We start from the raw sequence: 55,435 nt of genomic DNA, 5'->3' as shown, positions 1-55,435 counted from the left end.
GCTCGGTGGCCCGGCAGAAGCAGCTCAACACCCAGCTCGCCACCATCAACACCGAGCTGGGCACCCGTGACGCCAAGGTCGGCGAGATCGCCGCGGTGGCGTACCGGAGCGGGCGGCTCGGCACCGCCTCGGCGCTGCTCGGCGCCGGCAGCCCGGAGGGCTTCCTGGACCGGGCCGCCGCGCTGGAGCAGGTCGCCGCCCACGAGGACCGGGCACTGCGCGACCTGATCGACACCCGGGACCGGGCCACCCGCACCCAGGCCGCGCTGAACGGCGAGATCCAGGAGCAGCGCAAGCAGGTCGCGGTGATGGCCAAGCGCAAGCAGCAGGCCGAGCACGCGCTGGAGGTGGCCAACAGGCGGGCGGCGACCGCGGACGGCAGCGGCACCCGCGGCACGTCGACCGCGAACGCGACCCCCGCGCCGCGCAACGCCGACGGCTCGTGGCCGCCGGAGTCGTGCAGCGTCAACGACCCGACGCCCGCCGACGGCTGCATCACCCCGCGTACGCTGCACGCGCTCCAGCAGGCCAAGGCCGCCGGGTTCACCCGGTACGTCTCCTGCTACCGGCCCAGCGGCTCGGGTGAGCACCCGAAGGGCCGGGCGTGCGATTTCGCCGCGCAGCAGGACGGCTTCGGCGGGGTGGCCACCGGCGGCGACAAGACGTACGGCAACAACCTGGCGGCCTACTTCATCCGCAACTCCGACGCGCTCGCCGTGCTCTACGTGATCTGGTACAAGCAGATCTGGCTGCCGAGCAGCGGGTGGAAGGCGTACAGCGGCGGCAACGGCGACCCGTCCAGCGACCACACCAACCACGTGCACCTGTCGGTCTACTGACCCGGGGTGGCCCGCCCCTGGCGGGCCACCCTACGTCCGGTGACGTACGCCGGATGTCGACACCGGCCCCACGACGCGACGAATCCGGCCAAGCAGGATCGGCAGCATGAGCCGACTCTCCCCCGCTGGGCGCAAGGCCCTGCTCACCCTGCACCTGGTCACCTCGCTGGGCTGGCTCGGCGCGGACCTGGTACTGCTCACCCTGGGCATCGCCGGGCTGCGCGGGGCCGACCCCGAGGTGGTCTACCCGACCGCCGGGCTGCTGGTCACCTGGCTGTTCGCGCCGCTCAGCGTGGCCGTCTGGCTGGTCGGGGTGGCGAGCGCGCTGCTCACCCCCTGGGGCCTGCTGCGCTGGCGCTGGGTGCTGGTCAAGTTCGGCCTGACCACCGTCATGCTCGGGCTGGTGCTCCTGCTGCTGACCCCCCGGGTCCGGCACCTCGGCGACCTCGGCGCCGCGGCCGACGCCCACCTGCGGGTCGACCTGGTCGTCGCGCCGGGCGTCTCCACCACCCTGCTGCTTATCGCCACCGTGCTCTCCACGTACAAGCCGTGGGGGCGGCTGCGCCGGGCGACCGTGCCGGCGGCCCGGCGCGCGGTGCCGGCCGGCCGGGGCGCGTGAGTCAGGCCCGGCGCCCCTGCTCCAGGGTGGCGCCGAGCCGGCTGGCCAGGCCGAGGTGGGCCGCGCGGGCCTGCCGGAAGGCGTACCCGAACAGGGGCGCCGGGGCGGAGAGGGTGATCTCCACGTCGATCCGCACCACGCCGTCGGGCTCGTCCCGCAGCCGGGTGTGGTTGCGCACCGTGGTGGCCGGCTGCTGCCGGGCCACGGTCACCACCTCGTCCTCGTTCGCGATCAGCACGTCCGCCTGGTAGGTGACGGGGAAGTGCAGCGGGCCCAGCTCCAGCCGGTCGGTGATCGCGTAACTGGCCAGGGCGCCGGGCCGGGGCGGCAACTCCCGCACGCGGACGATCAGCGGATGCAGCTCACCCTGCCGAGTCAGGTCGCCGAGCAGGGCGGAAGCCTCCGCCCGGGTGCAGCGGGCCTGCACGGTGTAGCTGAAGCTGTCGCTGCTGAGCAACCCTTCCCCCTCGCCGTCGACGGTCCGCACGATCGTCCCGTACCGGGGCCGGCCTGGCAACGGTCGAAGGTCCCGCACCACGCCGGCATGACGCGGGGCGGGTGGGGAATCCGGCCCGCCGACCGGCCGGCCCGGGCACCGGCCGACCGGGAGGTCTGCGAGGTGGGGCATGCCGGAGCGGGAGGCGGCCGAGCGATGACGCCGCGGATCCTGGTGACCAACGACGACGGCATCGCCGCGGCCGGCATCGGCGCGCTGGCCAGGGCTGCCGTGGACCGGGGGCTGGAGGTGGTGGTGGCCGCGCCGCTGGAGGAGGCGAGCGGCACCAGCGCCGCGCTGACCGCGGTGGAGCGGGAGGGGCACGTCGTGGTACGCGACCACCCGTTGCCCGGACTGCCCGGGGTGCCCGCGTACGGGGTGGGCGGGTCGCCCGGCTTCATCGCGCTGATCGCGGTGCACGGCGCGTTCGGGCCGCCGCCGTCGGTGGTGCTCTCCGGCATCAACCGGGGCGCCAACGCCGGCCGGGCCGTGCTGCACTCGGGCACCGTGGGGGCCGCGTTCACCGCCGCCGCGAACGGCTGCCGGGCGATGGCGGTGTCGCTGGACGTGCTCTCCGCCGGGGAGGCCACCGCGGCCAGCGGCGGGGCCGCGGTGGCCGCCGCCGCCCGGGTCCGGGACCCGAAACGGCACTGGTCCACCGCCGCCCGGGTCGCCCTGGACCTGCTGCCCCGGCTGCTGGCCGGGCCGGCGGAGAGCGTCCTCAACGTCAACGCCCCGGACCTGCCGTACGGGCGGCTGCTCGGGGTGCGCCGGGGCTCGCTGGCCGGCTTCGGTCAGGTGCAGATGACCGTCGCCGAGACGGGCCACGGGTTCGTCCGCACCTCGCTGGAGGAGCCCGGGCAGTCCGTCCCGCCGGGCACGGACCTGGCCCTGCTCGCCGCCGGGTACGCCACGGTCACCGCCGTCCGGGCGGTCACCGAGGCCGCGGACGTGGACCTGTCCGGCCTCGATGGCTGAGCGGGGCGCGCCCCCGCCCGACGGGTGCGGGATCAGGCGCCGGGAAGCACCTCGGAGCCGCTGTCGGCGAAGTAGGGCTCGGGGGCGCCGAAGAGGCCGAGCAGGCCGGTGACCCAGAGCTGCCGGTGCACGAAGCGGCTCGGCTCGGTGACCACCAGCTTGACGCCGCTGACCTCGGCGGTCTGGAAACCGGCCACCATGGCGCTGATGCCGACCGAGTCGATGAAGGTGACCAGCCGCATGTTCAGCTCGATCCGGGCGGGGCGGCCCTTCGCGAGCACCTCGGCGATCGCCTCCCGTACCTCGTACGCGGTATCGACGTCGATCTCGCCCCGCGGGGCGATCTGGATGACACCACCCGGCAGAACCGACTTCACGATCGACAGGCTCACGCGAGCACCTCCACTCGCCCGTACGGGCGCCTCATCAGTACGCGGGCCGCGACCGAGAGTATTCCTCCGATGGCCTCGGTCGCCACCCCTCGGGATGAGCAATTCGCGGACTGGGCACAGCTGGGCATTCCCAATCCGGACCTTCCAGTTCCTATTTTCCCTGCGACAAGTCTTCGGAATCTTCAACGATCGACCCTGCCCGGCCGATCCGCCGACCCAGGGTAGCGGTCCCTCGCCCGTCCGGCTGGTAGCCGACCCCGGCGCGTTCGGCGGCTTCCTCCCGAACTGCGCGATCCGGCGGCTCCCGGCCCTCCGGGGTGGTTTGCGCCCGATCCGGGCCGGGCACAGGGCCCGTGAGCATACCGTCACGCGCCGGATGAGCACCGGAGTCCGGCCCCGCCGGACCTCCGGCACCCCGAGGAGGTAGCACGATGTTCGGAAGCACCCTGCTGGACCGCCGGAGCAAGCCCGAGCGGATCGCCGACCAGGCGTGGCAGCACCTGATCTCCGCCCTCGACTCCGCCGGGGACACCGTCAAGGACGCCGCCCGCTCCGCCCGCCGCAACGGCTCCGGGCTGGCCGACGACGCCACCGATGTGGTCGGCTCGGCCGCCGAGGAGGCCCGCCGCCGGGCCAGCCTCGCCTTCGACGCGCTCGCCGGCCGCCGGCCGGCGCTGCCCTGGACGCTGCTGATCGCCGCGGCCCTGGCCGGCGCGGCGCTCGGCTGGGCCGCCGGCACCGCCGCCCGGGCCGCCGGCAGCCGGGCCCGTGAGCTGGACGACATCGAGTTCGTGGACGTCGACCGCCCGGACTCCCCCGTCGGCCTGGACGGCTGACCGGCCCCGACGACGCGGCGGCGTCCCCCCGGGCCCGGGGGGACGCCGCCGCTCGTGCCTCAGAAGGCGGTGACGTTCGCCGGCGCCCGCTCGGCGCGGCTGAGCGCGCGGAGCACGGCGGGCTGACCGTGCCGGCGTACGGCGAGGCGGGCGAGCAGCGCCAGCACCGGGTCCAGCGTCTCGGCGGGCAGCTCCGGGGTCGGTACGCCGACGCTCACCGCCAGGTCGTCGGAGTGCACGGCCAGCTCCATCAACCGGGTGGTGAGGTAGTCGTCCAGGGTCAGTGACCACGGCCCCCGGGCCAGGTGCACGACCCGCCCCGCCGGTTCGGCCGGCAGCACGGCGGCCAGCTCGTCGACCGCGGCCCGGGCCGCCGCCAGCAACGCCTCCGGGCCGTCGGCGGCGACCCGCTCCCCCGAGGCGCGGATGCCCACGTTCACCTCGTCGTCGACCGGCGCGCCGATCCAGGTGCCCCGGGCGTAGTGGTCGAGCAGGCCGACCGGCTCGCCCGCCGGGACCGGCTCGGCGAGCACTGCGGGCACGGCGAGGATCTGGAAGGCGAGGTGGCCGGCGAGCCCGCCGACCCGGAACTCCGCGAGGGCGCTCGGCGCGTCCCACTGCCCGGTCACCGCCGGGTCGGCGAGCAGCGCCACCGCCGAGCGGGCGGCGGTCAGGTAGGCGCTCCTGATCGGATGCATCGGACGTACCCCTCTCGTCACGGGTCCGGGAGGCCGAGCCTACCCACCAAGATCGACCGCGGCGGGCCCGGACGCGGCGGCGGCCGCCCCGCGGACGGGACGGCCACCGCGCTTCGGGTGGTTCAACGGGCGGTGCAGGACACCGCGGGCACCCGGTTCGCGCCGGTCCAGCTGCCGGTGAAGCCGGCGGTCGTGCTCCCGCCGACGCCCAGGCTGCCGTTCCAGCCGGCGTCCCGGACGGTCACCGCCGCTCCGGACTGGGTGTACGACCCGTTCCAGAGCTGGGTGATCCGCTGCCCGTCCGCGAAGGTCCAGGACAGGGTCCACCCGGCGATCGGGGCGGTGCCGGAGTTGCGGACCGTGAGTTCGGCCTGGAAGCCGCCCGGCCAGGAGTTGGTCACCGCGTACGTCGCCGCGCAGCCGCTGCCGGTCGGCGACGGGCTGGGCGAGGTGGGCGACGGACTCGGGGACGTCGGTGACGGGCTGGGCGAGGTGGGCGACGGGCTCGGCGACGTCGGGGACGGGCTGGCCGAGGTGGGTGTCGGGCTGGGCGTGCCGCCGAGCCGGTCCGCCACCAGGATGCCCCGGCCGTTGGTGCCGAGGTAGACCCGGCCGTAGACGCGGGGGTCACCGGTCAGCGCCTCACCGGCGTTGCCGTACTGGTGCTGGTCGTCGTCGATCCGCACCCAGCTCGCGCCGGTGTCGTCGGAGCGGTAGACGCCGTGCCGGCCGTCCACGGTGCCGATCACGAACAGCGCCGGGTACGTCCTCCCGGGCGCGGCCTTGCCGAAGCCGACGTTCACCGACGCGGACACGCCGGTCACCTTGGTGAAGCTCGCGCCCGAGTTGGTGGAGTGCCACAGGCCGCCCTCGCCGGCCAGCCAGAGGTCGCCCTCGACGCCCGGTAGCGCCTTGAACTTGACCCCGGTGGTGGGCAGGCCGGTCGCCGCGGTGGCGGTGAAGGCCGCCCCGCCGTTGGTGCTGACGTAGAACCTGCCGTTGCTGACGCCGTAGAACTTGTTCGGGTTGACCCGGTCGGACTCGACCGTGGCGTTGGCCGGGATGCCGGTGGCGGCCGTCCACGAGTTGCCGAAGCCGACCGAGCGGACGACCTGCTGGCCGGCGTCGCCGGGGGCCCAGACGAACTGGCTGCCGTCGGCGGACGCGGCCACCGTGCCGCCGCTGTTGATGCCGGCGGGTTCGGTGCCCTGGAACCAGTTGGTGCCGCCGTCGGTGGAGAAGGCCACGTGGCTGTCGTTGGGCCGGTCGGCGTCGGTGAAGTTGCCGGCCCGGACCAGCACCGCCGGTTTGGTCTCGGCGTAGTCGAGGCTGGTGGTGCTCGTGAAGGTCGGCTGGGTGAACATCATCGGCGGCACGGCGGCCAGATCGGTGTGGCGGAAGCCGCCGATGTCGCCGAGCGCGCTGACCAGCGGGGCGCCCGACGGCGGGCTGACCAGGTCGAGCACGGCGGTCTCCTCCAGCCCCTTGACCATCGGCTTGATGGTGACCGTGTCGCCGGTGTCCCACTTCGTCAGATCGGTGGTGCCGTAGATGGTCGCGCCGGTGCCGTACATCATCCGGTTGCTGTCGAACGGGTCGATCTCCACCGACTCGTTCATCCAGCCCAGCTTCGGGGTCTCCTCGGGCGGGGACGGGTTGGTGCCGAAGGTCAGCCAAGGCACCGAGCTGATGTCCATCGTGTACTTCTTGCTGCGGTTCGGGTAGCTGGACCAGTCCCAGATCCGGGTCCAGGTCGCGCCGCCGTCGGTGCTGCGCCAGAAGATCGCGTCCGGCCACCAGGAGATCTGGGTGGCGACCATGATGGTGTTCGGGTGTTGCCGGTCGATGGTGAGCCCGGAGTAGCCGAAGTAGGCGTCGCTGCTGGCCGACGGGACCGGGCTGATCTGCGTCCAGGCCCCGGTGGCCCGGTTGAACTTCCACACGTCACCCTTGCCGCCGTCGTACGGGCCGCCGGTGTCGCTGGTGGCGATGTAGAGGTAGCCGCCGACCGGGTCGACCACGCCCTTGTGGGCCAGGTAGCCGGTGGGTTGGCCGGCGATCCGCTCCCAGGTGGCGCCGCCGTTCGTGGTCCGGTAGACCGGGTTCTGCTTGTCCGCCACGCCGACGTAGACGGTCTGCGTGGCGGTGCCGGCCGTGCCGGTGCTCTTGTCGAAGGCGACCCAGGTCAGGCCCTGGTTCTGGCTCTGGTAGCCGCTGCTGTCGTTCGGGTCGGCCCGGTAGTTGCCGACGTTCGGGAAGTTGGTGACCCTGGCCCAGGTCGCCCCGTAGTCGGTGCTGCGCCACAGGCCGTTGCCGCCCTCGGCGCCGTAGTAGAGGATGCTGTTCTTGTTCGGGTCGACCGCGAGCCGCTCGCCCATGCCGCGGCCGGGCATGTTCCCGCCGTTCTTGAACGGCAGCTCGGTGGCCTGCCAGGTGGCGCCCTTGTCGGTGGAGCGCAGGATCGCCCCGTTGTTCGGGTCCCAGTCGTTGGTGTACATGCCGACCGCCGCGTACACCCGGTTGGTCTGCACGGGGTCGGTGGCGAGGCTGACCACCCCGTTCCAGCCCCACCGGTCCGCGCCGACCCAGTCCAGCAGCGGCGTCCACGACTGGGTGGACTGTTCCCAGCGGTACGCCCCGCCGATGTCGGTGCGCGCGTAGATCAGGTTCTTCTCGGTCGGGTTGAAGACGATGCCGGGCACGAAGCCGCCGCCGTCGATCCGGACGTTCTTCCAGGTGTACGGCTCGGCCGAGGCGGCGGCGGCCGGCGTGGCGGGGGTGGCGGCGAACTGCACGACGACGGCCGCCGCGGCGGCGGCCAGCGCGGCGGCGGCCGCGCCGGCGAGACTTCTGCGCATGGGCGGGTTCCTCTCGGTTGCCCGGGTGGCGGGGACGGGAGCGACGGGGCCGGGTCGCGGCGGGCGTGACACGCGCCGAGGCCGGACGGCCGCAGGGGGTCGTGGGGAGCTGCCCGGGCTCCCCGTCGGCGTGCTCCGGCTCCCGCAGGCCGAGGGACATTCACCCTAACCGCTGCCGCCCCGAATTTGGAAGCGCTCCCAACTAACTCCGCTCACCCGGAGTGGGTGAAGGCAGGTCACCCGGGGTACGGACAGGATCGTGGTGCGGACCTCCGTGCCGGCACCGCCGCCCGAGGGCCCGCGCCGCGAACCGATCCGGGAGGGAGCCACCGCATGGCCACCGCGACGATCACCCGTACCGACCAGGACATCCAGTCCGACGTCCTCGACGAGCTGACCTGGGAACCCCGGGTACGCCCCAACGAGATCGGGGTGACCGTCACCGAAGGGGTGGTGACGCTGACCGGCTCGGTGGACAGCTACGCCAAGAAGTGGGCCGCCGAGCGGGCCGCGCACCGGGTGGCCCGGGTCCGGGCGGTCGCCAACGACCTCGCCGTCCGGATCGCCACCTCCGCGGAGAAGAGCGACCCGGAGATCGCCACCGCCGCCAGCCGGGCCCTGGAGTGGGACGCGTTCGTGCCGATCGAGGCGCTGGACGTGACCGTCGCCGACGGCTGGGTCACCCTGCACGGCGAGGTCGAGTGGGAGTACCAGCGGCGGGCCGCCGAGCGGGCGGTCGGCCGGCTCACCGGCGTACGCGGGGTGAGCAACGGGATCATCGTCCGGCCGGCCGTGCGGGCCGACGGGCACGACCTGGCCGAGCGGATCGTGGACGCGCTGGCCCGCAACCGCGCCACCGAGGCGGAGGGGATCAGCGTGCGCGTGCACGGCGACACGGCCGTGCTGGCGGGCCTGGTGCACTCGATCCCCGAACGCGAGGAGATCGAACGGGTGGTCTGGTCCGCCCCCGGCATCCGCGAGGTGCACAACCACGTCACGGTGGGGCGCTGAGGCGAACCACCCCGGGCGGGTGATCCCCGCTCACCCCGCCGCGGACGAGGCTGGGAACCATGACTGATCCGAAAGATCGGCGGGTGACGGCCGGATGACGACGCCACTGCAGGTCACCACCGCCAGGCTGCGGATCCCGGTGACCGAGACGGACCACGCCCGCGGGCCGGCCGACGCACCGGTCACCATCGTCGAGTACGGCGACTTCCAGTGCCGGTTCTGCGGGGCCGCGTACCGGAACCTGGCCGAGGTGCTGCGCCAGCGCGCCGACACCGTGCGGCTGGTCTACCGGCACTTCCCCATCGCCAACGTGCACCCGTACGCGGAGAACGCCGCCGAGGCGGCCGAGGCCGCCGGCCGGCGGGAACGGTTCTGGGAGATGCACGACTGGCTCTACGAGCACCAGGACCAGCTGGACCCGGTGCACCTGTCGCTCGGGGTCGAGCAGCTCGGGCTGCCGCCCGAGGAGGTCGGCGCGGAGGTGGGGCGGCAGGCCCACGCCGACCGGGTCCGCCGGGACTTCGTCGGCGGCATCCGCAGCGGGGTGAACGCCACCCCGACGCTCTTCGTCAACGAGGTCCGCCACGACGGCGGCTACGACCTGGCGGACCTGCTGGCCGCCGTGGACGCCGCCGCCACCGCCTGACTCGGCCGAGCCCTGACGGACGGCTACGCGTCAGATGAGCCTGGCGGACGGCTACGCCGTCAGATGAGCCGTAGTTCGCGCGCCCGCCGGACCGCTTCGCGCCGGCGGGTCGCGTCGAGCTTGCGGTAGATGTTGCGGACGTGGGTCTTCACCGTGTTGACCGACAGGGACAACTCGCTGGCGATCTCCACGTTGGACAGGATGCTCTGCAGGTAGCGGAGGATGGTCAGCTCCCGTTCGGTGAGCGGCTCGTCCAGCGTCCGCGCCGGCCCGCCCGACCGCTCGGCCGGCGCGTCGGCCCGCCGCTCGTCCGCCCCGCGGACCAGGTCGCTCACCGTCGCCCAGTGCGCCGTGCCGGAGTCCAGATGGACGGCGAGCAGGTCGCGTACCCCCGGCCCGGCGCGGGTGAAGACCCGCCGGTAGCCCTCCGGCCCGGCCAGGTCGAGCACCTGCTCCAGGACCCGCCCGGCCCGCCGGTCGTCGCCCCCGTCGTGGGCGACGACCGCGTCCAGGAGGCCGGCCGCCAGCCGCAGCGGCAGCGGCCAGGACCCGGCGGCGGGGCCGGCCCAGTCCGGCAGCGTCCGGCCCGCGGCCCGGGGATCGCCACCCCGCAGCTCCGCCTGGGCCAACGCCACCCCGAGCGCCGCCGCGCGCCGGTCGGCCGCGCCGCCGGCGGGGGTGCCCCCGCCGGTCACCTGACCGCCCTGGAGTGCGGTCGCCGCGGCGTCCCCACCCGTCGTCGGAGCGGAGCCGACGGCGCGCGGCGCGCCGTCGCCGCCGGTCGGGTCGCCCGGCGGGCCGTCGGCGACCGGTCCGGCCGGGCCGGCGTCGGTCAGCCGGCCGAGCGCGTCGGTGAGCAGGGCGCGAGCGCTGTCCACGTCGCCGACCAGGGCACGCAGCTGCGCCTCGCTCGCGGTGAGCCAGACCGCCAGCTCCGGGCCGGGCGCGGTCTCCCGGGCCGCGGCCAGGGCCCGCAGGGCGGCGGCCGGCTCGCCGTCCGCGGCCAGCAGCTCGGCCCGGCAGAGCACGGCCAGCGCCGCCGCGCCGGGCTCCGCCGTCGCCGGGCCGGCGAGGGTCAGGTTCGCCGCCGCCTCCGTCGGCTCGTCCCGGTGCCACGCCACCAGGGCCAGCGCCAGGTACGCGTACCCGCAGTCCAGCCGGGAGGACCAACCCTGGCAGACGGGCATCGCCAGGCTCTCCCGGGCGGTCCGCTCGGCCGCCCGCAGGTCGCCCCGGGCCGCGTCCAGCACCGCCGACCGGCTGGCGCAGACCAGTTCGGTACGCGGCCGGCCCGCCTGCCGGGCGGCGGCGAGCGCCTCGGCGAACCGCTCCCCGGCGGTGGACAGCTCCCCCTCGGCCAGCGCGACCAGGCCGAGGGCGGTGCCGGCGACCGCCCGGGCGTCGGCGTCCTCCCCCACCCCGGCCCGCGGATCGTCGCCTGGTCCGGCCGGGGCGGGGCCGGTGGCGAGCAGCCGTGCGGCGGCCCGGCGTACCTCCTCGTGGTCGCCGGTGAGCCGGGCCAGGGTGAGGTCCAGCGCGGCGGCCAGCCGGCGGAACCGGTCCCGGTGCGGGGCGGGCAGGTCGCGGGCGTACCCGGCGGCGCGGCGCAGGTGCCCGGCCGCGGACTCGACGTCACCGGCGTACGCCCGCTCGGCGGCACAGGCCAGCGCCAGTTCGGGGTCCCGGCGGACCGCCTCGGCGGGCGGCTCGGCCGGGGGCGGCCCGGCCGGCGCGTCCGGGTCGTACGGCACCAGCTCCGGCCACCGGGCGATCAGCAGCTCCGTGGCCCGGTTCCACTCGCCCCCGGCCAGCGCGTGCCGCAGCGCCTCCGCCGGCCGGCCGTTGCCCGCGTACCAGCCGGCGGCCCGCAGGTGCAGGTCGCGCAGCTCGTCGGCGGGCAGCCGGCCCAGCTCGTCCCGGAGCAGGTCGGCCAGCAGCGGGTGGCACCGGTACCAGGGCGGGCTCCCGCCGTCCTGCTCGAGGAAACCGCCCGCCCGGGCCAGGTCGGCGAGGAGTTGGCCGGCGTCGGACCGCCCGGTCACCGCGTCCGCCAGGTCGGCACAGACGGCCGCCGCCACGGCGCTGTGCCGCAGCACGTCCCGGGCGTCCGGGTCCAGCGGAGCGAGCACCTCGTCGCGCAGGTAGCCGGCGACGTCCGGCTGCTCGCCGCCGAACCGCTCCACCGCCCGCGCCGGGTCGGCCTGGGCGCGCAGGGCCAGCGCGGCGAAGCGCAGCCCGGCCGGCCAGCCGGCGGTGCGCTCCCGCAACCGGGGCACCGCCGCCGCGGGCAGCGGCACCGCGTGCGCCACCAGCAGGTCGGCCACCTCGTCGTCGGTGAACGCCAACTCGTCCGGGCCCAGCTCGGTCAGCTCCCCGGCCAACCGCCACCGGTGCAGGGCCAGCGCCGGTTCGGTCCGCGCCCCGACCACCAGCCGCAGCCGCCCCTCGGCGTGCCGGAGCAGGAACTCCAGCCCGGTCAGCGCGGCCGGGTCGGTGATCCGGTGCAGGTCGTCCAGGACCAGCAGCACCGGGCGCTCCCGTGCGGCGAGCGCCGCGGCGAGCAGTTCGAGCTGGTCCGGTCGGGGCGGGACGTCCGGCACCGGCGGCTGCTCGTCCGACTCGCCAGCGACGGCGGCCCGCAGCGCCGCTGCCAGGTACGACCAGAGCCGCTCCCCGGTGTCCCCGTCCTCCACCGACACCCAGGCCGGCGGTGGCTCGGCCCGGGAGGCCCGGGCCCAGGAGGCCAGCAGGGTGCTCTTCCCCCAGCCGGCCGGCCCGGAGACGAGCGTGACCGGCCCGGCCACCCCCTGATCCAACCGGTCCAGCAGCCGCGGCCGGACCAGCAGCGGCTCGGGCGGCGCGGGTGCGGCCAGCCGCGACGCCAGCAACGGTGGGTTCACGGGCGTGGTTCCCCCGGCGGATCCGACGGCGGCCCCGGCCGGACCGGTCGCGCCCCTCGCGGTCGCGTCCGTCGCGGTCGTGCCCGTCCCGGTCGTGCCCGTCAGCCCGCTGCCGACCGCCGGCCCCGTGACGCCGGCCGGTGCTTCGTCGCCCACCGGCGCCGTGAGGTCGGTCGACGTCTCGGCGACCTCGACGCGGTCCGCCTGTTCCGGCATGCGGGCCCTCCCCCGTCGCGTCCGCTCCCCAGGTGCGGGGAGCGGTTACCCGGCGCGGGCGAGTTCACCCCTTCGGGGCGAACCCGCTTCACCCTGCTTCGGCGGACGCTGAAGGCACGGGGCGGGACGCCGCTGGCCGTGATCGACTCGGTGTGCGGCAGAACGGCCGTCCGGTGCCGACGGGAGGGGCAGGTGGGACGGATGGGACGGTTGGCCGGCGCCGGGACGCGCCTCGCGGCGTCAGCCGCACGCCGCCTCGTACGCCGGCGGGAGCGCCGGCCCCGCGCGGCCGGGACCGACCCGCGGCCCGGGCGCTGGCAGGTGGTGACGGTGGCCGGCCGGCCCGAGGAGGTGCTCCCGCCCGGCCGGTGGCCGGAGCCGCTGCGCCGGCTGGACGGCGCGATCGAGCTGTACGCCCGCCCCGCGCCCGGCGGGCGCGGCACGGAGCTGGCCGCCCGGCCGCTCGGCGGGGACCGGGGGTTCCCCGGGATGGCCGCCCACCTGGTCGGGGACGATCCCGGCCGGCTCATCCGGCAGGCGCTGCGGGAGGCCAAGCAGCTCGCCGAGACCGGCGAGGTGCTCCGGGCGGACCGGTCCCGGTTCGACCGGCCCGAGGTGTCCGGATGAGGGCGCTCTGCTGGGAGGGCGCCGGCGAGCTGGCCGTCCGCCAGGTCCCCGACCCGGAGCTGCGCAACGCGCAGGACATGATCGTCCGGGTCCGGCGGAGCGTCACCTGCGGGGCGGACCTGCCGCTGCTGACCGGGCGGATTCCGTACCTGGCCGCTGGGGAGGTGCTCGGGCACGAATTCCTCGGCGAGGTGGTGGAGGTGGGGTCGGAGGTCCGCCGGCACCGGATCGCCGACCGGGTGGTGGTCTGCGCGACGGTGGCCTGCGGCGCCTGCTGGTTCTGCCGGCAGGGCCTCTTCGCCTGCTGCGACAACGCCACCGCGGGTGGGCCGGAGGCCGGGTCGGCCTGGGACCAGCCCACCGGCGGCTGCTACGGCCATCCCGCCCGGCTGGGCGGCTTCGCCGGCAGCCACGCCGAGTACGTCCGGGTGCCGTACGCCGACGTCGGCGCGTTCACCGTGCCGGAGGCGGTCAGCGACGACCGGGCGGTGTTCGCCTCGGACGCCGCGCCGACCGGGTGGCTCGGCGCCGAGCTGGGCGAGGTGACGCCGGGCGACGTGGTGGCGGTCTGGGGCGCCGGGGCGGTCGGCCAGCTCACCGCCGGGGCGGCCCTGGCCCGCGGGGCGCACCGGGTGGTGGTCGTCGACGACCACCACGAGCGGCTGCGGATGGTCGAGCGGCACGTCGGCGCGGAACCGCTGAACTACCGGTCCGTGGACGTTGCCGCCGAGCTGCGGGAACGCAGCGGCGGCCGGGGACCGGACGTGTGCGTGGAGGCGGTCGGCATGCCGGCCGACCCGCCGGGGCTGCTCGGCCGGCTGGGTGGCGGGGCGGAACGGCCGTTGGCGCTGCGCGAGGCGGTGCACGCCTGCCGCAAGGGCGGCACGGTGGTGGTGCTCGGCACCTGGACCGGCTTCGTCGACGCGTTCCCGCTCGGCGCGGTGATGAGCAAGGGGCTGACCGTCCGCAGCGCCAAGCAGCACGGGCAGCGCTGGATCCCGACCCTGCTGGACCGGATGGCCCGCGACGAGCTGCGCACCGAGCACCTGGCCACCCACCGGCTGCCGCTGGAGCGGGGCGCCGACGGGTACGCGTTGTTCCGCGAGCGGGCCGACGGGTGCGTCCGGGCGGTCTTCTCCCCGTGATTCGCGCGGGCGCGGGTGGCACACTCGGCGGATGCGCGACGACCGCCCGTACGATCTCGTCCTCTTCGGCGCCACCGGATTCACCGGCGGCCTCACCGCCGAGTACCTGGCCCGGCACGCCCCGGACGGGCTGCGCTGGGCGCTCGCCGGACGCAACCCGGGCAAGCTGGCCGGGGTGCGCGACCGGCTCGCCGCGATCGACGCCGGCCTGGCCGAGCTGCCGCTGCTGACCGCCGACGTGACCGACCCGGCGTCGCTGCGGGCCGTCGCGGAGAGCGCCCGGGTGGTCGCCAGCACCGTCGGCCCGTACATCCACCACGGGGAGCCGCTGGTCGCGGCCTGCGCCGCCGCCGGCACCGACTACCTCGACATCACCGGCGAGCCGGAGTTCGTCGACCTGATGTACGTGCGGCACCACGCCGAGGCGGTGCGCACCGGGGCCCGGCTGGTGCACGCCTGCGGCTTCGACTCGATCCCGCACGACCTGGGCGCCTGGTTCACCGTGAAGCAGCTCCCCACCGACGGGCCGGTCACCGTGGACGGCTACGTCCGGGCCGGCGGGCGGTTCTCCGCCGGCACGTACCACTCGGCGCTCACCGCGTTCTCCCGTACCGGGGAGATGCGCCGGGCGGCGAAGGCGCGCAAGGCGGTCGAGCCGCGGCCGGAGGGCCGGCGGATCCGCGCCGTGCCGGGAAAGGTGGGGCGGGTGCGGGAGTTCGGCCTGTGGGCGGTGCCGCTGCCCACCATCGACCCGCAGGTGGTCCGCCGCTCGGCGGCCGCCCGCCCGGAGTACGGTCCGGACTTCCGCTACCGCCACTTCGCCGCGGTGAAGCGGCTGCCCACCATCGTGGCCGCCGGGGTGGGCATGGGCGCGCTGGTCGGGCTGGTGAAGCTGCCGCCCACCCGGCGCTGGCTGCTCGGCCGGCTCTCCTCGGGGCAGGGGCCGAGCGCCGAGCAGCGGGCGAAGTCCTGGTTCCGGGTCCGGTTCCTCGGCACCGGCGGCGGCCGGACGGTACGCACGGAGGTGGCCGGCGGCGACCCCGGGTACGACGAGACCGCCAAGATGCTCGCCGAGTCGGCCCTCTGCCTGGCCTTCGACGACCTGCCGAAGACCGCCGGGCAGGTGACCACGGTGACCGCGATGGGAGACGCCCTGCTGGACCGGCTGGTGCGGGCCGGCATCACCTTCCGGGTGCTCGACGGGGGTGCGGTCGCTTGACCCTCGACCCGGTTGAGGGCCCAGCATCCGGTGCCGTGGAGAGCGAACTGCGCAGCATCGGCGAGCTGGCCCGGGCCAGCGGGCTGACGGTCAGCGCGCTGCGGTTCTACGACCGGTCCGGCGTGCTGGTCCCGGCCCTCGTCGACCCGGTCACCGGCTACCGCTGGTACACCGACGACCAGGTCGCCCCGGCCCGGCTCGTCGCCGGGTTGCGCCGGGTCGGGATGCCGCTGGCCGGGATCGCCGAGGCGCTGCGGCACCGGCACGAGCCGGCGGTGGTCCACCGGCTGCTCGACGCGCACCTGCGCCGGCTGGAGGACGGCCTGGCCGACGCGCGCCGTGAACTCTCCCGGATCCGCACCCTGCTCGACCCGGAGGAGATCCCTGTGACCACCCGACTCGTGCTGTCCCGCGCCGACCTGGCCGCCGCCGTGGACGCCGTCCGGTTCGCCGTCGGCACCGACCCCGACCTGCCGGTGCTGGCCGGCGTGCTGCTGGAGGTGGAGCCGGACGGCGTACGGCTGGTCGCCACCGACCGACACCGGCTGGCGGTGGCCCGGGCCGGCGGGAAGGTGGACGGCCCGGCGGTACGGGCGCTGCTGCCGGTGGACGCGGTCGACGAGCTGCGCGCCCTGCTCGACACGGGCGGGGGCATCACCCCGGAGGCCCACCTCAGCGTCGCCGCCGACCGGGTAGAGGTCTCCGTCGCCGGCCGGCCGGTGGCCGCCGCCGCGCTGCCGTACGACTTCCCGGACTACCGCCGACTGCTGCACGGGCAGGTCAGCGACGCGCCCACGTACCGGATCCCGGTCGACGTGGTCGCGTTGCGCAGCGCGCTCACCGCCGACGGCGCTCCGATGCTGACGCGGGAACACCAGGGGGTCAGCCACGAGGTGACCGTGCTGGGCCTGGACGACCGGGGCGGGCTGCGCCTGGTCGGCCCGGACGAGGCGGCGGACCCGGAGGCGGTGCGGGTGGGAGTGAACCGGGAGTACCTGCTCGACGCCCTGGACGCCGGGGATCGAGGGCAGCTCGTGCTGGAGCTGGACGGGCCGATCGGCCCGCTGGCGCTGCGCCGCCCGGACGACGCGGACGCGTTCTCCATCCTCATGCCGGTCCGTCTCTGACCCGCGGGACGTCCCCTACCCGGACGGTCCACCGTCACCCTGAGTCATCCCTCCCCCCTCCCCACCCCCCACCCCGACCCGCCTTTGCTCTGCAGCCATCCACGCAGCGGGCACGCACCGTAGACCGATGCGTCCGTGGCTGCAGAGCAAAGGCGCGGACGGGTCATGCCGGCGCCGGCGGAGCGCGTGGAGGAATCGGCAGCTCAACGGGCTTCGGCCGAAGGAGAGACAGGGAGGGCCGACCTCGGTCGACCAGCGCCCGTCACGCGCAGTGACATCGGATGACCAGGAGGCAGATTGTCACGGACGGTTACCGAGGGTGGCGCGCCAGCACCCGATCCGACGACCGCCGTCGCGGCCCGGGGCGGGCGGAACGGGCCGCGACGGTAGCATCTGGGGGTCCCACCTGACTGCCTGGACGGAGGCGTACGGAGCAGCATGCTCGACATGGAGTTGATCCGGAAGGATCGCGAGGCGGTGGCGACCGCGCTGGCGAAGCGTCTGGATCCCGCCGAGGTCAACCGGGCGCTGGACGAGATCCAGCGGCTCGACCAGGAACGTCGCGCCCTGATCACGGAGATCGACGCCGAGCGGCAGCGCCGCAAGGCGGAGGCGCGGGCGTACGCGGAGGCGAAGCGGTCCGGCGTCACGCCCGAGCCGGTCGCGCCGGAGGCCGAGCGCAAGCAGCTCGCCGAGCTGGAGTCCCAGCTGGACGAGGTGCAGTCCCGGCTGCGCAGCACCATGAGCGAGCTGCCCAACCTGCCCGCCGACGACGTGGTCGCCGGTGGCAAGGAGGCGAACCGGGTCGTCCGGACCTTCGGTGAGCCGCCGGCCATCGAGAAGATCCGCGACCACGTGGAGCTGAGCCGCGCGCTCGGCCTGGTCGACCACGAGCGCGGGGTCAAGCTGGGCGGCTCCGGCTTCTGGATGTACACCGGCATGGGCGCCCGGCTGGAGTGGGCGCTGGTCAACTGGCTGATCGAGCAGAACATCACGGCCGGGTACGAGTTCCTGCTCCCGCCGCACCTGCTGCTGGACAGCGCCGGCTTCGCCGCCGGGCAGTTCCCGAAGTTCTACGACGACGTCTACCACCTGGACAAGCAGTCCGCCCCGCGCGGCCAGTTCCTGCTGCCCACGGCGGAGACGGCGATCCTCGGGGCGTTCCAGGACGAGATCCTGGAGACCGCGAAGCTGCCGCTGAAGGCGTTCGCCTACACCCCGTGCTACCGGCGGGAGGCGGCCGGCTCGCACTCGGACGAGCGCGGCACGGTGCGCGGCCACCAGTTCAACAAGGTGGAGATCTTCCAGTTCACCCTGCCCGAGCAGGCGGACGCCGCGCTGGAGGCGATGGTCGGCCACGTGGAGAGCCTGGTCGGGAAGCTGGGGCTGCACTACCAGACCAGCCTGCTCGCCGCCGGCGACGCCAGCGCCGCCATGCGGAAGACCTTCGACGTCGAGGTCTGGATGCCGAGCACCGGCAAGTACAAGGAGGTGTCGTCGGTCTCCTGGGGCGGCGACTACCAGGCCCGCCGGGCGGCCATCCGCTACCGAGAGCCGGGTGGCAAGCAGACCCGGTTCGTGCACACCCTGAACGGCTCGGCGCTGGCCACCAGCCGGCTCTTCCCGGCCATCCTTGAGCAGTTCCAGCAGCCCGACGGGTCGGTGCTGGTGCCGGAGGTGCTCCGCGACAAGCTGGGCGCCGACCGGCTCACCCCGGTCCGCTGACCGGCTGACGGGCAATCACGGCGGGGGTCGGCTGAGCCGGCCCCCGCCGTCGTCCGTGCCGGTCATCCCCGAGCCAGCGCTTCCACCTGCCGGGTCAGCGACTCCCCGTCGAGGAAGCCCTGGTGCACCACCCGGCCGTCCCGGTCGATGATCAGGAAGGTGCTCTGCTCGACCACCTCGAACCGCCGCCACAGGGTGCCGGCCCGATCGTCGAGTTGCGGGGTGCCGGCCAGGCCGAACTCGGTGACGAACTCCTTCATCGCCCGCTGCTCGCCGAGTCCGGCGACCCCGACGATGGGCACCGTCTCCCGGTACTTCGGGGCGATCTCGGCGACCGTCCACGCCTGGCTGGCGCAGGTGGCGCACCAGGGCGCCCAGAACCAGAGCACCACCGGCCGACCGGCCAGGGCGGCGGCGGAGAACGGCGTACCGTCGAGGGTCTTCGCGGTGAACGACAGCGTCTCCGGCACCTTCGCCGGGACCGGCGGCGCCGACGGCGGTCCGGCGCTCGGCGATCCGGTGGCCGGGCCGGCCGAGGCGGCGGCGACGGCGCCGACCGGGGTGGCCCGGTCCGGGCCGACCGCGCAGGAGGCCGCGGCCGGCAGCGCGGCGGCCAGTACGGCGGCGGTGACGAGGCGCCGCGCGGCGCGGCCCGGGGCGGGGGAAGGACGTGCCATCCGCGTCTCCTTACGGTCGGCTACTCGGCCTTGACCAGCCGGAGCGCGAGTTCGGGACAGACCTTGACCGCCTTGAGCGCGCCCTGGCGCAACCAGGTGGGCACCGGGGTGGGCGGGAAGGCGGGGTAACCGTTGCCGTCGAGCCGGATGAAGTCCGGCACCACGTGGGCGCAGAGCCCGTGCCCGTCGCAGCGGGACCAGTCCAGGGTGAGCTTCTGCGGGTTGGCGTCGGGCGCGCCGGGCAGGCCCATCACGCCCTTCACCCGCTTGCCGCAGCCCTCGCCGGTGGCGTGCAGCCGCAGGTCCTCGGCGAAGACCTCCATGGCGGAAAGGGCGAAGCGGGCGGTGCCGTCCGGGTGGCTGCACGCGCCGCGCCCCTTCACGTCGCCGGCCGCGGCCCGGACCACCTCGATCGGGGCGCTGCCGGCGACCGCCAGGTCGACGGCGCGGGCCAGGTCGGGCAGGCCCATCTTGCACGGCCCGCACTGGCCGGCGGACTCGCCGGCCAGGTAGCGGACCACCTGGGCGGCCTCGCCGAGCGGGCAGGTGTCCCGGCCCAGCGGGACGATGATGCCGGCGCCGAGGGTGCCCCCGACGGCGGCGAGCCCCTTGCGGGAGACCTCGGCCCGGGCCGCCGCCTCCGGGGTGATCCACTTGCCGTGGTAGCCGCCCATCAGGATGCCCGGCCCGTCCGGCACCTCGCACAGCTCGAAGATCTCCCGCAGCGGGGTGCCGGCGGCGCACTCCACCACCGCCGGCCGCTGCGCCGCCCCGGTGACCGTGAGCAGCACCGTGCCCGGCTCGTCGTCGGTGCCGAGCGCGGCGTACTCGTACGGGCCGATCCGGGCGGCGACGGCGAGCTGGGCGTACGTCTCGGCGTTGGAGAGCAGGGTGGGCAGCCCGCCCACGCCCGAGTCGCTGGAGCGCTTCTTGGTGCCGGGCGGGATGTGCGGCAGCCCGTTGATCCCGTTGACCAGCGCCCCGCCCTCGCCGGAGATGAACCGGTGCGGCACCGTGACGATGCTGGTCGGCACCGGCATCCGCCGTTCCTGCAACGCCTCGGTGAGCGACGGCCGGCCGACATCGTCGTCGGCCACCCCGATCACGATCTCCTCGGCGTCCAGCGCGTACGCGGCCAGCGCCGCGCCGTCGAGGATGAGGTGCGGGGCCCGGGTGAGCAGGACCTTGTCCTTCCAGCTCGCCGGCTCTCCCTCGGTGGCGTTGACCACCACCACGGCGGTGAGGTCCTGCCGCTCGCAGGACTCCAGTACGGCGCGCAGCTTGCGGGCGAACGGGAAGCCGGCCCCGCCCTTGCCCTTGAGGTCGATCGCCTCGGCGAGCCGGAGCAGCGCGGCGGGCTCCATCGGCCCGATCGGGCCGTGCGCGTCCTCGTGGGCCAGCAGGTCGAGCCGGCCGAACTCGGCGAAGCCGGCGGTGAGCCGGGGCTCGCCCACACAGGCGACCGGGGGCACGGTCGTCCGCATCACCTGGCCTCACCCCGCAGCCCGGCCCAGTACGCCCCGTCCACCGCGTCCGCGTTGGCCCGCCGTCGCCGGCTCGACCGGCTCTCCCCGGAGGCCCGCCGCGCCCGGCGGGAGGCCAGGTCGACCAGGGTCGGGGTGTCGTCCACGAAGACCTCCTCGGGGACGTACCGGGCCGGCGGGCGCCAGTAGTCCGGCTCCTCCGGCACGTCCTCCTCGACGCTGTGCCGGCCGCCGCTGCGCGGCGCCGCCGAGATCGGGCTGCCGGACACCGGGCCGGCCGAGACGGGGCCGGCCGAGACCGGCTCCCCGGAGACCGGCCGGGTCGCCCACCGGCGCGGGCTGTCCCACGGCTCCTCCGGCTCGTCGGTGCGGCGCGGCGGGGCCGGGTACCGGGCGGCGTCCGGCGGGGTGGAGTACCGCGTACCGGTGTCGGGCGGGGCCGAGTGGCGGCCGCCGGAGTCCGGCACGGCCGAGTAGCGGGCAGCGGTGTCCTCGTCGGACCGGGACCGCCGACCGACCCGCTCCTCCTCGTCCCGGTAGCGGCGGGCGGGACGCTCGTCGTCGCGGCGGCGGCTCGCCGGCTCGCGCTCCGCGCGCCGCCGGGCCGGTTCCTCCTCGCGGCGGCGGCCGGCGGAGACCGGCTCGGCCGCACGCCGGCGGCGGTCGGCCGCCGCCCGGACCGGCTCGCGCAGCGACCCGGGCTCCGGCACCACCGGTACGGCGAACCGCTCCGGGTCACGGCGACGGGCGGTGCCGGCCGGCGCGGTCCAGGTGGCGGTGGTCTCCGCCCAGCTCGACTCGCGGCCCCGGCCCGGACGGCTCTCCTTCTCCTCGGTGCCGGCGGCGCGCCGGCGGGTCAGCCCGGCGAGCAGGCCCCGGTCCTGCTCCGCCCGGCCGGTCATCGCCTTGTTCAGCGAGGCGGCCTGCTGCTGCTCCCGGCTGCGCCGGCCGAGGTGGACGGAGAAGCGGACGAGCAGCGCCGTCACCACCAGCAGTACGCAGGCGAGGTAGCTGAGCACCACCCAGGTCTTCGCCGGGCGGCCGGTGTTGAGCCCGTGAACCAGCGCGAACGGCCAGGAGACGTACGCCATGGAGTGCAGCGCGCGCCAGAACCACCTGGGACCGACGCCGGCGAAGCGGACCCGGATCAGCCCGGTCCAGAGCACGCTCACCATGAGGAAGGCGGCGACGGTGCCCAGCCCGACGTAGAGGCCCCGGCCGCCGACGAAGGGCACGACGGCGTCGGTCGGGGCGGCCCGGCCGGTGGCGATCTTCGTGATGACATGGAAGACCAGCCCGGCCACGCCGAGGACGCCGGTGGCCCGGTGCGCCGACTGGAGCAGCACCCGGTGTCGGATGAGCAGCACCAGCCGGTCGGTGGCGAGCAGCCCCAGCATCACGGTGAGGCTGAGCGAGACCAGGGCGACCACCCCGGCGAAGAACTCGGTGAAGAAGAAGCCGTACGCGTACATGACGCTGCCCACGCCGGCGAGCTCCAGGCCGGCCCACCCGGCGGCGAGCGCGGACGCGCCGAGCGCGACCATCGCGGGCTTCGACATGGTCCGGGCACCGCGGCTGGTGCTGGTGGTCCGGACGGTCGTGGCCTTCTCGTTCTGCTGTGCCCGGGCCATCTGCTCCTCGATCTCTCGCGGCGCCTGCTCCCCCTCCAGTACGGACGGACATCGCGATCGGATCAGTCCGGTGGCGAATTTCTCGGCCGGTCCGTCGAACCGTCCCGCCCCGGCGCGCGTGTAGCGGCATCTGGCGCGGAGTGCAATGACGTATTTCTATCCGTTGACAGACTTTGCAACACGCTTGTAACCTTGCCGAAAATTTCAGGCCGGCCCTGCAAGAAACCAGCACCGAACCCCGTCCCCCCGCACCCCGCAGGAGTCCCGATGCATCGACGTCGACGCCGCTCGGCGGCCCTCGCCCTCGGCCTGGCCGCCAGCCTGCTCGTCCCGACCACCGTGGCGACGCCCCCGGCCTCCGCCGCGACGCCCGGCAGCAAGAAGGTCATCGTCCAGCTCTTCGAGTGGAACTGGACCTCGGTGGCCAGCGAGTGCACCTCCACGCTCGGCCCCAAGGGCTACGGCTTCGTGCAGGTCTCGCCGCCGCAGGAGCACGTCACGGGCAACCCCTGGTGGGTCGCCTACCAGCCGGTCAGCTACCGGATCGAGTCCCGCAAGGGCACCCGCGCCCAGTTCCAGGCGATGGTGAACACCTGCCACAACGCCGGCGTGAAGGTCCTCGTCGACACCGTCGTCAACCACATGTCCGGCCAGGACAACGGCGGCACCGGCTGGGCCGGCACCACGTACGGCCACTACAGCTACCCGGGCAACTACGGCTACCAGGACTTCCACCACTGCGGCCGCAACGGCAACGACGACATCGCCAACTACGGCGACCGGTACGAGGTGCAGAACTGCGAGCTGGTCAACCTCGCCGACCTGGCCACCGAGACCGACTACGTGCGCACCCGCCTGGCCGCGTACATGAACGACCTGCTGTCGCTGGGCGTGGACGGGTTCCGGCTGGACGCCAGCAAGCACATGCCGGCCGCCGACATCGCCGCCATCAAGGGCAAGCTCTCCCGGTCGGCATACCTGGTGCAGGAGGTCATCTACGGCGCCGGTGAGCCGATCCAGCCGACCGAGTACACCGGCAACGGCGACGTGCACGAGTTCCGGTACGGCAAGGACCTGGCCCGGATGTTCAACAGCGAGCGGCTGGCGTACCTGCGGAACTTCGGCGAGTCCTGGGGCTACCTGCCGGGCAACCAGGCGGTGGTCTTCACCGACAACCACGACACCCAGCGCGACGGCGGCGTGCTGACCTACCGGGACCGCGGCGAGTACGCCCTGGCGAACGCCTTCATGCTGGCCTGGCCGTACGGCACCCCGGCGGTGATGTCGAGCTTCACGTTCAGCAACAAGGACCAGGGCCCGCCCTCGGACGCCAACAACAAGACGCTGAACACCACCTGCTACTCCGGCTGGGAGTGCGAGCACCGCTGGCGGGTCATCGCCAACATGGTCGCCTTCAACAACGCGACGCAGGGCGCCGGCGTCGCCAACTGGTACGACAACGGCTGGCAGCACATCGCCTTCAGCCGGGCCGGCAAGGGCTACCTGACCCTCAACGACGAGGACTTCGCGATCACCGGCCGCTCCTACTACACCGGGCTGCCCGCCGGCCGGTACTGCGACGTCATCCACGGCGACTACAGCAACGGCTCGTGCAGCGGGCCGGTGATCACGGTGGACGGCAACGGCTGGTTCGCCGCGAACATCAACGCGCACGACGCGGTCGCCATCCACATCGGCGCGAAGCTGCCCTGACCAGGGCCGAACCCCGACGGCCCGCGTGGACCGGCACGATCCGGCCGATCCGCGCAGCCGGAAGCCCCTCCCCCGCGGGTATGGCGGAACGAGGGGCTTCCGGTCGTTTACAGTCTTTTTGTGCTGTTTGACCGATTGACCTCGCGGTGGACCCTGGGCTGGCTGCTCGCCGCGGTCGGCGTACCGCTGCTGCTCGCGGCCGCGCTGCTGGTCGGGCGGACGCTCACCGGCGGCCCGGCACCCGTGCCGGTCGGCGCCGCGCCCACGACCCCGGCCACCACACCGGACACGGCCGAGCCGAGCCCGACGCCGGAGGAGTCCGTGCCGCCGGCCGCTCCCGCGCCGGACGACCTGCCGGTGGTCACGTACGACCCGGCGCCCGGCGGCTTCCCCGCCGACCCGGGCGTGGGCGACACCCGGCCGCTCACCGAGGGACTCTCGCCGACCCGGACCGTCGCCGCGTACGACGCCCCGGGCGGCCGGCCGCTGGCCTTCCTCGCCCCCACCATCAGCGGCGTCCCGCTGACCATGCCGGTCGTCGACCGGCGGGTCGGCTGGACCGCCGTGCTGCTCCCGTCGGCGAACCGCCGGATCGCCTGGCTGCCGGCCGGCGGCTGGCACACCGTCGCGCTGCACCACCAGCTCGTGGTGGAACGCCGGACGCACCGGCTCACCTGGTACCGGGACGGCCGGGCGGTCCGGTCCTGGGAGGTCAGCCTCGGCATGGCCGGCCAGTCCACCCCGCTCGGCCGTACCTTCATCCTCGGCCGGACGCCCCCGCCGCAGGCGGTCTACGGCGGCGTCGACATCTTCGCCCTGGGCGCGATCCCCGACGACCCGGACGCGGTGCCGACCGGGCTGCGCGGCGCGCACATCGGACTGCACAGTTGGCACAACGACGACACGCTCGGCCGGAACGTCACCAACGGCTGCATCCGGCTGACCCGCAGCGGACAGCGCCAGCTCCTCGCCGAGGTCCCCGCCGGGACCGCCGTCGTGGTGGTCGAGCAGCTCGCCGCCCCGCCGGCAACCGCCTGACCGGGCTCACCCGAGCAGCCAGCCGTTCTCCTCGGCCACCCGGACCGCGTCGGCCCGGTTGCGGGCGCCCGTCTTGCCGATGGCCGAGGAGAGGTGGTTGCGTACCGTCCCCTCGGACAGGTGCAGCGTGGCCGCCAGCTCGGCCACGGTCCCGCCGCCCCGGGCGGTCCGCAGCACCTCGGTCTCCCGCTCGGTCAGCGGGCTGGCCCCGGTGGCCAGAGTCTCCGCCGCCAGGGTCGGGTCGACCACCCGCAGCCCGGCGTGCACCCGGCGGACCGCGTCGGCGAGCTGCCGGGCCGGGGTGTCCTTGACCACGAAGCCGTTCGCGCCGGCCTCCATCGCCCGGCGCAGGAAGCCCGGCCGGCCGAAGGTGGTCACCACCAGCACCCGGCAGTCGGGCACCGCGGCCCGCAGCGCGCCGGTGGCGGCGATCCCGTCCAGGCCCGGCATCTCCACGTCGAGCAGGGCCACGTCCGGCCGGGTGCGGCGGGCCTCGGGCACCACCTCGTCACCCCGGCCCACCTCGGCGACCACGGTCAGGTCCGGCTCCAGCGACAGCAGCGCGGCGAGGGCCCCCCGGACCAGCGCCTGGTCGTCGGCGAGCAGCAGCCTGATCGGTGCGGTCATCGGCTCATCCTCCGTCCCGGTCGCCGGCCGCGGCGGGCAGGGCCACCCGGAGCAGGAAACCCCGGCCACCCGGACGGCGACCGACGGTGACGATGCCGTCCAGCCGCCGGGCCCGCTCACGCAGCCCGACCAGGCCGTGCCCGGCCGCGTCCGGCTCGCCGGCCGGTCCCCGGCCGTCGTCGCGGACCTCCACCGCCGCCGGGTCGACCCGGATCTCGCAGTGCCGCGCGCCGCTGTGTCGGACCACGTTGGTCACGCCCTCGCGGACCGTCCAGCCGAACAGCTCGTCCCGCTCCGGCGGCAGCGACGGCACCGTCTCCGGCAGCTCCGCGGCGATGCCCGCGGCGGCCAGCGCCGAGCGGGCGCCGGCCAGCTCCGTCGCCAGACTCGCCCCCCGGTACGCCCCGACGGTGCCCCGCACGTCGGCGAGGGCCTGTCGGGCCAGCCGCTCCACGTCGGCGATCTCGGTGGCCGCCCGGGCCGGGTCCAGCTCCAGCAGCCGCCCGGCCAGCTCGGCCTTGACCGCCACCACGGTCAGCGAGTGCCCGAGGATGTCGTGCAGGTCCCGGGCGGTACGGGCCCGCTCCTCGGCCACCGCCAGCCGGCGGATCTCCTGCTGGGCGGCCTGGAGTTCGGCGTTGCGCTGGGTCAGCCGGGTCACCCCGTACATGGCGAACGAGGCGAGCAGCACCGCGAACGTCACGGTCCCCTCCGCCTCCCAGGCGGGCACCAGCGCGGCCGTCACCGGCGGGGTCAGCGCGGCCAGCGCCACCACGACCAGCGCCTGCCGGTTGGGCAGCAGGAACACCGCCGCCGCCGCGACGAAGACCAGGGTGGTCAGCCAGTCACCACCGGTGCCCGGGATGCCGGCGAGCCCGAGCCCGACCAGCAGCGCCAGCGCCGCCCAGGCCGGCACGAGCGGGATGGCCCGGTGGTGCAGCCGGTGGGCCCGGGCCCACTGGAAGACCCACACGTAGCAGACGCCGAACGCGACCAGGGTGGTCGCCCCCACCACCCGCCGCCAGACCTCCGCCTGGTGCAGGGCCGCGAGCAGCGGGATGTTGAGGAAGAAGAGCCAGACCGCGGCCAGCAGCCAGCCGGTGAACCGCCAGTGGCGGCTCACCGGACGGTTGCCGTCGGGCGGAAGCTGCATCCTGAACACGCTAGTCCCGCCCGCCCGGGTCAGACCCGCGTGGTGTCCCGGCGGAACAGCCGGGCCGCGCCGAGGCCGAAGAAGGCGGTCCAGGCGGCGACGTTGCCGACCGCCACCCAGTCCAGCCCCTCCCCGGTCAGCGGCGAGCGGGCCAACTGGCCGACGCCGTACACCGGGGTGAACTTGGCGATCTGCTGCATCACGTGCGGCAGCATGTCGAGCGGGAAGAACAGGCCACCCAGCATGGCCAGGATCGCCAGCACCGGGCCCATGAACTGCATGACGTTCTCGGCTGGGGCGAGGTAGCCGACGAAGAGGCCGAAGGCGGCGAACACCAGCGAGCCGAGCCACGCGGTCAGCCCGGACTCCACCCAGACGTGGGCCGGCAGCTTCACCCCGGAGGCGGCGCCCACGGCGAACTCGACCAGCACACCCAGCAGGCCGAGCACCATCGCGGTGGCCACCTTCGTCGCCACGTACGCGGGCGGGCGCAGCGGGGTGAGCCGCAGCTGCCGGCTCCAGCCCAGCGCCCGCTCGGTGGCGACCGCCGCCCCGGCGCTGGTGGTGGCGACCATCGCCGCGTAGACGGCCAGGCTGATCATGATCCAACCGGTGACCGGGAGGCCGTTGTCCAGGTTCTGACCACGCTGCGGCAGTCCGAAGAGGAGGAAGAAGACCGCCGGCATGACCAGGATGAAGACCAGCGTCCGGCGGTTGCGCAACACCCGGCGGATCTCGATGCCGAGGACGGACGGAGAGAACCCGCCCAGGGCGGGGGGCCGGCGGTCGGCGGACCGGGTGGTGGAGGCGGTGGTGGGCGAGGCGGTGACAGTCATGTCAGGACTCCGGTGTCAGGGCGCGGCGGTCAGGCGGCGGTGGTCAGGGCGAGGAACGCGTCCTCGAGGTTGCGCGAGGTGATCTCCAGGTCCCGCGCGGCGGTCCGGGTCAGCAGGTGCCGGGCGACGACGTCCGAGTCGTCGGTGTGCACCAGCACCGCGTCGCCGCGTACCTCGACCGCCTGGACGCCGGGGAGCGCGGCCAGCGCGGCCTGGTCGGCGCCGGGCAGGGTGGCCCGGACGAGCCGGCCGGAGGCCAGGTTCTTGATCTCGGCGGTGGTGCCATCGGCGACCACCCGGCCCTCGCGGACCAGCACGATCCGGTCCGCGTACGCGTCGGCCTCGTCGAGGTAGTGGGTGGCGAAGAGGACGGTCCGGCCGGAGCGGGCGTCGGCCCGGATCGCCTGCCAGAAGTCCCGCCGGCCCTCCACGTCCATCCCGGTGGTCGGCTCGTCCAGCACCATCAGATCGGGGTCCGGCAGTAGGGCCAGGGCGAAGCGCAGCCGCTGCTGCTGGCCGCCGGAGCACTTGCCCACCGGCCGGTCGGCGATGTCGGCGATGCCGGCCCGCTCCAGGACCTCGGCCACCGGCCGGGTGTGCCCGTAGAAGTGGGCGGTCATCCGTACCGTCTCGGCGACGGTGAGGTCCTTGAGCAGTCCGCCGGTCTGCATCACGGCGGCAACCCGGCCGAGCCGGACGGCCTCGGCCGGCGTGCCGCCGAAGAGCCGGACGGTGCCGGCGTCCGGGCGGGCCAGGCCGAGCAGCATGTCCACGGTGGTGGTCTTGCCGGCGCCGTTGGGGCCGAGGAAGGCCACCACCTCGCCCGGGGAGATCCGGAGGCTGAGTCCGTCGACGGCGGTCACCGGGCCGAAGGTCTTGGTGAGCCCGGACAGTTCGACGGCGGGTGCGGTGTCGGTCATGACAGGAATGCTCCGGCCCACGGCGGCCGGTTCCCCGGAGCGGGCGTCACCTTCCGACCATGACATTTGTCAGGGCCCCCGTCCCGGGCGGGCCGGAGCCCGCCCGGGACGGCAGTGCTCAGTGGCCGCCGCCCCCTTCGCGTGCCCGGCGGGGCAGCAGGAAGGCGCCCGCCACCGTGACCAGGAGCAGGCCCAGCTCGGCGACGAGGGTGACCCGCACCGCGTGCGACACCGACCGGCCCATCGCGTCGAAGAAGACCGTGCCGAGCAGGGCCACGCCGAGCGCGCCGCCGAGTTGCTGGACGGCGGTGAGCGTGCCGGACGCCGAGCCGGTCTCCTCCTCCTCGACGCCGGAGAGCACGATGTCGAAGAAGGGCGCCATCACCAGCCCCATGCCGAACCCGACCGCCAGCAGGGCCGGGGCCATCCGCCAGGGGCTGACGTGGGCGCCGGCCAGGACGAGCGTGACCAGCATGCCGACGACGCCGGCCAGCACCACGCCGAGTCCGAGGTGGATCAGCCGACGGCCGAGCCGCTGGGCCAGGCCGGCGCCGGCGAGCACGAACGCGACCACCATGCCGAGCGCCTGGGGAACGCCGGCCAGCCCGGCGCGCAGCGGCGACCAGCCCAGCCCGAGCTGCAGGTAGAGGCTGAAGACCAGCGAGAACCCGGCCAGCGCGGTGAAGAAGGCCAGGCCCGCGACCAGCCCGCCGGTGAAGGCCCGGCGGCGGAAGAGGGTGGGGATCACCAGCGGGTCCCGCCCGGCGCGCTGCCGGCGCTGCTCGTACCCGGCGAACCCGGCCAGGACCACCACCGCGCCGCCGAGCATCGCGAAGCTCCACCCCGGCCAGCCGGCTTCCCGGCCCTGCACCAGCGGGTAGACCAGCAGGAACACGGCGAGCGAGAGGAACGCGACGCCCGGGAGGTCGAGCCGGGTGGCGTGGCCGGGTCGGGAGGCCGGGAGGAAGCGGGCCGCGCCGAGGGCGGCGAGCAGGCCGAGCGGGACGTTGATGAGGAAGATGGCGCGCCAGCCGGTGCCGGCGAGGTCGGCGTCGACCAGCCAGCCGGCCAGGATCGGCCCGCCGACGGCGGAGATGCCCATGACCGGACCGAACGCGCCGAAGGCCGCGGCGAGCTGCTCCGGCGGGAACATCTCCTTGATCAGGCCGAGGCCCTGCGGGAGGAGCAGGGCGCCGAACAGGCCCTGCGCCACCCGGGCGGCGATCAGCGTGCCGGGGCCGCCGGCGAGCGCGCAGGCCGCCGAGGCGGCGGTGAAGCCGAGCACTCCGACCAGGAACATCCGGCGCCGGCCGTACAGGTCGCCGAGGCGACCACCGGTGACCAGGCCGACGGCCATGGCGAGCGTGTAGCCGGCGCCGAGCCACTGGATGACGCTGGACGAGCCGCCGAGGTCGGCCCGGATCGCCGGGCCGGCCAGGTTGGTGACGAGCACGTCGAGCAGGTCCATCACCTCGGCGGCGAGGATCACCGCGAGGGCGACCCAGCGCCAGCGGTGGCCGGCCGTGGCCGGTGGTCCCGTCCGGTCCGGCGCGGCGGTGACGGCGGTGGTCATGGCATTCCCCCGATCGGGTAGCGAACACTGTTCGTTGACGAACAGTGTTCTATCAACGAACGGCGTTCGTAGCAAGTACGATGTTCGAGTCCCCGATCCCGGAGGTCCCCGTGAGCGAACCGCCCGCACCCCCGTGGCGCACCCGGCCGCGCACCCGCGCGCCCCGCCGACCGCTGAGCCAGCAGGCCGTGGTCGACGCCGCGCTCGCCCTGATCACCCGGGAGGGGCTGGGCGCGCTGAGCATGCGGCGGGTGGCCCAGGAGCTGGGCACCGGCCCCGCGTCGCTCTACGCCCACGTCTCCGGCAAGGAGGAGCTGCTCGAACTGCTGGTCGACCGGGCCAGCGCGGAGATCGTGGTGCCGGCCCCGGAGCCGTCGCGCTGGACCGAGCAGATCCGCGAGGTGGCCTGGCAGGCGTACCGGGTCTACGCCACGCACACCAACCTGGCGCTCGCCTCGCTCGCCACCATCCCCACCGGCCCCAACGCCCTGCGGGTCACCGAGGGGATGCTCGCCATCCTGCTCGCCGGCGGGGTGCCGCCCCGCGAGGCCGCCTGGTTCCTCGACCGGCTCTTCCTCTACGTTGCCGGGGACGCCTACGAGGGCGCCCTGTACGGGGAGAAGGTGCGCGCCTCGGGGCGGGACCAGCAGACCTGGTGGGGGGAGCAGCTGCAGCAGCTGCGGACCTACTACGAGAGCCTGCCGGCGGAGACCTACCCGCGGATCCGGGCGCACCTGGACGCGCTGATGGAGGGCGGCGGCGACGAGCGCTTCGCGTACGGCCTCGACCTGCTGATCCGGGGCGTCGCCGCGCACGTCCCGGCCGGGAGTGACCCCGCCCGGGCCGGGTAACCAGCGCCCGCGTCAGACGTCGCGGCACCGGGAGGTCAGACATGGGCGCACCTACCGCACGGGTCGACACGATCGTGCTGATCCACGGACTCTGGGTGACCTCGCGCAGCTGGGAGAAGTGGGCCGAGCGGTACGAGGCCCGCGGCTTCCGGGTGCTCACCCCCGCCTGGCCCGGGATGGACCGGGAGGTCGAGGAGCTACGGGCCGACCCCACCCCGATCGCCGGCCAGCGGATCGCCACCATCGTCGACCACTACGCGGCGATCATCCGGGGACTGCCCCGCCCGCCGATCATCATGGGCCACTCGTTCGGCGGCCTGATCACCCAACTGCTGCTCGACCGGGGGCTGGGCGCCGCCGGGGTCGGCGTGCACCCCGCCCAGATCAAGGGCGTGCTGAAGCTGCCGCTCAGCACGTTGCGCTCCTCGTTCTCGATCCTCCACAACCCGGCCAACCGGCATCGCGCGGTGCCGTTCACCAGGGAGGACTTCCGGTACGCCTTCGGCAACACGATCAGCCAGGAGCAGTCGGACGCGGCCTGGGAGCGGTACGCCGTACCGGGCGCGGGCCACGTGCTGTTCGAGGCGGCGTTCGCCAACCTGGACCCGGACGCGGCCACCGCGGTGGACAAGAGGCGTAGCGACCGGGCGCCGCTGCTGCTCATGGCCGGCGGCGCCGACCACGTGGTGCCGCCGTCGGTGGTCTCCGCCAACGCCAACCTCTACCGGAGCTCGACGGCGATCACCAGCTACCAGCTGTTCCCCGGCCGGTCGCACTTCGTCGGCGGCGAGCCGGGCTGGGAGGAGGAGGCCGACTTCGCACTGGAGTGGTCGGTGGAGGCGGCGAACGAGTACTCCCCCACAGTGGTCAGCGAGGCGCCCGCCACTGAGCGGCGTCGTGCCTAGCGAACAACGAATCGGGTCGGCTCCCCGAGCGGCTGACGGCGCACGGATGGTCAGACCGCGGACGGGTCGCGCTCGTCCGCGCCGTCGGACGAGCGCTGGCGCGGTGGCGCCGGCGGCGCGGTCAGCTTCCGCCACAGGAACTCCAGGGTCAGTGCCCAGACGAAGGCGTGCTGCTCGTTGTTCGCCGCCGCCCCGTGCCCGCCCTCGACGTTCTCGTAGTACGCCACCTCGTGGCCGTACGCGCGCAGCCGGGCCGCCATCTTGCGGGCGTGCCCGGGGTGCACCCGGTCGTCCCGGGTCGAGGTGACGAACAGGACCGGCGGGTACGGCCGGTCGCCGTCGACGTTGTGGTAGGGCGAGTACCGGCGCAGCCGGGCCCAGTCCTCGGGCCGGTCCGGGTCGCCGTACTCGGCCGTCCAGGAGGCGCCGGCCAGCAGCCGGTGGTAACGGCGCATGTCCAGCAACGGCACGTGCGCGACGACCGCGCCGAACAGCGCCGGGTGGCGGGTCAGCATCACCCCCATCAGCAGCCCGCCGTTGCTGCCGCCCTCGATGCCGAGCTGCGCCGGAGTGGTGATCCCGCGGGTGACCAGGTCGGCGGCCACGGCCGCGAAGTCCTCGTACGCCCGGGGCCGGTTCTCCCGCAGCGCGGCCCGGTGCCACGCGGGCCCGTACTCCCCGCCGCCCCGGATGTTCGCCACCACGTAGCTGCCGCCGCGGGCCAGCCAGCCCCGGCCGATCCCGCCGCTGTAGTGCGGGGTCTGGCTGACCTCGAAGCCGCCGTAGCCGGTGAGCAGGGTTGGCCCGGCAGGCCCTTCCGGGTCACCCACCACGAAGTACGGCACCCGCGTCCCGTCGGCCGAGGCGGCGAAGAACTGGCGTACGGTCAGGCCGGCCGCGTCGAAGAAGGCCGGCTCCCGCTTCAGCGTCTCGACCGGCCCGCCGATCCGCCCGAGCCGCAGGGTCGCCGGTCGCAGGAAACCCTCCGACGCGAGCAGGTAGTCGTCCCCGGTGTCCGGGTCGGTCTCCACCACCGAACTGTGGTCGGACTCCGTCACCCCGGCGAGCGGTTGCCGCCGCCACCCCGCCGGGCCGGGGGTCAGCACCTCCAGTCGGCTCCGCACGTCGGCGAGGGTCGCCAGGATGAGGTGGTTGCGGGTCCACACGTGGTAACTGAATGCGGCGCGCGGGTCCGGCCGGAAGAGCACGGTGAGGTCCCGCCCGCCGGCGAGGAACGCCTCGAACCGGGTCACCAGCAGTGCTCCCGCCGGGTGGGTGACCTCCCCGACCGTCCACGGCGAGCGCAACCGGATCAGCAGCCACTCCCGGTGCACGTCCCACTGGGCGTCCTCGGGCACCTCGATCCGGCGCCGCTCCCCCGCTGCGGTCAGCAGGTAGTCCTCCGTGCGGTAGAAGTCCAGGCTGCGCCCCACGAAGTCGCGCTCGAACCCGGGGGTGTGGTCGTGCGTGGCGTACACCGCGAGGTCGTCCACCTGCGCCTCGTGGACGACCTCGGCCGCCGCCAGGGGCGTGCCGCGCCGCCACCGCTTGACCACGCGGGGGTAGCCGGAGGTGGTCAGTGTGCCCGGCCCGAAGTCGGTGGCCACGTAGACGTGGTCGGCGTCGATCCAGCAGACCGAGCTCTTGGCCTCGGGGAGCGTGAAGCCGTCCGCGACGAACGCCCGGCGGACCAGGTCGAACTCGCGCACCACCACCGCGTCGGCGCCGCCCCGGGACAGGCTGATCAGGCAGCGGTCGTATCCGGGGCGGAGCACCGTCACCTCCTGCCAGACCCAGTTCTCGCCCTCCTGCGCGGCCAGCGCGTCGACGTCGAGCAGCACGTCCCACTCGGGCTCGGCCCGGCGGTACTGCTCGAGCGTGGTGCGCCGCCAGATCCCGCGCGGATGCGTGGCGTCGGTCCAGAAGTCGTACCAGAGGTGGTCGCCACGCCACCCGGGATAGGGAATCCGGTCCTCGGCGTCGAGCACCTCCCGGATCTCGGCCCGCAGCGCGGCGAACCGCTCGCTCCCGGTCAGCGCGGACAGGGTCTCCGCGTTGCGCTCCCGGACCCAGGCGGCGGCGTCCGCCGCCTCAAGGTCCTCCAGCCAGAGGTACGGATCATCACCGTTGTCGATCATCCCCGCCAGTGTCCCGGACAGGTCGACCCGAGCCAGTCGGACATCCGACCCAGTGGCGTGGCAGATGTGTGTCGGCGCCGGCCGGAGGGGCCGTTCTGCCCTGGCATGGGTGACGGATCCGGGGGTATGACGGGGGTATGAGGGCGAGTTTCCGGCTTGGCCGGGTCGCGGGCGTACCCGTCGGGGTCAACTGGAGCGTCCTGGTCATCTTCCTGCTGATCGCCTGGGCGCTGTCAGCCAGCCTGTTCCCGCGCTCGTACCCCGGTCACTCGGGCCTGGCGTACGTCGCCGCCGGGTTGTCCGCCGCGGTGGTCTTCTTCCTCGGCCTGCTCGCCCACGAGGTCGCCCACGCGGTGGTCGCCAAGCGCAACGGGATCGCCGTCGAGGGGATCACGCTGTGGCTCTTCGGCGGGGTCTCCGAACTGAAGGGCGAGGCCAAGGACCCGGGCGCCGAGCTGCGGATCGCCGGGGTCGGGCCGCTGGTGAGCCTGGTGCTCGGGCTCTTCTTCGCCGCCGTCGCCGTGGTGCTCGCCCTCGCCGGGGCGCGCGGGCTGCTGCTCGGCGCGCTGTCCTGGCTGGCCGGCATCAACGTGCTGCTGGCGATCTTCAACGTGCTGCCCGCCGCGCCGCTGGACGGCGGGCGGCTGCTGCGCGCCGCGGTGTGGAAGGCCACCGGCGACCGGACCAGGGCGTCGGTGGTGGCCGCCCGCGCCGGGTGGGGGCTGGGCATCGTGCTGATCGGTCTCGGGCTCTGGCGGTTCCTGGCGGGGGCGGGGATCGGCGGGCTCTGGCTGGCGCTGATCGGCTGGTTCCTGATCGGCGCGGCCGGCATGGAGGAGCGCCAGGCCAAGATGGGCAGCGCCCTGCGCGGGGTACGCGTGGCCGACGTGATGACCCCGCAGCCGCAGACCGCCTCCGGGGACATGACGGTCGCCGACTTCGTCGACCACTACCTCTTCGCGTACCGGCACTCGGCGTTGCCGTTGACCGAGGAGGGGCGGCCGGTCGGCCTGGTCACCCTCGACCGGGTACGCGGCATCCCGGCCGACCGCCGCGCCTCGACCACGCTGGGCGAGGTGGCCTGCCGCGCCGACGACCTGGTGCTCGCCTCCCCGGACGAGCCGCTCAACGAGCTGCTGCCCCGGCTCAGCCAGTGCGCCGACGGCCGGGCACTGGTGGTGACCGACCAGCGGCTGGTCGGCATCGTCTCGCCCAGCGACATCAGCCGGGCGGTGCAGCGCGGCAGCCTGCGCGACCAGATGGCCGGGGCCGGTCGCTAGCGGCGGGGGAAGTACCGGTCCAGTTCCTCGGTGCGGAACTTGCCGGCCGGGTCGAACTCGCCCAGCAGGGCACGGAAGTCGTCGTACCGGGGGTAGGTGGCGGCCGGGTCCCGGGCGAAGAGCTTGCCCCAGTGCGGGCGGGGCGCCAGCGGCGCCAGCCGCTCCTCCACCTCGGCCACCACCGGCGCCACCGCCGCGGGGTCGCCGATCCAGGTGAAATGCAGCGCCACGGTGTCCCGCTGGTAGTTGGGGCTGAGCCAGAGCCCGTCCGCCGCGATCGTCCGCAGCTCGCAGATCTGCAGGACGGCGGCGATCCGTTCGGCGGCCGGGTCCAGCGCGGCGAGCGCCGCGCCGGCGTCCGCGCGGCCCACGTGCCACTCGGACTGGAGTTCGTCGCCGCTGCTCGGGGTGAACCCGAGCCGGAAGTGCGGCAGCCGCTCGTGCCACGGCCCGGGCTCACCGAACTGGGCGGTGCAGTTCTCCGCCGGCATGCCGGGCACCGGATGGGCCGGCGCGTCGGCGGGGCGGGTGTCCAGCCAGCCCGCCGGGGGTGGCGGCTGATCGGCCCGCTGCTTGAGCCACACCTGATCGAGGCGGGACGACCGCCAGTCGGTGAAGACGCTGGCGCTGTACGCCCCGTCGAGCGCGGCGTCCAGGGCCTCCCGGGGCAGGCCGAGCCGGACGTACTGCCGGATGTCGAAGGTGGGCACCACGTCCAGGGTGACCCGGGTGACCACGCCGAGCGCCCCCAGGTTGACCACCATCCCGGCGAACCGGGGGTCGGCGCGGTCGACGGTGTGCAGGTCCCCCTCGGCGGTGACCAGCTCCAGCGCGGCCACCGCGGTGGCCAGGTTGCCGTTGGCCCGGCCCGAGCCGTGGGTGGCGGTCGCGACCGCGCCGGCCACCGAGATGTGCGGCAGTGAGGCGAGGTTGGCCAGCGCGTACCCCTCGGCGTGCAGGCGGGTGGCGAGGTCGCCGTAGCTCAGGCCGGCGGCGACGGTGACGCTGCCCCGGTCCCGGTCCAGCGTGACGGTGGGCGGCAGCCCGGCGAGGGAGACCAGGTCACCGGTGGTGTCGCCGAGCCGGTTGAACGAGTGCCCGCTGCCCGCCGCGCGGACCCGCTCGGCGCCGGCCACCAGCCGCCGCAGCTCGTCCAGTGTGGACGGCCGGTGGCGCCGGGCGGCGCGGTAGCGGACGTTGCCCGCCCAGTTGCGGTCCGGGACGGGGGCGGGGTCGAGGCGGGGGACGGGAGCGGCGTCGGTCACGCGGGGGTCGTCCGATCGGTCGGCGTGTCACTGTCGGTCAGGGCGGCGCAGAGCAGGTCCAGCGCCTCGTCGACCTGGCCGGTGTTGTACCCGCGCAGCGCGACGAGCAGCCCGGCGGCCCGGGCCTGTTCGATCTCGGCGCGGGCGGCCCGCCGCTCCGCCGGCCCGCCCTGGGCGAGCGCGTCCTGGGCGCGGCGCACCAGCCGGTCCACCTCCCGGATGTCGTACCCGCGCAGGCCGACGGTGAAGTCGAACTCCGCCGCACCCAGGTCGGCGGCGGACAGCGTACGCGCGTCGGTGAAGCGTCCGCCGGACCAGCGGATCAGCGCCGCCACCACCTCGTCGGGGTGCTCCCGCACCTGGGTGAGGTCGAGCAGTTCCACGGCGGGACGGCTGTCGGCCGGGTGCCGCGCCGTGGCCGGCAGGCCCGGCGGGAGACCAGCCCCGGGCACCCCGACCAGCCGGGACGCGCCGTCGACGGCGAGCGCGTCGAAGTGCTCCCAGCGGTACGTGCCACGCAGCCCCGGGCGCCGCACCTCCAGCCCTTCGGGCCCGATCACGAAGCGGAACGGCCGCAGCGCGCCGACCAGCACCCGGCCGGCGATCAGCACGACGCCGAGCGCGACCAGCAGGCGCAGCAGCCCGTCACCCGCGGCGGCGACGACCATCACCCCCGCCACCAGGCAGACGACGGCCAGCGGCAAGGCTCCCCGGTTCCGATGCAGTTCCACGTCCCATCCCCGTCGTCGACACCGTCGTCCGGGTGCATCATCCGTCAAGCTGTCAAGCCCATGGCCGTTCCCACCCCGGCCCGCGCCCACGGGTATGACCTCGACGGGCCGGCCCGCTGGGCGGACCGGCCCGTCGGGCGGCTCAGAGCTGGCGCATCACCTCGGCGGCGACCAGGTCCAGGTGGTCCAGGTCGGCCAGGTCGAGCACCTGGAGGTAGACCCGCCGGCTGCCGATCTCCGCGTACCGGCCGAGCTTGTCGACGATCTCGGCGGGCGTGCCGGCGAGGCCGTTCTCGCGCAGCTCGGCCGGCTCCCGGCCGATCGCCGCGGCCCGGCGGGCCACCTCGGCCTCGTCCCGCCCGCAGCAGACCACCAGCGCGTGGGACCAGACCATGGTGGACGGGTCGCGGCCGATCTCCGTGCAGGCCGCCGTCACCCGGTCGATCAGGGCGGTCGAGTCCTCGGGCGAGACGAACGGCATGTTGAACTCGTCGGCGTACCGGGCGGCCAGGCGGGGCGTCCGCTTCGGGCCGGTGCCGCCGAGCAGGATCGGCGGGCGGGGCTGCTGCACCGGCTTGGGCAGCGCCGGCGAGTCGCTGACCGGGTAGTACTTCCCGGGAAAGTCGAAGGTGCGGCCGGCCGGGGTCTCCCAGAGCCCGGTGATGACGGCGAGCTGCTCCTCCAGCCGGTCGAAGCGCTCCCCCACCGGCGGGAACGGGATGCCGTACGCGGTGTGCTCCTCGGCGTACCAGCCGGCGCCGAGGCCCAGCTCGACCCGGCCGCCGCTCATCTGGTCGACCTGCGCCACGGTGATGGCGAGCGGGCCGGGGAGCCGGAAGGTGGCCGCGGTCATCAGCGTGCCGAGCCGGATCCGGGTGGTGTCCCGGGCCAGGCCGGCGAGGGTGGTCCAGGCGTCGGTCGGGCCCGGCTCCCCGCTGACCGAGCCCATCTTGAGGTAGTGGTCGGAGCGGAAGAACGCGCCGAAGCCCGTCTCCTCGGCGCGGCGCGCGACGGCGAGCAGTTGGTCGTAGCTGGCGCCCTGCTGGGGTTCGGTGAAGATCCGCAGTTCCATGATCCGAGCATAGGAAGGCAGCGGGCTCCCCGCGCGCGGACGACGAGGCACGCCCGCTCGGTGCCCAGGAACAGCACGTATGCCTTGACAGGCATATGAACTGAGAGGCATACTCCGGGGGTGTCCGTCGACGTGTTCGCCGTCCTGGCCGAGCCCAACCGGCGCCGCATCCTCGACCGGCTGCGCCGGGCGGAGAGCAGCGTCGGCGATCTCGTGGACGCGCTGGGAATGAGCCAACCGGCCGTCTCCAAGCACCTCAAGGTGCTCCGCGAGGCCGGCTTCGTGACCTGTCGGACCGCTGCCCAGCAGCGGATCTACCGGATCGACATCCGGCCGCTGCGGGCCGTGGACGACTGGCTCGGGCCGTACCGGCGGATGTGGGCGGCGCACCTCGACGCCCTGGAGCGCCATCTCGACAGTCAGGAGTGACGATGGACCGCGACAGCTTCCGACCCGGCCCGCTCAACGAGGTCGCCCGGGTACCGGCCGGCGACCGGTGGGACCTGGTGTTCGTCCGGGACCTGCGGCACCCGCCGGAGAAGGTGTGGGCCGCGCTGACCGAGCCTGACCGGCTCGCCCAGTGGGCCCCGTTCCTGGCCGACCGCGACCTCGGCGCCCCCGGCGACGCCACGCTCAGCACCGTCGACGGCGACCGCACCTGGCCCGAGCGGGCGACCGTGCGGCAGGCCGACCGGCCGACGCTGCTGGAGTACACCTGGGGCGAGGGCCTGCTGCGCTGGGAGCTGACCCCGACGGAGAGCGGCACCCGGCTGACCCTGCGGCACCGGATCGACCAGCCCGACCTGGCCCCGAAGATGGCCGCCGGCTGGCACCTCTGCCTGGACGTCGCCGGGCACCTGCTCGACGGCGACCCGGTCGGCCCGATCCGCGGCGGCGAGGCCAAGGAGTTCGGCTGGGACGAGCTGCGCGCCGCGTACGCCGAGCGCCTGGACTCCCCGAAGTCCTGAGCCCGCCAAGGTCCCCGCTGATTCACGGAAAGAGTGGCCATCGGGCGGCGGATGGCCACTCTTTCCGCGAAAGAGGCCCCGCCGGGCCGGGCGTCGGCGGTCAGGCCGGGCGGGGCGGGGCGTCTGGGAGGGTGATGGCGGTGGCCGCCTTCCGGATCGGCTCGGTGACCCGGCGGATCATCCGCTCGCGGCCGGGCAGGTGCGGCATGAGCCGCAGCATCAGCGTCTGGAACCGGATCTGTGCCGCGGAGCCGAGCACCATGCCCTTCAGGTTCCGCTCGGCGAGCTGCTGGTTCGCGTCGACGAACGGCCGCATCCGGCGCTCGTACGCGGCGAACCCGGCCGCCGGGTCGCCGCCGGCCGCCGCCAGCGCGTTCGCCAGCACGTACGCCCCGACCAGCCCGAGGCTGGTGCCCTGCCCCGAGGCGGGCGACGCGCCGTAAGCCGCGTCCCCGACCAGGCCGATCCGGCCGGTCGACCAGCGGTCCATCCGCACCTGGCTCATCGCGTCGAAGTAGAGGTCCGGCGCGCCCGGCAACGCGGCGAGCAGCTCCGGCACCCGCCACCCGGCTCCGGCGAACGCCCGGGCCAGCGCCGCCCGCTGGCCGGCCACGTCCCGATGGTCGGGCGCGTCGGCCGGCGACGGGAAGAGGAAGAGCGCCCGCGCGTCCGGCGCCCCGGCGGTCCGGTAGACGCCGACGGTGCGGCCCGGCGCCGGGTGCATCAGCTCGACCCGCTCCTCGCCCAACTCGGCCGGCACGGTGCAGATGGCGATGTGGTGCCCCAGCGGGCGCAGGTACGCCGAACCGGGGCCGAAGGCCAGCCGCCGGACCGTCGAGTGCAGCCCGTCGGCGCCGATGACCAGGTCGAAGCGGCGGCTGGTCCCGCCCGCGAAGGTGACCTCCACGCCGTCGGCGGTGGCGCGCAGCGCCGCGATCGAGTCGTCGAACAGGTATTCCACGCTGTCGGTCGCCGTCATCAGGATCCGGGTCAGGTCGCCGCGCATGATCTCGACGTCGTCCCCCTCTCGGCCGCCGAAGAGGGCGGCGTCCATGGTGGCCAACTGCCGGCCGCCGGCGTCGACGAAGCGGGCCAGGCGCATCCCGGTGTCGCGCCCACGCACCTGGTCGCTCAGGCCCATCCGGTCCAGCACGTCCAGGGCCACGCCCCGGACGTCCACCTTGTAGCCGCCGTCGCGTGGCGCGGCGGCGCGCTCGACGACGGTCGGCCGGAAGCCGTGGCGGCGCAACCACCAGGCGAGAGCAGTGCCGGCGACGCCGGCGCCGGAGATCAGCACATCGGTCATGCCAGCAACGGTACAAGCGTGTTAGACAGTTGTGCAAGACGTCTGTTCAAGAAATCCGCTAGGCTCGTGGCATGGGAAATCGGGAGGACCTGCTCGCCGGCGCGAAGCGCTGCCTGATGGAGAAGGGGTACGCGGCCACCACGGCCCGCGACGTCGCCACCGCCGCCGGCACCAGCCTGGCCGCCATCGGCTACCACTTCCGCACCACGAAGGCGCTGCTCAACGAGGCGCTCTTCGAGGCGATGGCGGAGTGGGGCGCGGAGCTGGACCGGGCGCTCGCCCACGACGCCGGCCCGGACGCCACGCCGGAGCAGCGCTTCGAGGCCGCCTGGGGCCGGATCATCGAGTCCTTCGCCCGGCTGCGGCCGCTCTGGTCCATCCAGTTCGAGCTGATCGCCCAGATGGACCGGTCACCCGAGCTGCGCGAGGCGTTCGCCGGCGTGACCCGGCAGGCCCGGCTCGGCCTCGCCGAGGTCTTCCACCGGCTCGACCCGGACACCGACGAGGCCACGGCGCTCGCGCTCGGCGCCTTCCACCAGTCGCTGCTCGGCGGCGTGGCGGCCCAGTGGCTGGTCGACCCGGAGACGGCACCGACCGCGGAGGAGCTGACCCGGGCGTTGCGGGCCATCACCACGGAGTTCGGTCAGGGCTGACCGGGAGCGGACGCACGGGCCCGGACGATCGCCCGGGCCGCCGTACCCGGGTCAGCCGAGCCGCGGCGCGACCTCGCGGGCGAAGAGCCGCAGCGCGTCGAGGTCGGTGGGCTCGTGGAAGTAGAGGATGAAGTACTCCAGGCCGGCCTCGACCAGCCGACCGAAGACCTCCACCAGCTCGGCGGGGGTGCCGACCGCGCTGCCCGCGGCGGCCTCGGCCCGGTCCCGCCCGGCCAGCCGGGCGGTCACCTCGGCGTCGGTGGCGCCGGTGAACACCGAGAAGGAGGCGGTCTTCAGGATCGCGTCGTAGTCGCGGCCGAGGTCGGCGCAGTGCCCGGCCAGCACGTCCAGCTTGTGCCGGTAGAAGGCCGGGTCGGTGTGGTCGGTCAGGTTGCAGGCGTCCGCGTACCGGGCCACCGTCCGCAGGGTGCGCCGCTCGCCGCTGCCGCCGATCAGCAACGGTACGGGCGACCGGCCCGCCCCGGTCGGCACGTTCTGCGCCCCGCGTACCGAATGGTGGCGGCCCTCGACGGTGGCGACCGGCTCGCGCAGCATCGCAGTGACCACCGCGGCCGCCTCGTCCAGCCGGGCCAGCCGCTCCCCCGTCGACGGGTACGGCTGCGGAAAGCCGTACGCGTCGTACTCGCGCTGGTCCCAGCCGGCGCCGAGGCCGAGGAAGGCGCGGCCGGCGCTGGCCACGTCGAGGGTGGCGGCCATCTTCGCCAGCAGCGCCGGGTTGCGGAAGCTGTTGCAGGTGACGATCTGGCCCAGCCGGACCCGGCGGGTCTCCCGGGCGATCGCGGCCAGGCTCGTCCAGCACTCGAAGGTGGTCTCCGGCGCGCCGGAGACGGCCTGCACGTGGTCGTAGAGCCAGACCGAGTCGCAGCCCAGCTCGTCGGCCTCCCGGGCCACGCCGACCATCGCCTCGAACTGCGCCACCGGGTCGGCCAGGTGGGTCAGGTCCGATCGCCAGCCCTGGGGCAGCACCACGCCCCACCGGATCCCGCTCACCTGCGCCTCCTCGCCACCCGGACGGTCCGGGCCGAGGCCCGAGGGTAACGGCGGCCCGGCCCGGCGCGGGCGGCCGGGGCGGGTCGCCCGCCGGGGGCCGGTCAGACGTACGGCCTGGTGGCGTACGCGGCCCGCAGCGCGGCCAGCCCGGTGTCCTTCGGCGTGAGCGTGCCCCAGCCCGAGTTGAAGTAGTTGGTGCGCACGATCCGGGGCCCCCGCTCGGCGTTGAGCTGGGCGATGGCCGCCGGCACGGTCGCGATCCAGGCTCCCTGGTCGGGGAACTCCGCCTTCCGCACCCCCCACTCGGCGATGAGCACCGGGCGGGAGAGCGCCACCGGGCCGAGGTCGGCCACGGCCCAGTCCTTGGTGCGGCGGAACCGGCCGAGCGCGGTGTGGCTCGGGTCGGTGGCGTAGACGTTCCATTGGAGGAAGTCGAGCTTGGCCATCAGCGCCTCCGGGTGGGTGCGCTGCCACGCGGCCCGGTCGAAGCCGCCCGAGCCGACCGAGAAGGTGGTGCCGGCCGGCAGCCCTCGCGCCTTGAACCAGTTGACGATGTAGGTGACCGCCTGCACCGCGCGGGCGTCCGAGTCGGCCCAGTTGTACGCCACCCCGGACTCGGTGGTGCCGAACTCGTGGTCGGTGTCGAGTTCCGAGGCGAGCTGGATGTTCACCGGGAAGCCCAGGGTGCGGTACTGGGACAGCGCCCGGGCGAGGAGCCCGTCGCAGAGGCCGGCGAGCACCTGCCCGTACCCGTACGCCTTCGGCCAGGTGGTGCCCGGACGCTGCTGGATGGTCATCGCCGGGGCCGGGACGGTGTAGCCGACCCCGTCCACGGTGAAGGTCTGCGGCCCGGTGCTGGGCGCGCCGTAGTGCTTCAGCTCCAGCACCATGTTGATCGCGAACCCGTTGCGGCCGAGGACCGGCAGCCAGGTGTTGTTGTATCCGGGGAAGACGTAGCCGTCGGCAAGGCTGCGGTACTGGGTGAGGGAGCGGAAGTTGCCGCCGGCCAGGTCGGCCGTCGGGTCGGCGTTGCCGGCGAGGTAGTAGCCGCCCAGGACCGGCGGGGCGACGGTGTAGTCGGCGATCGCCGTGGCGGTCTGCCCGCCCCGGTCCCGCACGGTGACCGTGACCCGGGGCATCACGCCACCGCCCGGTACACCGCCACGGCGCCGGTGTCGGAGACCTTCGTCCAGGTCCGGCCGGAGTTGTCGGTGACGGTGACGGTGAGCGGATCGATCACGGCGGTGACCTTGGCCGGGGCGCTGCTGTTGCCCTGCGCGTCCGTCACCACGACGGTGACGGTGAGGGTCCTGGTGTCCGGGTCGCCGTAGCTGACCGTGAGGGTCATCTGGTCGCCCGGGGCGTAGGTCGAGGCGTTCAGGCTGGCGGTGACGGTGGGAGCGGCCATCTCCGCCCCCTCCTTCCTTGCTCGTGCGCCCGGCGTATGCGCCGGTACGCCCGGTCGACCCGCCCCGGTTGGTGCGGCGGCGTCGGCCGGAGGTGGGTGACGTCCTTGTCCTGACGTGGCTGGCACCGTCCAGGAGCGACGGTGACGTGCCGGGTCCGGCCGGGCGTCGCGCGGCGGGGGCGGGCCCACCGGCGGCGTCGCGGCCGCTCGGCGATGACGGCGTACGGCGTCGACGAAGGTCGCCGCCGGGCCGGAGGGATGGGATGTGGCCCGCCATCCGCAGCCTCTCCACCTGCATAAACAATGCGCTGGAAAGCTCTGCGCCGTCCTGTCGGCCATGTGTCGGCCGGACTGTCCTCGATCCGGTTGCGTCAGGCCGAGTGACGGCGGCCGGGCCGGTGGCGGGGCCGTCAGGCGGCCCGGTCGGGGCGGCGGCCGGTTCCGGGCGGCAGAGCCGATACCCCGGCCGCACGCCACCGATCCGTCATGAATACGCCCGGGCCCTCAAAATCCATGACGACAAATCTGCTATGGCCCGCGACCGGAACCCCGAATCGAACGCCCGGCCGGACCGGATCCAGCGGCGAAGCCGGGGGAAGTATGACGAACACATGACGGTTCTCTATCAACGGCTTCATATTCGGGAACGACCGACGGCAGACAGGACCCGCCGAAGCCGGCCCGGCGAGACCGGATCATTGGTGCAGCAGGGGGACATAGTTCCTGTTCACGGCCCTGTCGCGCCATGTACCGGACGGGTGCCGACGACCGAATTCGACCACGGGTTTTTGTGTGCAGATCCACATTCCCCGCAGCACGGACTGGATTTGTCGCGATGACGTCGGTAGGTTTCTGGCCCGGCCCTCATGGCCTAGCGAATGTGACCGATGTTGATATGACGGACGAGACGCGAAGACGGTCACCGCTGGCGCGAACCGCCAACGGTTTCTGTCGGAGAGGGGATCGTGTCCGCGCTCGCAGTGAAGTCGCTCTACAAAATATTCGGCAGTCGAGCTGACGAAGCGGTGAGGCGCCTGGCGACCGGCGCGCCCCGCGCCGAGGCGCTGGCCGGGCTGCCGGCCACGGCCGCCGTGATCGACGCGAACTTCGAGGTACGCCCCGGCGAGATCTTCGTCGTGATGGGCCTCTCCGGCTCCGGCAAGTCGACCCTCATCCGGATGCTCAACGGCCTGCTCCGCCCCACCAGGGGCAGCGTCCAGGTCGACGGGGTCGAGCTGACCACGCTGAAGCCCGCGGCGCTGCGCAAGCTGCGCCGCGAGAAGATCAGCATGGTCTTCCAGCACTTCGCGCTCATGCCGCACCGGACGGTGCTGGAGAACGCCGGGTACGCGCTCGAGGTCGCCGGCCTGCCCAAGGCCGAGCGGCGCGCGCGGGCGATGGACGCGCTGCGCATGGTGGGCCTGGTGGAGTGGGCGGACAAGCTGCCGCACGACCTCTCCGGCGGCATGCGGCAGCGGGTCGGGCTGGCCCGCGCGCTCGCTGCCGGCACCGACATCCTGCTGATGGACGAGGCGTTCTCGGCGCTGGACCCGCTCATCCGCCGGGAAATCCAGGACCAGCTCCTGGAACTCCAGGCCGAGCTGGGCAAGACCATCATCTTCATCACCCACGACCTCAACGAGGCCATGCGGCTCGGCGACCGGATCGCGGTGATGCGGGACGGCCGGATCGTCCAGATCGGCACCGCCGAGGAGATCCTCACCGACCCGGCCAACGGGTACGTGGCGCAGTTCGTCGCGGACGTGGACCGGACCCGGATCCTCACCGCCGCGTCGGTGATGGAGAAGCCCCAGCACGTCCTGGACGTCAACGCCGGTCCCCGGGTGGCGGCCAAGGCGCTGCGGGAGAGCCAGACCTCGGTGGTCTACGTGACCGGGCCGATGAAGAAGTTCCTCGGCACGGTCACCGAGGACGAGGTGCTGCGCGCCCTCCGCGAGGGCCGACCGAACCTCGACGGGTACGTCTCGACCGAGCGGGTCCGAACGGTCACCGGGGACACCGCGGTGGCCGACCTCTTCGCCGACTGCGCGGAGAGCCAGCACCCGGTGGCGGTGCTGGACGAGCGCGGCCGGCTGACCGGGGTGATCCCCCGGATCACCCTGCTCAGCGCGCTGGCCGCCGCCACCCCCGACGAGCCTGCGCACCGCCCGCCGCAGCACGACGTGGAACTGGTCGGCACGGAGGAGGTGTCCGCATGAGCGTCCTGGAATCACCGCTCGACGCCTGGCTGCCCCGGGTGCCGCTGGGCGAGTGGACCGAGTCCGCCGTCGACTGGGCCACCGGCACCCTCGGCCCGGTCTTCGACGCGGTCGCCGCCGTGGTCGACGCCCTGGTCCGCCCGCTCAGCGACCTGCTCACCGGCGTACCGGCGGTGGCGGTCGTGCTGGTCCTGGCCGCGCTCGGCTGGTGGCTGCGCGGCTGGAAGTTCGGCCTCGGCACCGCCGTCGGCCTCGGCCTGGTGGCCGGGATGCCGTACTGGGAGGAGACCATGAGCACCCTCGCCCAGGTGCTCGTGGCCAGCGTGCTCGCCCTGCTGCTGGCGATCCCGCTGGGCGTCTTCGTCGCCGAGAACAAGCGGGCCTCCGCGGTGGCCCGGCCGGTGCTGGACCTGATGCAGACCATGCCGGCGTTCGTCTACCTCATCCCGGCGATCTTCTTCTTCGGCATCGGCACCGTGCCGGGCGTGCTGGCCACCCTGGTGTTCAGCATGCCGCCCGGCGTACGCCTGACCGAGCTGGGGCTGCGCCAGGTCGACAAGGAGATCGTCCAGGCCGCCGAGTCGTTCGGCGCGCCGCCGTGGATGGTGCTGCTGCGGACCAAGCTGCCGCTGGCCCTGCCCACGATCATGACCGGGGTCAACCAGGTCATCATGCTGGCCCTGTCCATGGTGGTCATCGCCGGCATGGTGGGCGCCGGCGGCCTCGGTGACGTGATCATGTTCGCGCTCTCCCAGGTCGAGGTGGGCAGCGGCTTCGAGGGTGGCATCGCCGTCGTGGTCCTCGCCGTGGTGCTCGACCGGCTCACCGACTCCGTGGGCGACCGGTTCCCGTCCGCGCGGGCGCAGCGCCTCGCGCGGCAGGCCGCCTGACCGTCGCCCTCCGCCGGCACCCCTGTTCCCGCGTACGCGGGTCCGCCGGCTGCCCTGCAACAGGAAGGGAAACCCTGTGTTCACGACCATGAAGCGGGTCCTCGCGCTCGCGGTGACCGCCACCCTGGCCCTGGGCGGCGCCGCCGCCTGCGGCGAGAAGTCGGGCGGTGCGTCCGGCAACGGTAAGAAGATCACCATCGGCTACATGGCCTGGGACGAGGCGGTCGCCGCGTCCCACCTGTGGCAGCACATCCTGACGGAGAAGGGCTACCGGGTCCAGCTGAAGAACCTGGAGGCCGGCCTCGTCTACGGCGGTCTGGCCAACGGCGACATCGACCTGTTCCTGGACGGCTGGCTGCCCCAGACGCACGCCTCCTACGTGGAGAAGTACGGCGACAAGTTGGAGAAGCTCGGCGTCTGGCACGACGACGCCAGCCTGAGCATCGCCGTGCCGAAGTACGTCGAGGGCGTCGACTCGCTGGACGACCTGGCCGCGAAGGCCGGCACCTTCGGCGGGCAACTGATCGGCATCGAGCCGGGCGCCGGCCTCACCAAGGCCACCCAGGAGAAGGTGCTCCCCGGCTACGGCCTGGACGGCGCGCTGAAGCTGAAGACCTCCTCCACGCCGGCGATGCTCGCCGCGCTCGACGGCGCGATCGCCGACAAGAAGCCGATCGTGGTCACCCTGTGGCACCCGCACTGGGCGTACGCCAAGTACGAACTGAAGGACCTCGCCGACCCGAAGGGCACGCTCGGCCAGGCCGAGCAGATCAACACCTTCGCCCGGAAGGGCTTCGGCAAGGACTTCCCCGAGGTCACCTCGATGCTGCGGAAGTTCAAGATGGACGGCCAGCAGCTCGGGTCCCTGGAGGACCTGATGTTCAACACGCACAAGGGGGACGAGGAGAAGGCCGTCGAGGAGTGGCTGAAGGCCAACCCCGACTACCTGACGACGCTCTCCTGAGCAGCACCCTGACCACGAGGGGCCCCGCCGGTTCGGCGGGGCCCCTCGTCACGCGTCGCTCAGCGGCAACCGCGTGGGTGCCCTGTCACGAGCCGGTCAGTCGTCGGCGGAGCAGGTGGGCGCCCAGGCTGACCACCGCGCTGCCGGCCGCCGTCCCGACCAGCACCAGCACCGCGCCCACCGCCCACAACCCGCTGCCGTCGGTGGACGCGGCGTGCGCCGCCCAGGGAACCGTGAAGGCGACCGTCATCACCGGCACCACCAGCCAGGGACTGAGCCACCAACCACCGACGGCGGCGACCACGGCAAGGGTGAGCACACAACCGGCCACCTGCCAGACCGCGTACGGGCCGCTGGTCGCCCCGGTCTCCGGGTCGACCGTGTAGCCGGTGTCCCAACTCAGCCAGGCGAACCAGGTGGCGACCGTCGCCGCCGCCAGGATCAGGCCGCCGAGCAGAGTGTGTGTAGGCCTCGTCATCGTCACGGCCTGATTCTTCCGACCGCGCCGGCCGGGTGGATGAGCCCTCGTACTCAGGTGACGGCAAAGGTGGCCCGAGGTCAGCCGGCGGCCCTGACCATGTACTGGTCGTGGCGCGCGTACACCTCGTCCCACTCCTGATCGGTGAGTTCGCGACCGGACGCGACGATCTCGGCCAACTCCTCGAAGAACGCCTCGCGGGGCGCGCCCGGCGTGAACAGGACCAGCATCGAGGCGGCCTGGCCGGATTCGTTGGCGAAGGCGTGAATGCCGCCCGGCGGCACGTACAGGAAGTCCCCGCCGGTGGCGTCGGTCCAGGTGTCGCCGTTGTAGAGCGAGACGGTGCCGTCGAGGATGTAGAACGACTCGGCAAAGGTGCGATGGTAGTGGCCGTCGGGCTTGCCGGCGCGGGGCGGGAGGGCGGCCATGTCCCACCGGTAGAGGCCGAACAGCCCGTCGGTGCTCGCTCCGGTCCCGAGATGCGACACCCGGGTCCGGACGCCGATGGCGAGGTCCGGCGGCACGTCGGCGCGCCGGATCGTGGCGCTCACGGCCCCGGCGTCGCCGAAGTACCGTGGTGGCGGGTAGGACATCGTGCCTCACTTCAACAGCGTCTGGAACCCGATCGGAAGCGACGCTACCGATCGACCGGGGCCGGGAAGAGAGCCAATCCCGCACCGGCCCGCTGCGCCACTGGTCGCCTAGTGCCGGTACTCCACCGTCACCGACGGATCCTCCGCCGCCAGCATCGCCAGCTCGGTCGCCGACATGCGGGTCTCGACCACACGCCGGCCCTCGAGCCGGAGTCGGGCAGCCTCCCGGGCAGCGGCCGCTTCCTGCGCTTCGGGAAACACCACGACCAGGTTGTCCACGCACACCGTCGGCAGGCGCGCCGGCGCGGGTACCAGGACGGTCTGCGGGGTCAGCGCGGACGGATCATGGTCGGCGTCGCGCCGATCCGCCCCGTGTGGCCGGGGCTTCAGCAGCCCGACCAGCAACTCCCGCCACCACCACAGGCGTGAACCCACCCGAAACTCCCGCCAGATTGCCGATCGACAACATAAATCCTCCCGCTGTCAACCTTCCCGCAAGGAAAGGCAGGAAACGACGCCGAACGGCAGCGGCAGGAGACCGACCACCCGTACGACCGGGTGGCACCCTCATCACGGCAGCGCGCCGATCGGAAGATCCGTTACGCAGGGCAGGTCCCGCACCCGGACCCGCGCGTCGGAGGATGTCCCTCCCGTGGTCCCGGTGCCGGGCCACGGGAGGGGCGTCGCGTCAGTCCGCCGCGGTGGCCGTGCGGACCGTCCTGCTCACCGTCGCCGCGAGTGCCAGGACCGCGAGCCATCCGGCCAGGACGACGGCCAGGGTCGGCGCGCCGAGCAGGGCGATCAAGGCGCCGCTGGCCATGGTGCCGAGGGCAGCGGCCCCGCCGGTGAGGGTGTCGATCGCGCTGGTCACCCGGCCACGGAGAGCGTCGGGAGTGACCGCGAGCCGGTAGGAGTCGAGAGCGACGTTGTAGACCGGCGAGACCACCGACTCGGCGAACGCCACGACCAGGAGCAGCCACCACGTTGGCACGATCGCATAGAACGGGAAGGCCAGGGCCTCGACCCACAACATGGTGATGGAGAGCGCCCCGAGTGGAAATCGCCGGGTGAGCGCCGGAGCCAGCAGGCTCCCGAGCAGCGCGCCGATCGCCGCACCGGTGAAGACGATCCCGACCTGTGCGGGGCTCGCGTGCAGGCGCTGGGCCAGCATGATGATCAGCAGGTAGCCGGCGCCGTAACGCAGGCTGTCTCCCGCATCGAGCAGGGCCAGCGTACGGATCACCCGCTTGCGCCACAGCCACGACAGGCCGTGGCCGATGTCGGCCAGGAGGTCCCGCAGCGACGTCCTGGCCGTGGCGCGTTCCTGCTGGAAGTCGGCATGGATCGCGCGCAGGGCCGCGGCCGAGGCCAGGAACGAGACGGCGTTGAACGTGAACGGGACCATCCGGCCCAGGGCGTAGGCGACGCCGGCCACGGAGGCGCCGACGATCCGCAGCGTGTTGGACATCGCCCCGATCGCGCCGAGCGCGCTGGGCAGCTCGGCCCTGGTGACGATGTTCGGCAACGCCGAGCTGTTCGCCGCCCCGAACAGGGTGCTGAGCACACCGTTCAGGACCGCGACGGCGTACAACTGCGGCATGGCCAGCGCACCGAACCCGGCTGCGATCGGGACGGTGGCGGTCAGGGACGCCCGGCCGATCTCGCACCAGATCATCGTGGTCTTGCGGTCCCACCGGTCGACCAGCGCGCCGGCCACGAGCCCGAAGGCGAGGTGGACGACGGTCTGGAGGCCGAGCACCAGGCCGGCCTGGGTCGACGATCCGGTCAGGGCCACGACGAGGAGTGGCAGCGCGAGGAACTGAAGCTGGTCACCCAGTTGCGAGATCAGTCGCCCGCCGAGCAGCAGTTGAAAGTCGTGCTGACGCCACAGGTCACGAGGCGGCGCCGAGGTGAGAAGTTGCATGGCGAAGTCCTGTCGTTCAATGCGCCGACCCGGCGCGCCGTCACGGGCTCGACAGACACGCAGGCACCAGCGATGCGCAGCAGCGCAGCAGGACGGGAAGTGATCACCCGGAGCCGCCGGAAAAGGGCAGACTCCACCCGCGTGTCGGAGCTGGACAGCTAGGACTTACGCGGGAAGGACATGGCCCCGACCCTACCGACGGGCGGCGAACGACGGCAAGCGGTATGCCTTCCACCTATCGCTCTTGCACTACGGCGGCGGACGCACGGCCCGCCGCCGCGACAGCCGGGTCCGCCGTCACCGCCTCACTCGGCCAAGGCACGGCGCAGAGCGGCGCCGAGCTCGGCGAACTGCCGCTGTGACACCTCGGCGGACAGGATCGCCTGCGACCCGTGGAAGGTGCCGGGCCACTGGCGCAACTCGACCGACACGCCCGCCTGCAGCAGGCGCAGCCCGTAGGTGATGTCGACGTCCCGGTACGGGCAGAACTCGGCGCTGGCGATGTAAGCGGGGGGCAGACCGGACAGATCGGTGGCGCGGGCCGGGGCGGCGTACGAGGTGGCGGGCGTGGAGCCCAGGTAGTGCCGCCACGCGGCGGCGCAGTGCTCACGCCCCCCGAGCAGGTCGATGACGTCCCCCGCCGACCACATCTCCTGCCGGTCATCCAGCCCCGGCTCGTTGAGCAGTTGGAAGTGGATCGGTGGCCCCTGCTGGTCGCGCGCTCGCAACGCCGCCGCAGCCGCGATGGACCCGCCGGCACTGTGACCTCCGACCGCGATCCGCGCCGGGTCGATGCCGAGCTCGGCCGCGTGCTGGGCCGCCCAGGTCAGCACGGCGTACGCGTCGTCCAGCGCGGCCGGGAACCGATGTTCGGGGGCCAGACGGTAGCCCACCGAGATCACCACCGCGCCGGACGCGGCCGCGATCCGGGCGGCCCACGGGTGTTCGGTGTCCAGGTCACCCATGACCCACGAGCCGCCGTGCAGCCAGACGATGGCGCCCTGCGCCTGGTGCGGGCGATAGATCCGCACCGGCACATCCGGATCGGCGGGCACCGTGCGGTCCTCGATCGCCATGTTCGCCGTGTCCGGCGCCGGCGCCGCGGCGGCCCGCGCGGCGAAGTTCCTGCGGTCGGTGAGCGGGTCGGCCAGGTCGACTCGGGGGACCAAGGGGATGAAGGGCTCCAGTTCGGGATGCATGTCGACCATCCTCACGGCCGCCGCCCCAGAGATCATCCGCCATCCGTCGCGCATCCAGGCTGGATCATGCGCCGATCGTCGCCCTAACCTGATGCCATGGAGGCCCTCGCCGAACGTCTGTCGAACATGGATCCGCACGTCAAAGGCATGATCCAGGTCGTGATGTTCTACGACACGCTGATGCGCCGACGGGTGGATCTCCCGGCGCTCGCCCGGGCCTCGGCGGGCCTGGCCGAGTGCGTGGTCGGGCTGCGGCTCCACGGCACCGGGCAGGTGATCCGTGTCTCGCCCGACGGCAGGCAGGCGTCCGACCCGCCGCCACCGGCGTCCGGCACGGCGCCGATCACGCTCGATGAGGAAGAGATCGGCATGGTGTGGCTGGAACGTCCCGGCCCGCCCGGTCCGCTCGACGAAGCGCTCCTGGACCGGTTCGCCATCGCCGCCGCGGCGGTTGCCGAACGGTACGGGCCGGCCCGTACCACCATGGCCGACCCCGCCCTCGTCGAACTGGTGATCAGTTCCGACAGCGACGAGGCCGCCAGAGCCCGGGCGCTGCGGCTGCTGGGGTTCGCCGCCGGTCTGCCGGTCCGCGTCGTCGCCGTGCGGTCGCGGCTTCCGCTCGACCAGGTTGGCAACCTGATCTGCCCGGCTCGTACGGTGAAGGCAGCCCCGCTCGCCGGCGTGGGCGTCCTGCTGGCCACCACCGTCGATGCGGCGCGGTTTCCGGCAGGTGTACAGGCGGGCATCGGCACCGCCGAGAGCCCCGACCGCTCGTGGCGGGAAGCGCGCGCCGCCCTGCGCTTCACCACCCCCCGCCAGCCGGTCGTCCGCTACGACAGCCTCGGCGCGCTGGCACTGCTCGCAGAGGTACCCCGGGACGCCGCACGAGACAACGCCGACGTGACCGCGATCGACCGACTGGCCGGCAACCCGGAAGACCTGGAGACGCTGGACGCCTACTGCGAGACCGGCTCCCTACGCCGGGCCGCTGAGCTGCTCCACCTGCACCACAGCAGCGTCGCCCGCCGACTCGAACAGATCGGAAAGACCCTCGGCATCGACCTCACCGAGCCTGCCGGCCTGACCCGGGCCAGGCTCGCCCTCACCGCACGACGACTGCTCGACGACTGAGGCAGAACGTCGGGGGCGGCCGCGACCTCGCCGCGGCTTCCCATGCCCCGCCGGTCGAACGTCCACAGGACACGCCCGGTCCCTGCGGTTCGCCCACTGCCACGGCCGTTACGGATCCCTTCGTACGCCTTGGCGCGGCCCGCGACCGCCGGTCGGCCTCCGACACGATGGCGGTCAACTCCTCCCGGGTGACTGTCCACGCTGGGCCTGGTGCGGCCAACCGGACCGAGGCGAGACTCGGATTTAAGAAAATTAAGATCAACCTCTTCTGAGATGAAGATTTTCAAGGTACAGTTTGAGATATGAAAGAGCGGGCGATGGACTGGCAAGAACTTACGAACCTGACCCGGGGCCAGCCGTTCGTCGTCGAGCGGGTGCGCCTGGCCAGCGGCGTGGCGATCGAGGGGGAGTTCGAGCCCCCGCAACTGGGTCAGCTCAGCCTGGAAGACCAGGTGTTCGTCACGGCATTCGTCCGGTGCCACGGTTCCATCAAGGAGATGGAGCGGATCTTCGGGGTGAGCTACCCGACGATCAAGTCGCGACTCAACCGGATCGCCCAGATGCTCGACTTCGTCGAGACCGATCCGGCGCCGTCGCGGGCCGACGTCATCGACCGGCTGCGCCGCGGCGAGATCAACGCCCAGCAGGCATTGCGCGAGTTGGAGGGCCGCACATGATGCCGCAACTGTTGACCGTGCAGGTGAAGCGCCCGGACGGTCGCCCCATCCGGATCTGGGTGCCGGTGCTCCCCGTACTGCTGGTCTTGTCGCCGGTGGTCGTTCTGGCGGTAGTCGTCGCAGCGGTCGCGTGCCTGGTGTACCGGATCAGTCTGCTGCGGGCACTCGGCACGGGGTGGCGGATCCTGTCCGCTCTCCCCGGCACCCGGCTCGACGTCGAGCACGGGCGCACGGCCGTACTCGTGAACATCAGATAGCGACACGGAAAGAGGAGAGGTGCACAGTGAACGAACAGCGCAAAGAGATCCTGCAGATGCTCGCCGAAGGGAAGATCACCACGGAAGAGGCGGACCAGCTCATCGCCGCGCTCGAACGCGACCAGCCGGCACCGGTCGCCTCGGCCTCGGACGTCCGGCCCAAGGGAAGGCCGAAGTACCTGCGGGTGGTGGTGGACGCCAACGACGACGGCACTCCGAGCCGGGTCAACGTCCGGGTGCCGCTGCAACTGCTCCGGGCCGGTGTGCGGCTCGCCGCGTTGATTCCGCCGCAGGCGCTCGGCGAGGCCAACGCGGGGCTCGCCAGGTCGGGCGTGCCGTTCGACCTGACCCAGCTCAAGCCCGAGCAGCTCGAGGCGCTCGTCGAGCACCTGGACGACATGACGGTCGAGGTCGACCAGCCCGACACCAAGGTCCGCGTCTTTTGCGAGTAGGAACCGTCCGGATTGTCGGACGGGCCCCCGAGAAGGTGCTGGAACACCTTCCCGAGGTCGCGCCCGCACCAGCAGAGCACGATTGAGTTGCCGACCTGAAGTTTAGCCGACACGAACGTACGGACCAGGGGCCACGAACAGGTGGCCCCTGCGTCGTATGCCCACAGTGGGGGACCCAGCGCGCGGCCGAGGGTCTGGCCCGGCGCGGCCTGGTTCGGCCGCCCTACCCACTACAGGCGTTTCGACATCTGTTGGGCCGTGACGTCGTAGCCACACGTCTGGTAGAGCGAGATCGCGGGCGCGTTGTGGCCGAACACGTTAAGCCCGAGCCGAGTCGCGCCCGCTTCCCGTGCCACCGCCTCTACCGCCGCGAGGATCGCTCTCCCATAGCCGGATCGCCGGTAGGGCTCTTCCACGCTGATGTCGTAGAGCCACGCTGTGTCGGCCGTCCTGGTTCGTGGCTCCTCCAGCCCGACCCACGCGTAGCCGACGACCTGGCCTCCGGAGTTCTCGGCTACCAGAAGGCGATGGCGTTCGGTCGCCAGTCCCTGAGGCAGAAACCGGGCTCGATCCTGTCGCGCCTTCTCCATCGCGGCCTCGACCGGCACTGTCTCGGCGAGGGACTGGACGTACTCCAGGTCCCGTCGCGTCGTGTAGTTCTCGTACTCGTCCGGACGCATCGCGCGCAGGGTGACCACGGGTGAATTCACCCGGACATGCTGGCAGGCATCGTTCCGGGATAGCGAGGGGCTTTCCCACCTGTTGCGGCCGGCGGATCTGTGGTGTCACGGCCGTGCGTCGAGGAACCGGGTGATTGCAGCAGCGACGGCAAGGTGGTCTTCGAGCATCGGTAGGTGCCCCGTGTTCAGGTCGTTCTGCCAGTCGGCACCGAGTCGCTGGGCGCATCGTTGTTGCAGCGCCATCGCCAGCTCGTGGTCGTCGGTGGTGCGCAGGTAACCGCGCCACCCGCTCCACGACCGGTGAGCGGTCCGGTCTCGGTAGAGGGCGGGCGACTCGGGGGTGAAGTCGGCGATGATGCGGTTGGCGACCTCCTCGTCCAGACCGTGGGCGAGGCCACG

The 55,435-nt window shown here is 73.8% G+C and carries 54 protein-coding genes (1 of these 54 cut by a window edge); 26 read left to right on the top strand and 28 right to left on the bottom strand.

Annotated elements, in window-relative coordinates:
* Window positions 1–839 carry the 3' portion of a coiled-coil domain-containing protein gene (locus ACGFI9_RS34885; protein ID WP_393184959.1) on the top strand. The gene continues 229 nt to the left of window position 1, outside the view, so 839 of the gene's 1,068 nt are visible here — the last part of the coding sequence; the start codon falls outside the window, past its left edge; it ends in the stop codon at window positions 837–839.
* Between the two features lie 106 nt (window positions 840–945).
* Window positions 946–1,458, top strand: coding sequence for a hypothetical protein (locus tag ACGFI9_RS34880; protein WP_393184958.1), 513 nt, complete (start codon window positions 946–948; stop codon window positions 1,456–1,458).
* A gap of 1 nt (window position 1,459) precedes the next feature.
* On the opposite strand, the gene ACGFI9_RS34875 is transcribed toward ACGFI9_RS34880, so the two are convergent.
* Window positions 1,460–1,945 (bottom strand): SRPBCC family protein, encoded by a 486-nt coding sequence (locus tag ACGFI9_RS34875; protein ID WP_393184955.1) that lies wholly within the window; start codon window positions 1,943–1,945, stop codon window positions 1,460–1,462.
* Window positions 1,946–2,110: 165 nt separating this feature from the next.
* On the opposite strand from ACGFI9_RS34875, the gene surE reads away from it, so the two are divergent.
* Window positions 2,111–2,932 carry a 5'/3'-nucleotidase SurE gene (gene surE, locus ACGFI9_RS34870; protein ID WP_393184953.1) on the top strand — a complete coding sequence of 274 codons (822 nt, stop codon included), beginning with the start codon at window positions 2,111–2,113 and terminating at the stop codon, window positions 2,930–2,932.
* A gap of 32 nt (window positions 2,933–2,964) precedes the next feature.
* On the opposite strand, the gene ACGFI9_RS34865 is transcribed toward surE, so the two are convergent.
* Entirely contained in the window at window positions 2,965–3,324 is a 360-nt protein-coding gene (locus ACGFI9_RS34865; protein WP_393184951.1) for an STAS domain-containing protein, read from the bottom strand.
* Window positions 3,325–3,755: 431 nt separating this feature from the next.
* Here ACGFI9_RS34865 and ACGFI9_RS34860 point away from each other — a divergent pair, with 431 nt between their 5' ends.
* The gene (locus ACGFI9_RS34860) at window positions 3,756–4,160 is read left to right on the top strand and encodes a hypothetical protein (protein ID WP_393184948.1); all 405 of its coding nucleotides are present in this window, start codon (window positions 3,756–3,758) and stop codon (window positions 4,158–4,160) included.
* 59 nt (window positions 4,161–4,219) lie between these two features.
* Here the strand turns inward: ACGFI9_RS34860 and ACGFI9_RS34855 are convergent, their stop codons facing one another.
* Complete coding sequence (locus tag ACGFI9_RS34855) at window positions 4,220–4,858, bottom strand: maleylpyruvate isomerase N-terminal domain-containing protein (RefSeq protein WP_393184947.1); 639 nt, start codon at window positions 4,856–4,858, stop codon at window positions 4,220–4,222.
* A 122-nt stretch (window positions 4,859–4,980) separates the two neighbouring features.
* Window positions 4,981–7,716, bottom strand: a complete 2,736-nt coding sequence (locus ACGFI9_RS34850) for a cellulose binding domain-containing protein (RefSeq protein WP_393184945.1) — start codon at window positions 7,714–7,716, stop codon at window positions 4,981–4,983.
* A gap of 333 nt (window positions 7,717–8,049) precedes the next feature.
* Between ACGFI9_RS34850 and ACGFI9_RS34845 the strand changes: the two genes are divergently transcribed.
* Entirely contained in the window at window positions 8,050–8,727 is a 678-nt protein-coding gene (locus ACGFI9_RS34845) for a BON domain-containing protein (RefSeq protein WP_393184943.1), read from the top strand.
* A 94-nt stretch (window positions 8,728–8,821) separates the two neighbouring features.
* Window positions 8,822–9,373, top strand: a complete 552-nt coding sequence (locus ACGFI9_RS34840; RefSeq protein ID WP_393184941.1) for a DsbA family protein — start codon at window positions 8,822–8,824, stop codon at window positions 9,371–9,373.
* Window positions 9,374–9,432: 59 nt separating this feature from the next.
* On the opposite strand, the gene ACGFI9_RS34835 is transcribed toward ACGFI9_RS34840, so the two are convergent.
* A complete protein-coding gene (locus tag ACGFI9_RS34835) occupies window positions 9,433–12,489 on the bottom strand; it encodes a LuxR C-terminal-related transcriptional regulator (RefSeq protein WP_393184939.1) in 3,057 nt (1,018 codons plus the stop codon).
* A 201-nt stretch (window positions 12,490–12,690) separates the two neighbouring features.
* On the opposite strand from ACGFI9_RS34835, the gene ACGFI9_RS34830 reads away from it, so the two are divergent.
* The 5 genes from ACGFI9_RS34830 (at window position 12,691) to serS (ending at window position 18,332) form a co-directional block, all read left to right on the top strand.
* Entirely contained in the window at window positions 12,691–13,116 is a 426-nt protein-coding gene (locus ACGFI9_RS34830) for a hypothetical protein (RefSeq protein ID WP_393184937.1), read from the top strand.
* Window positions 13,113–14,261: an alcohol dehydrogenase catalytic domain-containing protein gene (locus tag ACGFI9_RS34825; RefSeq protein ID WP_393184935.1), complete on the top strand. Its 1,149-nt coding sequence runs from the start codon at window positions 13,113–13,115 to the stop codon at window positions 14,259–14,261. The genes ACGFI9_RS34830 and ACGFI9_RS34825 overlap by 4 nt, the downstream gene beginning before the upstream one ends.
* Before the next feature lie 31 nt (window positions 14,262–14,292).
* Window positions 14,293–15,480: a saccharopine dehydrogenase family protein gene (locus ACGFI9_RS34820; RefSeq protein ID WP_393184934.1), complete on the top strand. Its 1,188-nt coding sequence runs from the start codon at window positions 14,293–14,295 to the stop codon at window positions 15,478–15,480.
* A gap of 47 nt (window positions 15,481–15,527) precedes the next feature.
* On the top strand, window positions 15,528–16,607 hold the full coding sequence (locus ACGFI9_RS34815; protein WP_393185000.1) for a MerR family transcriptional regulator: 1,080 nt from the start codon (window positions 15,528–15,530) through the stop codon (window positions 16,605–16,607).
* 438 nt (window positions 16,608–17,045) lie between these two features.
* Window positions 17,046–18,332 (top strand): serine--tRNA ligase, encoded by a 1,287-nt coding sequence (gene serS / locus ACGFI9_RS34810; protein ID WP_393184933.1) that lies wholly within the window; start codon window positions 17,046–17,048, stop codon window positions 18,330–18,332.
* Window positions 18,333–18,394: 62 nt separating this feature from the next.
* Here the strand turns inward: serS and ACGFI9_RS34805 are convergent, their stop codons facing one another.
* From ACGFI9_RS34805 to ACGFI9_RS34795, 3 genes are read right to left on the bottom strand one after another with little or no spacing between them, the layout of a single operon-like run.
* Window positions 18,395–19,009, bottom strand: coding sequence for a TlpA family protein disulfide reductase (locus ACGFI9_RS34805; protein ID WP_393184930.1), 615 nt, complete (start codon window positions 19,007–19,009; stop codon window positions 18,395–18,397).
* A gap of 20 nt (window positions 19,010–19,029) precedes the next feature.
* On the bottom strand, window positions 19,030–20,496 hold the full coding sequence (locus ACGFI9_RS34800; RefSeq protein WP_393184928.1) for an NADH-ubiquinone oxidoreductase-F iron-sulfur binding region domain-containing protein: 1,467 nt from the start codon (window positions 20,494–20,496) through the stop codon (window positions 19,030–19,032).
* A complete protein-coding gene (locus ACGFI9_RS34795) occupies window positions 20,493–22,124 on the bottom strand; it encodes a hypothetical protein (protein WP_393184926.1) in 1,632 nt (543 codons plus the stop codon). Before ACGFI9_RS34795 ends, ACGFI9_RS34800 begins: the two co-directional genes overlap by 4 nt.
* Before the next feature lie 267 nt (window positions 22,125–22,391).
* Between ACGFI9_RS34795 and ACGFI9_RS34790 the strand changes: the two genes are divergently transcribed.
* Together ACGFI9_RS34790 and ACGFI9_RS34785 are read left to right on the top strand one after the other, a co-directional pair.
* On the top strand, window positions 22,392–23,837 hold the full coding sequence (locus ACGFI9_RS34790) for an alpha-amylase family protein (RefSeq protein ID WP_393184924.1): 1,446 nt from the start codon (window positions 22,392–22,394) through the stop codon (window positions 23,835–23,837).
* Between the two features lie 120 nt (window positions 23,838–23,957).
* Window positions 23,958–24,875 carry a L,D-transpeptidase gene (locus ACGFI9_RS34785; RefSeq protein ID WP_393184922.1) on the top strand — a complete coding sequence of 306 codons (918 nt, stop codon included), beginning with the start codon at window positions 23,958–23,960 and terminating at the stop codon, window positions 24,873–24,875.
* Between the two features lie 6 nt (window positions 24,876–24,881).
* On the opposite strand, the gene ACGFI9_RS34780 is transcribed toward ACGFI9_RS34785, so the two are convergent.
* The 5 genes from ACGFI9_RS34780 to ACGFI9_RS34760 all read right to left on the bottom strand — a co-directional run bounded on the left by ACGFI9_RS34780 (window position 24,882) and on the right by ACGFI9_RS34760 (window position 29,984).
* Complete coding sequence (locus tag ACGFI9_RS34780; protein WP_393184920.1) at window positions 24,882–25,502, bottom strand: response regulator transcription factor; 621 nt, start codon at window positions 25,500–25,502, stop codon at window positions 24,882–24,884.
* Between the two features lie 4 nt (window positions 25,503–25,506).
* Complete coding sequence (locus ACGFI9_RS34775) at window positions 25,507–26,655, bottom strand: histidine kinase (RefSeq protein WP_393184916.1); 1,149 nt, start codon at window positions 26,653–26,655, stop codon at window positions 25,507–25,509.
* 29 nt (window positions 26,656–26,684) lie between these two features.
* Window positions 26,685–27,491 (bottom strand): ABC transporter permease, encoded by an 807-nt coding sequence (locus ACGFI9_RS34770; protein WP_393184914.1) that lies wholly within the window; start codon window positions 27,489–27,491, stop codon window positions 26,685–26,687.
* A 29-nt stretch (window positions 27,492–27,520) separates the two neighbouring features.
* Window positions 27,521–28,411: an ABC transporter ATP-binding protein gene (locus tag ACGFI9_RS34765; protein WP_393184913.1), complete on the bottom strand. Its 891-nt coding sequence runs from the start codon at window positions 28,409–28,411 to the stop codon at window positions 27,521–27,523.
* Between the two features lie 118 nt (window positions 28,412–28,529).
* Entirely contained in the window at window positions 28,530–29,984 is a 1,455-nt protein-coding gene (locus ACGFI9_RS34760; RefSeq protein ID WP_393184911.1) for a DHA2 family efflux MFS transporter permease subunit, read from the bottom strand.
* A gap of 110 nt (window positions 29,985–30,094) precedes the next feature.
* Between ACGFI9_RS34760 and ACGFI9_RS34755 the strand changes: the two genes are divergently transcribed.
* Both ACGFI9_RS34755 and ACGFI9_RS34750 read left to right on the top strand, forming a co-directional pair.
* Window positions 30,095–30,835 (top strand): TetR/AcrR family transcriptional regulator, encoded by a 741-nt coding sequence (locus ACGFI9_RS34755; protein ID WP_393184909.1) that lies wholly within the window; start codon window positions 30,095–30,097, stop codon window positions 30,833–30,835.
* 41 nt (window positions 30,836–30,876) lie between these two features.
* Window positions 30,877–31,740 carry an alpha/beta hydrolase gene (locus tag ACGFI9_RS34750; RefSeq protein ID WP_393184906.1) on the top strand — a complete coding sequence of 288 codons (864 nt, stop codon included), beginning with the start codon at window positions 30,877–30,879 and terminating at the stop codon, window positions 31,738–31,740.
* 50 nt (window positions 31,741–31,790) lie between these two features.
* Here the strand turns inward: ACGFI9_RS34750 and ACGFI9_RS34745 are convergent, their stop codons facing one another.
* Entirely contained in the window at window positions 31,791–33,878 is a 2,088-nt protein-coding gene (locus ACGFI9_RS34745; RefSeq protein WP_393184904.1) for a prolyl oligopeptidase family protein, read from the bottom strand.
* A 137-nt stretch (window positions 33,879–34,015) separates the two neighbouring features.
* Between ACGFI9_RS34745 and ACGFI9_RS34740 the strand changes: the two genes are divergently transcribed.
* A complete protein-coding gene (locus ACGFI9_RS34740) occupies window positions 34,016–35,158 on the top strand; it encodes a site-2 protease family protein (protein ID WP_393184901.1) in 1,143 nt (380 codons plus the stop codon).
* Here the strand turns inward: ACGFI9_RS34740 and ACGFI9_RS34735 are convergent.
* The 3 genes from ACGFI9_RS34735 to ACGFI9_RS34725 all read right to left on the bottom strand — a co-directional run bounded on the left by ACGFI9_RS34735 (window position 35,155) and on the right by ACGFI9_RS34725 (window position 38,226).
* A complete protein-coding gene (locus ACGFI9_RS34735) occupies window positions 35,155–36,423 on the bottom strand; it encodes an FAD-binding protein (RefSeq protein WP_393184898.1) in 1,269 nt (422 codons plus the stop codon). The genes ACGFI9_RS34740 and ACGFI9_RS34735 overlap by 4 nt on opposite strands.
* Entirely contained in the window at window positions 36,420–37,154 is a 735-nt protein-coding gene (locus ACGFI9_RS34730; protein WP_393184895.1) for a hypothetical protein, read from the bottom strand. Before ACGFI9_RS34730 ends, ACGFI9_RS34735 begins: the two co-directional genes overlap by 4 nt.
* 142 nt (window positions 37,155–37,296) lie before the next feature.
* Window positions 37,297–38,226: an LLM class F420-dependent oxidoreductase gene (locus tag ACGFI9_RS34725; protein ID WP_393184892.1), complete on the bottom strand. Its 930-nt coding sequence runs from the start codon at window positions 38,224–38,226 to the stop codon at window positions 37,297–37,299.
* A gap of 120 nt (window positions 38,227–38,346) precedes the next feature.
* Between ACGFI9_RS34725 and ACGFI9_RS34720 the strand changes: the two genes are divergently transcribed.
* Both ACGFI9_RS34720 and ACGFI9_RS34715 read left to right on the top strand, forming a co-directional pair.
* Window positions 38,347–38,655, top strand: coding sequence for an ArsR/SmtB family transcription factor (locus ACGFI9_RS34720; protein ID WP_393184890.1), 309 nt, complete (start codon window positions 38,347–38,349; stop codon window positions 38,653–38,655).
* Window positions 38,656–38,657: 2 nt separating this feature from the next.
* Window positions 38,658–39,194 carry an SRPBCC family protein gene (locus tag ACGFI9_RS34715; RefSeq protein ID WP_393184888.1) on the top strand — a complete coding sequence of 179 codons (537 nt, stop codon included), beginning with the start codon at window positions 38,658–38,660 and terminating at the stop codon, window positions 39,192–39,194.
* Window positions 39,195–39,294: 100 nt separating this feature from the next.
* On the opposite strand, the gene ACGFI9_RS34710 is transcribed toward ACGFI9_RS34715, so the two are convergent.
* Complete coding sequence (locus ACGFI9_RS34710; RefSeq protein ID WP_393184886.1) at window positions 39,295–40,500, bottom strand: FAD-dependent monooxygenase; 1,206 nt, start codon at window positions 40,498–40,500, stop codon at window positions 39,295–39,297.
* A gap of 71 nt (window positions 40,501–40,571) precedes the next feature.
* Between ACGFI9_RS34710 and ACGFI9_RS34705 the strand changes: the two genes are divergently transcribed.
* Window positions 40,572–41,153 carry a TetR/AcrR family transcriptional regulator gene (locus ACGFI9_RS34705; protein WP_393184884.1) on the top strand — a complete coding sequence of 194 codons (582 nt, stop codon included), beginning with the start codon at window positions 40,572–40,574 and terminating at the stop codon, window positions 41,151–41,153.
* Window positions 41,154–41,204: 51 nt separating this feature from the next.
* Here the strand turns inward: ACGFI9_RS34705 and ACGFI9_RS34700 are convergent, their stop codons facing one another.
* From ACGFI9_RS34700 to ACGFI9_RS34690, 3 genes are all read right to left on the bottom strand, one after another.
* On the bottom strand, window positions 41,205–42,164 hold the full coding sequence (locus tag ACGFI9_RS34700) for a TIGR03560 family F420-dependent LLM class oxidoreductase (RefSeq protein WP_393184882.1): 960 nt from the start codon (window positions 42,162–42,164) through the stop codon (window positions 41,205–41,207).
* A 101-nt stretch (window positions 42,165–42,265) separates the two neighbouring features.
* Complete coding sequence (locus ACGFI9_RS34695; RefSeq protein ID WP_393184880.1) at window positions 42,266–43,303, bottom strand: hypothetical protein; 1,038 nt, start codon at window positions 43,301–43,303, stop codon at window positions 42,266–42,268.
* Window positions 43,303–43,572, bottom strand: a complete 270-nt coding sequence (locus ACGFI9_RS34690) for a hypothetical protein (protein WP_393184878.1) — start codon at window positions 43,570–43,572, stop codon at window positions 43,303–43,305. The genes ACGFI9_RS34695 and ACGFI9_RS34690 overlap by 1 nt, the downstream gene beginning before the upstream one ends.
* A gap of 962 nt (window positions 43,573–44,534) precedes the next feature.
* On the opposite strand from ACGFI9_RS34690, the gene ACGFI9_RS34685 reads away from it, so the two are divergent.
* The 3 genes from ACGFI9_RS34685 (at window position 44,535) to ACGFI9_RS34675 (ending at window position 47,645) form a co-directional block, all read left to right on the top strand.
* Window positions 44,535–45,791, top strand: a complete 1,257-nt coding sequence (locus ACGFI9_RS34685; protein WP_393184998.1) for a glycine betaine/L-proline ABC transporter ATP-binding protein — start codon at window positions 44,535–44,537, stop codon at window positions 45,789–45,791.
* Window positions 45,788–46,681, top strand: coding sequence for an ABC transporter permease (locus ACGFI9_RS34680; RefSeq protein ID WP_393184876.1), 894 nt, complete (start codon window positions 45,788–45,790; stop codon window positions 46,679–46,681). Before ACGFI9_RS34685 ends, ACGFI9_RS34680 begins: the two co-directional genes overlap by 4 nt.
* An 88-nt stretch (window positions 46,682–46,769) precedes the next feature.
* Window positions 46,770–47,645 carry a glycine betaine ABC transporter substrate-binding protein gene (locus tag ACGFI9_RS34675; protein ID WP_393184996.1) on the top strand — a complete coding sequence of 292 codons (876 nt, stop codon included), beginning with the start codon at window positions 46,770–46,772 and terminating at the stop codon, window positions 47,643–47,645.
* 85 nt (window positions 47,646–47,730) lie between these two features.
* Here the strand turns inward: ACGFI9_RS34675 and ACGFI9_RS34670 are convergent, their stop codons facing one another.
* From ACGFI9_RS34670 to ACGFI9_RS34650, 5 genes are all read right to left on the bottom strand, one after another.
* Window positions 47,731–48,123, bottom strand: coding sequence for a hypothetical protein (locus ACGFI9_RS34670; RefSeq protein ID WP_393184994.1), 393 nt, complete (start codon window positions 48,121–48,123; stop codon window positions 47,731–47,733).
* Window positions 48,124–48,203: 80 nt separating this feature from the next.
* Window positions 48,204–48,674 carry a cupin domain-containing protein gene (locus tag ACGFI9_RS34665; protein WP_393184874.1) on the bottom strand — a complete coding sequence of 157 codons (471 nt, stop codon included), beginning with the start codon at window positions 48,672–48,674 and terminating at the stop codon, window positions 48,204–48,206.
* Window positions 48,675–48,824: 150 nt separating this feature from the next.
* Entirely contained in the window at window positions 48,825–49,151 is a 327-nt protein-coding gene (locus ACGFI9_RS34660; protein ID WP_393184872.1) for a hypothetical protein, read from the bottom strand.
* 253 nt (window positions 49,152–49,404) lie between these two features.
* Window positions 49,405–50,640 (bottom strand): MFS transporter, encoded by a 1,236-nt coding sequence (locus tag ACGFI9_RS34655; protein ID WP_393184870.1) that lies wholly within the window; start codon window positions 50,638–50,640, stop codon window positions 49,405–49,407.
* 305 nt (window positions 50,641–50,945) lie between these two features.
* Window positions 50,946–51,839 (bottom strand): alpha/beta hydrolase, encoded by an 894-nt coding sequence (locus tag ACGFI9_RS34650; protein ID WP_393184868.1) that lies wholly within the window; start codon window positions 51,837–51,839, stop codon window positions 50,946–50,948.
* Window positions 51,840–51,935: 96 nt separating this feature from the next.
* On the opposite strand from ACGFI9_RS34650, the gene ACGFI9_RS34645 reads away from it, so the two are divergent.
* The 4 genes from ACGFI9_RS34645 to ACGFI9_RS34630 all read left to right on the top strand — a co-directional run bounded on the left by ACGFI9_RS34645 (window position 51,936) and on the right by ACGFI9_RS34630 (window position 54,356).
* Window positions 51,936–52,970 carry a PucR family transcriptional regulator gene (locus ACGFI9_RS34645; RefSeq protein WP_393184866.1) on the top strand — a complete coding sequence of 345 codons (1,035 nt, stop codon included), beginning with the start codon at window positions 51,936–51,938 and terminating at the stop codon, window positions 52,968–52,970.
* A gap of 302 nt (window positions 52,971–53,272) precedes the next feature.
* Window positions 53,273–53,647, top strand: coding sequence for a DUF2089 domain-containing protein (locus ACGFI9_RS34640; RefSeq protein WP_393184864.1), 375 nt, complete (start codon window positions 53,273–53,275; stop codon window positions 53,645–53,647).
* Window positions 53,644–53,904, top strand: a complete 261-nt coding sequence (locus tag ACGFI9_RS34635) for a hypothetical protein (RefSeq protein WP_393184862.1) — start codon at window positions 53,644–53,646, stop codon at window positions 53,902–53,904. The genes ACGFI9_RS34640 and ACGFI9_RS34635 overlap by 4 nt, the downstream gene beginning before the upstream one ends.
* Window positions 53,905–53,930: 26 nt before the next feature.
* Complete coding sequence (locus ACGFI9_RS34630; protein ID WP_393184860.1) at window positions 53,931–54,356, top strand: hypothetical protein; 426 nt, start codon at window positions 53,931–53,933, stop codon at window positions 54,354–54,356.
* 230 nt (window positions 54,357–54,586) lie between these two features.
* Here ACGFI9_RS34630 and ACGFI9_RS34625 read toward each other — a convergent pair whose 3' ends face one another.
* Window positions 54,587–55,066 (bottom strand): GNAT family N-acetyltransferase, encoded by a 480-nt coding sequence (locus ACGFI9_RS34625; protein WP_393184858.1) that lies wholly within the window; start codon window positions 55,064–55,066, stop codon window positions 54,587–54,589.
* A 75-nt stretch (window positions 55,067–55,141) separates the two neighbouring features.
* A partial coding sequence (locus tag ACGFI9_RS34620) for a hypothetical protein (protein ID WP_393184855.1) occupies window positions 55,142–55,435 on the bottom strand: 294 nt, incomplete at its 5' end.

The sequence above is a fragment of the Micromonospora sp. NPDC048930 genome (assembly GCF_043197935.1).
GTDB lineage: Bacteria > Actinomycetota > Actinomycetes > Mycobacteriales > Micromonosporaceae > Micromonospora.
The sequence above is the reverse complement of the archived record's forward strand: the minus strand, read 5'-3'. Positions and strand labels throughout refer to the sequence as shown.

Coding starts and splice junctions, on each gene's coding strand:
- ACGFI9_RS34840 (WP_393184941.1), top strand. CDS start 8,822: ATGACGACGCCACTGCAGGTCACCACCGCCAGGCTGCGGATCCCGGTG.
- ACGFI9_RS34655 (WP_393184870.1), bottom strand. CDS start 50,640: ATGCAACTTCTCACCTCGGCGCCGCCTCGTGACCTGTGGCGTCAGCAC.
- surE (WP_393184953.1), top strand. CDS start 2,111: ATGACGCCGCGGATCCTGGTGACCAACGACGACGGCATCGCCGCGGCC.
- ACGFI9_RS34640 (WP_393184864.1), top strand. CDS start 53,273: ATGAAAGAGCGGGCGATGGACTGGCAAGAACTTACGAACCTGACCCGG.
- ACGFI9_RS34635 (WP_393184862.1), top strand. CDS start 53,644: ATGATGCCGCAACTGTTGACCGTGCAGGTGAAGCGCCCGGACGGTCGC.
- ACGFI9_RS34650 (WP_393184868.1), bottom strand. CDS start 51,839: ATGCATCCCGAACTGGAGCCCTTCATCCCCTTGGTCCCCCGAGTCGAC.
- ACGFI9_RS34760 (WP_393184911.1), bottom strand. CDS start 29,984: ATGACCACCGCCGTCACCGCCGCGCCGGACCGGACGGGACCACCGGCC.
- ACGFI9_RS34780 (WP_393184920.1), bottom strand. CDS start 25,502: ATGACCGCACCGATCAGGCTGCTGCTCGCCGACGACCAGGCGCTGGTC.
- ACGFI9_RS34745 (WP_393184904.1), bottom strand. CDS start 33,878: ATGATCGACAACGGTGATGATCCGTACCTCTGGCTGGAGGACCTTGAG.
- ACGFI9_RS34740 (WP_393184901.1), top strand. CDS start 34,016: ATGAGGGCGAGTTTCCGGCTTGGCCGGGTCGCGGGCGTACCCGTCGGG.
- ACGFI9_RS34825 (WP_393184935.1), top strand. CDS start 13,113: ATGAGGGCGCTCTGCTGGGAGGGCGCCGGCGAGCTGGCCGTCCGCCAG.
- ACGFI9_RS34715 (WP_393184888.1), top strand. CDS start 38,658: ATGGACCGCGACAGCTTCCGACCCGGCCCGCTCAACGAGGTCGCCCGG.
- ACGFI9_RS34670 (WP_393184994.1), bottom strand. CDS start 48,123: ATGACGAGGCCTACACACACTCTGCTCGGCGGCCTGATCCTGGCGGCG.
- ACGFI9_RS34880 (WP_393184958.1), top strand. CDS start 946: ATGAGCCGACTCTCCCCCGCTGGGCGCAAGGCCCTGCTCACCCTGCAC.
- ACGFI9_RS34675 (WP_393184996.1), top strand. CDS start 46,770: ATGAAGCGGGTCCTCGCGCTCGCGGTGACCGCCACCCTGGCCCTGGGC.
- ACGFI9_RS34690 (WP_393184878.1), bottom strand. CDS start 43,572: ATGGCCGCTCCCACCGTCACCGCCAGCCTGAACGCCTCGACCTACGCC.
- ACGFI9_RS34725 (WP_393184892.1), bottom strand. CDS start 38,226: ATGGAACTGCGGATCTTCACCGAACCCCAGCAGGGCGCCAGCTACGAC.
- ACGFI9_RS34645 (WP_393184866.1), top strand. CDS start 51,936: ATGGAGGCCCTCGCCGAACGTCTGTCGAACATGGATCCGCACGTCAAA.
- ACGFI9_RS34855 (WP_393184947.1), bottom strand. CDS start 4,858: ATGCATCCGATCAGGAGCGCCTACCTGACCGCCGCCCGCTCGGCGGTG.
- ACGFI9_RS34770 (WP_393184914.1), bottom strand. CDS start 27,491: ATGACTGTCACCGCCTCGCCCACCACCGCCTCCACCACCCGGTCCGCC.
- ACGFI9_RS34680 (WP_393184876.1), top strand. CDS start 45,788: ATGAGCGTCCTGGAATCACCGCTCGACGCCTGGCTGCCCCGGGTGCCG.
- ACGFI9_RS34710 (WP_393184886.1), bottom strand. CDS start 40,500: ATGACCGATGTGCTGATCTCCGGCGCCGGCGTCGCCGGCACTGCTCTC.
- ACGFI9_RS34850 (WP_393184945.1), bottom strand. CDS start 7,716: ATGCGCAGAAGTCTCGCCGGCGCGGCCGCCGCCGCGCTGGCCGCCGCC.
- ACGFI9_RS34775 (WP_393184916.1), bottom strand. CDS start 26,655: ATGCAGCTTCCGCCCGACGGCAACCGTCCGGTGAGCCGCCACTGGCGG.
- ACGFI9_RS34795 (WP_393184926.1), bottom strand. CDS start 22,124: ATGGCCCGGGCACAGCAGAACGAGAAGGCCACGACCGTCCGGACCACC.
- ACGFI9_RS34820 (WP_393184934.1), top strand. CDS start 14,293: ATGCGCGACGACCGCCCGTACGATCTCGTCCTCTTCGGCGCCACCGGA.
- ACGFI9_RS34765 (WP_393184913.1), bottom strand. CDS start 28,411: ATGACCGACACCGCACCCGCCGTCGAACTGTCCGGGCTCACCAAGACC.
- ACGFI9_RS34705 (WP_393184884.1), top strand. CDS start 40,572: ATGGGAAATCGGGAGGACCTGCTCGCCGGCGCGAAGCGCTGCCTGATG.
- ACGFI9_RS34830 (WP_393184937.1), top strand. CDS start 12,691: ATGGGACGGTTGGCCGGCGCCGGGACGCGCCTCGCGGCGTCAGCCGCA.
- ACGFI9_RS34790 (WP_393184924.1), top strand. CDS start 22,392: ATGCATCGACGTCGACGCCGCTCGGCGGCCCTCGCCCTCGGCCTGGCC.
- ACGFI9_RS34805 (WP_393184930.1), bottom strand. CDS start 19,009: ATGGCACGTCCTTCCCCCGCCCCGGGCCGCGCCGCGCGGCGCCTCGTC.
- serS (WP_393184933.1), top strand. CDS start 17,046: ATGCTCGACATGGAGTTGATCCGGAAGGATCGCGAGGCGGTGGCGACC.
- ACGFI9_RS34695 (WP_393184880.1), bottom strand. CDS start 43,303: ATGCCCCGGGTCACGGTCACCGTGCGGGACCGGGGCGGGCAGACCGCC.
- ACGFI9_RS34860 (WP_393184948.1), top strand. CDS start 3,756: ATGTTCGGAAGCACCCTGCTGGACCGCCGGAGCAAGCCCGAGCGGATC.
- ACGFI9_RS34835 (WP_393184939.1), bottom strand. CDS start 12,489: ATGCCGGAACAGGCGGACCGCGTCGAGGTCGCCGAGACGTCGACCGAC.
- ACGFI9_RS34845 (WP_393184943.1), top strand. CDS start 8,050: ATGGCCACCGCGACGATCACCCGTACCGACCAGGACATCCAGTCCGAC.
- ACGFI9_RS34750 (WP_393184906.1), top strand. CDS start 30,877: ATGGGCGCACCTACCGCACGGGTCGACACGATCGTGCTGATCCACGGA.